Here is a 56,465-nt window from a genome sequence, read left to right on the forward strand (position 1 = left end):
TTGGGCGTAGCCCGCCTGGACCTCCAGGAACTCGTCGTCGTCGAGGATGCGGGTGATGACCTCGTGCATGTCGTACGGCTGGTTCGGCGAGTCCGGGATCAGGGTGTCGAGCTCGAGGTCCTCATCGGTGAGGTTGTCCTCGATCGCGCCCGGGTGCGGCGGCGCCGGGTAGCGCGGCGGCTCGGCGTAGTTGTTGGGCGGCAGGTAGCTCAGCAGATCGCGCACGTAATCCAGCGCGTCCTGCTCGCCGGAGGCGACGTAGTGCACGGTGCCGGACTTCGCCATGTGGGTGTGGGCGCCGCCCAAATCCTCCATGGTGACGTCCTCGCCGGTGACGGTCTTGATGACGTCAGGTCCGGTGATGAACATCTGGCTGGTCTGGTCGACCATGATCACGAAGTCGGTGAGCGCGGGGGAGTAGACGTGGCCGCCGGCCGCCGCTCCCATGATCAGCGAGATCTGCGGGATCACGCCGGAAGCCTTGATGTTGTTGTGGAAGATCCGGCTGTAGAGACCGAGCGAGACCACACCTTCCTGGATGCGGGCGCCTGCGCCGTCGTTGATGCCGATCAAGGGGCGACCGGTCTTGAGGGCGAGCTCCTGGACCTTGACGATCTTCTCGCCGTAGACCTCGCCGAGGCTGCCGCCGAACACCGTGGCGTCCTGGCTGAAGATGCAGACCTCGCGGCCATCGATGGTGCCGTAACCGGTTACGACGCCGTCGCCGACCGGACGGTTCTCCTGCAACCCGAAGTTGGTGCTGCGATGCCGGGCCAGTGCGTCGAGTTCCACGAACGAGCCCTCGTCGAGCAGCGCCAGGATGCGCTCGCGAGCGGTGAGCTTGCCCTTGGCGTGGACCTTCTCCACGGCGGTCTCGCCGACCGGGTGCAGCGACTCCTCAGCACGCTGACGAAGATCGGCCAGCTTGCCAGCGGTGGTGTGGATGTCGATCGTGTGGCCCGCGGCCGGTTCCGTAACGCTCGTCATGGGTGCCGATGGTATCGGTCACCTTAAGAAGGCGCTAAGGGACCCACCGGCGCGGTGCGTCCGCTGTCGACGCGGGACCGCCCGATGTGCGGAATCTGCACGCTCCGGTCAGTTCTCCGCTAATTCCCTGTGGTGATGCTGAACTCCCAAAATTGGGAAAATGTCGCCCGCCGCGGTCCGGTTTGCTGAGGATTACTGGGAAGAGTGACAAAATCTGTGGCAAATTTTCCTGGCATGTATAAACCTGTCATGAACTGGGTAAAAAACGTATTTCGTGCATATTGACGTAATTGCAGTTAACGCAACACAAGTTAGGTTATGGCGTCCGTCACACTTACCGGTGAACACCCGTCTACCGGTTGCTGGTTCTAACGATTGGTAGCTACAGTTCGTCCGAGCGAACAACTGCCAGTTTCTGTCTACGCGGACTTCGAACACCTCATCGCGTGATCTGAAGGCAGTCAACCAAATCGATGCACCGCCGCCGCGGGGAGCGGAGTGCGGGACTGAATCGAGGTTGCGTGCTTTGCCGTTTGTGTGGACTGAACCGGCTCGTGAGTGTGCTCGACCTGGGCGCCACTCCGCCGTGTGAGAGGTTTCTCGGTGCCGACGAACTCGACGCGCCCGAGCCGACCTTCCCCTTGCACCTGCGGGTCTGCGAGGAATGCCTGCTGCTGCAGATTCCCGCGCTGATCACGCCTGAGGACACCTTCACCGAGTACGCCTACTTCTCGTCGTACTCCGACAGTTGGGTGCAGCACGCCAAGACCTTCGTGGCCGACGCCGTCGCACGCCTTGACCTCGGACCGGACTCGTTCGTCGTGGAGGTGGCCAGCAATGACGGCTATCTACTCCAGCATGTGGTGGCCGCCGGCATCCCCTGCCTGGGCATCGAACCGTCGCACAACGTCGGCGCGGCGGCCCGTAGCCGCGGAGTGCCGACGCGGACAGCCTTCCTCGACGAGGAGCTGGCTCGGGCGGTGGTCTCTGAGCGAGGAACCGCCGACCTGCTGGTGGCCAACAACGTCTACGCGCACATCCCGGACATCGCCGGGTTCGGCCGCGCGCTGCGAATCCTGCTCGCCGACGACGGCTGGCTCAGCATCGAGGTGCACCACGCGTACAACCTGGTCACCCTCGGTCAGTTCGACACCGTCTATCACGAGCATTTCCAGTACTACACAGTCCTCACCGCGACCAGGGCACTGGCCGCCGCCGGCCTGCGCGTCGTCGACGCCGAACTGATTCCCACCCACGGTGGATCGATCCGGCTCTGGGCCAGGCCGGATTGCGTTGACGCCGAGCCCACTTCACGATTCTTCGACATCCTGGACTCCGAGCGGCAGGCCGGACTGCATGACGTGGGCGGGTACCTCGGGCTGCGCGGCCGCACCGAAGCGGTGCGCCACGAACTCCTGCGCTTCCTGCTCGAATGCAAGGCGTCCAACCGGCGAGTGGTGGGTTACGGCGCTCCTGGCAAGGGCAACACCCTGCTGAACTACTGCGGAATCCGCAGCGATCTCCTGGAATACACGGTCGACCGCAACCCCTACAAGCACGGCAGGTTCACGCCGGGCGCCCGCATTCCGATCAGGGAACCGGAGGCGATCGCCGAAGACCGTCCCGACGTCGTTCTCGTCCTGCCGTGGAATCTGGAAACGGAGCTCACCGCACAACTGTCCTACGTCGCGGACTGGGGCGGTCAATTGGTCTACCCGCTGCCGACCTTGCGCACGGCGCATGAGAAGCCCGAAGTGGTTGGGAGTCAAGCCAGATGAAAGTGGTCCTGTTCTGCGGTGGCTACGGCATGCGGATGCGCAACGCCGTCGGCGACGACATCCCCAAACCGATGCAGATGGTCGGACCCCGGCCGCTGCTGTGGCATGTGATGCGGTACTACGCACACTTCGGGCACAAGGACTTCATCCTGTGCCTGGGTTACGGAGCGTCGCGGATCAAGGATTACTTCCTGGAGTACCGCGAAACGGAGTCCAACGACTTCGTCATGCGCGACGGCGAGGTCCATCTACTCGACAACGACATCAGTGACTGGACGATCACGTTCGTCGACACCGGGCTGGAGTCGCCGATCGGCGAGCGCCTGCGACGCGTGCGGGATCATCTCGACGGCGACGAGTACTTCTTGGCCAACTATGCCGACGTGCTCACCGACGCCCGCCTCGACGACATCGTGGACAAGTTCCACGCCTCCGGCGCCGCGGTGTCGATGATGCTGGTCCCGCCGCAACAATCGTTCCACTGCGTCGAGGTCAAGGACTCCGGCGAGGTCAAGGACATCGTGCCGGTCGCGAACTTCCCGATCTGGATCAACGGCGGCTTTTTCGTTCTCTCCCAAGCGGTTTTCGACTACCTACCGCCGGGCGGCGACCTGGTGGCCGACGCCTGCGAGGCGCTCGCCGGTCAGGGCCGGTTGTTCGGGTACCGGCACGAGGGCTTCTGGAAGCCGGCCGACACGTTCAAGGAACGTGCCGAGCTCGACGAGGGCTACCGCCATGGCGTCCGACCCTGGGCATTGTGGGAGCCGGCGCATGCGTGAACTGTTCACCGGTGGAGTCGACGAGATCGCTGTGCTCGGCGCCCATTGCGACGACATCGCCATCGGGATGGGTGGCACCCTGCTCGCCCTGTGTTCCGACCGGCCGGGGCTCCGCGTGCACGCGCTGGTGTTGTCCGGCGGTGGTGGTGAGCGGGAGGCCGAGGAGCGGGCTGCTCTCGACGCGTTCTGCCCGGGCGCTTCGGTGCGGGTGACGGTCCTCGACATCCCCGACGGCCGCGCCCCAGCCCATTGGCAGCAGGTCAAATCAGCGTTACACGAGTTCCGTCAATCCTGCGATCCCGCCGTCGTTTTCGGTCCGCACCGGCACGATGCACACCAGGACCACCGGCTGCTCGCCGAGTTGCTGCCCACCGAGTTCCGCGACCACCTGATCCTCGGCTACGAGATCGTGAAGTGGGAGACCGACACTCCCCGGCCGAATCTCTTCCATCCGCTGCCGCACGGTGTCGCCGAGACCAAAGCCCGACTGCTTGGCAAGCACTACCCGTCGCAGGCGACGCACGACTGGTTCGACGACGAGGCTTTCCTCGGCTTGGCGCGCCTGCGCGGAGTGCAGTGCCACAGCCGCCACGCGGAGGCGTTCACGGCGGAGAAGTTGTCCATCGGATTCGGAGGTCGTTGAGTGAGAGTTCTCGTCACCGGACATCAGGGCTACCTCGGCACGGTCATGGTCGGCGTGTTGCGTGCGGCCGGGCACGACGTAGTCGGCCTCGACGCAGGCTATTTCGCCGACTGCGTGCTCGGTCCCGCGCCGATGGATCCCGAGCAGATCCGTCGGGATGGACCGGTGGACCTGCGGGACATCACCGCCGACGATCTGACCGGGGTGGACGCGGTCGTCCATCTCGCGGCGCTGTCCAATGACCCGCTGGGCGACCTCGCCCCCGATGTCACCTATGAGATCAACCACCGCGCATCTGCGCGCCTCGCGCAGGCCGCCAAAGCCGCTGGGGTGTCGAGGTTCCTGTACGCATCGACGTGCTCGGTGTACGGATCGGCCGGCGACGACCTGGTCGACGAGGACGCACCGCTGCGCCCCCTGACCCCGTACGCGGAAAGCAAAGTCTGGGTGGAGGATGACCTCGCGGCGATCGCCGACTCCGGATTCGCACCGGTATTCCTGCGGAACGCAACCGCGTTCGGCTTCTCGCCGCGGCTTCGCGCCGACATCGTGCTGAACAATCTGGTCGGGCACGCGGTCCTGACCGGCGTAGTGAAGGTTCTCTCCGACGGCACGCCGTGGCGGCCGCTGGTACACGCCCAGGACATCGCCGAAGCCTTCCTGCTGTGTCTGACCGCGCCGGTGAAGACGATCTGGTGCCAGGCGTTCAATGTCGGCACCGAGGCCAACAACCTCACGGTTGCCGAGATCGCCCAGGCTGTTGTGGACGTGGTCCCGGGGACCGAATTGCGCATCACCGGCGAGACAGGTGCCGACCCCCGTTCGTACCGAGTCGATTTCGCCAAGATCCGCGATCGGCTGGGCTTCCAGGCGCAGTGGTCGGTGGCTGCCGGCGCCGCGGAGCTCCACGCCACCTACACCAACCACAACCTGACTCAGGACGCGTTCAGCGGCCGCTTCACCCGGCTGGCCCGCCTGAAGGAGCTTCGCGAGTCGGGCGTGCTCGACGAAACTATGTACCAGGGTGGCCGAGTTGGCTGACCACATCGCGCCAGCTGCCCGCCGCGCGGTCCCGTGCCGAGATCGCGGTGGGCGCAATCGGCCATGCAATGCCCAGATCGGGGTCGTCGAAGGCGACCGCGAGGTCTTCGCTCGGGTCGTGTGGCCGATCGATCCGATAGCAGACGTCGGCGATCGGCGTGAGGGCCTGAAACCCGTGCAGAAATCCGCGCGGCACATAAAGATGCCGAAAGTCCTTGTCGTCGAGCACAACCGATACGTGACGGCCGAAGGTCGGCGAGTCACGCCGGATATCGACGACAACGTCGTGCACGGCGCCGTTGGCGCATCGGATGAGTTTGGCCTCACCGCGACCGGCGCGGCCGTGCATCCCGCGGATGGTGCCCTGTACCGAGCGCGACTGGGAATCCTGGATGAACGACGCGCTGAGTCCCGGCGCGCCGAGGTAGCTGTCGAAGATCTCCGCGTCGAAGGTCCTGGTGAAGAAACCGCGATCATCGAAAAACGGTTCAGGGACGAGCACCACGAGGCCGGCGATGCCGGTTTGCTTGATCTCCACGAGGCCATGCTGCCATGAGTCGTTGCCGAGGATGTCATGGTCGGGGCTTACTGCCCGTGTTGGATGTGGGCCGCGTCCCCGCGCAGGACTTCTTCCCTGCTGCCGCCGAACCCGTTGCGCCCGAAGAATCTTCGCATCCGTTGGCGATGGTCCTGTGTGCCGGCTGCGGTCTGGCGCAGCTGGCCGAGGACGACACCGTGACCGACGAGCCGCGCGGGGTGGAACCGGCTGCGTTGCAGCGCCAAGCCGTCGATGCCGTGACCAGGGTGGCCGCCGCGCAATTGCTGCGCGGATCGACGGTCCGCGAGTTCGGCAGCCCCCACGGCGGCAGTTGGCTGCCACTGCTGGCCGAGCGCGGATTCGCCACCGCCGAGGTCGCCGACGTGGTGCTCGACAGCTTCGGGTTGATGCACGAACCGGATCAGCGCACCGCGTTCGCACGCCGAGCGCAGGCGACGGCGAACGACGGTGTGCTGCTGGTCCAATACCACTCACTGGCGACGATCGTGGGCAAGAGACAGTGGAACGCCCTGCGCCACGGCCACTTTGCGTACTACTCGACCACCGCGCTGCTCGGCCTGCTGAGGCAGGCCGGGATGAGCGCGGTCGGCGCGTGGGAGTTCGACCTGTACGGCGGGACGGTGTTGGTCGCGGCCAGGCACGGGCATACCGCCCCACCCGCGTCGGTGCGTCGCATCGTCGCCGCCGAGCACATCGTCACCGAGCCTGCGGCGGTCGCGACGTTGCAGAGCGCGGCCGACGCCCACTGCCGGGCACTGCGCGACTGGCTCGAAGACCAGGCGGCCCAACACCGCCGGGTCTTCGCCTACGGTGCGGCGTCTCGTGCGGTTGCGCTGTTCGCGCTGGCGGGAGTGACCCGTCGGCTTGTCACGGCGGTCGCGGACGCGTCGCGCGCCAAGCAGGGACGACGGATGCCGGGAACCGATGTGCCGATCATCGCGCCCGATGAACTCGTTGCGGCGCAACCAGACTGCGTCCTGCTTACTTTGCCGGACCTGCTCGCCGAGGTCTCGGTTGCCTACCCCCAGCTCACAGGACGGTGGATCAGTGACGACCGCTTCATGACCAGTGAGTCAGCGAACACGCCCCAGTTGCACAGTCTTGATCGAGAGGAGACACGTCTATGAGCAAGGTCGTCGGAATTTGGGAAGCAATGCCGCATTCGGCACGCCGGCCCACGATCTCGGTGGTTATCCCGGCGCTGAACGAGGAGCGCAACCTGTCCTACATCGCGTCGCGGTTGCCCCACGACGTCGACGAGATCGTGTTCGTGGATGGCGACTCCGTGGACAACACCGCGCTGGTGGCGCGGGAGCTCTGGCCCCACGGTGTGCACCTACGGCAGACCCGAAAGGGTAAGGGCAATGCGCTGGCGTGTGGTTTCGCCGCCGCGTCGGGCGACATCGTGGTGATGATCGACGCCGACGGCAGCACCGACCCCGCGGAGATCCCGCGCTTCGTCGGCGCGCTGATCTCGGGCAAGGACTTCGCCAAGGGATCACGCTTCGTCCAGGGCGGCGGCAGCAGCGACATCACCCGTCTGCGGCGGTTCGGCAACTGGGGCCTCAACACGTTGGTCAACACGTTGTTCGCTACCAAGTACACCGATCTGTGCTACGGCTACAACGCCTTCTGGCGGGATTGCCTCGAGGTGATGGACCTGCCCGACACCGAGATCCAAGCTCCGCAGTGGGGAGACGGTTTCGAGATCGAGTCGCTGATCAATGTGCGCGTGGCCGCCAGTGGGATGCAGATCGCCGAAGTGAGCAGCTATGAGCTCGACCGCATCCACGGCGCCAGTAATCTCAACGCCGCCAAGGACGGTCTGCGCATCCTGTGGACCATCCTTCAGGAGTTCTACCGGGCTCGCCGGCGGGGGTGGCGCCGCAGCGTGCGCAGCGGGGATCTCGAGGTCGCTGTGACATCCCGGTACCGGCTCGACGCGGAGTCACACGACGAGTCCCTGCCCGACGTGCGGCACGCGTGAGATGACGAGGCAGGCGACCGTGCGGCAAGCCATTCCGTCCGAGCGACATACCGAGCGAGGCGGCGGGGCCAGGCGCCCCAAAGTCTCGCTGTGCATACCCGCCTATCAGGCGGGCGAGTTTCTGCGCGACACGCTCGACAGCGTTCTTGCGCAGGATTTCCCGGACCTGGAGATCCTCGTCGTCGACAATCACAGCACCGACGAGACACCGGCGATCCTCGACAGCATCACCGACGATCGCGTCCGGGTGGTCCGCAACGAGACCACCCTTTCGGCGGCGGAGAACCACAACCTGGCGGTCGAGCTCAGCCGCGGTGAGTTCGTCAAGGTGATCAGTGCCGACGACACGCTCAAGCACAACTGCGTCGCCGCCCAGGCCGCCATACTGCAGAGCAATCCGGATGTGACGGTGGTGGCCAGTCGCACCGATTTCATCGATGACTCGGGTGCGCTGCTGTTCAAGGCCCGGGGATTACGGGGGCTCCTCGGACACCAGACCGGCGAACAGGTGATCCGGCGGATCGTTCGCAGCGCCAAGAATCCCGTCGGCGCGCCGGTATCAGTCATGTTCCGCCGCAGCGACTTCGACCGATGCGGCGGCTTCAGCGGGCCGCACGTGTTCACCCTCGACATGGACCTGTGGGCCCGGCTGTTGGGGCTCGGCCACTTCTACGGCATGCCCGAAACCCTTGCTTCCTATCGCATCCGCGGCGGGTCGCTCACCGCGTTGACCTCGGCGCGATCGCAACTGGTGCAGCAGGATACGTTCACCCGCAAGCTCATCGACGATCCGCGGTGGGAGATTCGGTACTCCGACCAGTTGCTCGGCAAGCTGAACCGCTACGACGTGCTGCTCAAACGGGTGATGCTGTTCAAGCTCAGCAGTGTGCGGGCGTCGCGACGATCCCGGAACCCGGTGAGATGACACGAGAGTTGAGCCTGTCCGTGGTGATCTGTGCCTACACCACCGACCGCTGGGAGCGGCTGCGACATGCGGCCGAGTCGGTCTTGACCGGTGCCGCCAACCCGGTGGAGCTGATCATGGTGATCGATCACTGCGACGAGTTGCTGTCCGCCGCCCGGCACCTATTCGACGGTGACGCACGGGTGCGGGTGATCCCGAACGAAGAGACCCGCGGGCTGTCCGGAGCGCGCAACACCGGTGTCCGTGCCGCCCGCGGCGACGTGGTGGCCTTCCTCGACGACGATGCGGTGGCGCAACCGGGCTGGGCCGACGATCTGCGCGATCACTATCGGGACCAGACCGTCGCCGGCGTCGGCGGGTACGCCAGCCCGGTGTGGCCGGACAGCCGACCGAATTGGATTCCGCCCGAATTCGACTGGGTGGTCGGCTGCAGCTACGTCGGACAGCCGGAACAGCTTGCCCCGGTGCGTAACCCGATCGGTTGCAACATGTCGCTGCGCCGGTCGGTCTTCGATACGGTCGGCGGGTTCCGGTCCGAAGTGGGGCGGGTGGGTGCCACTCCGGTCGGCTGCGAGGAAACCGAGCTGTTCATCCGGGTCCGGGCCGCCGCAGCCACCAACCAGGTGCTCTTCGACCCCGACATCAGGGTCGAGCACCATGTATCCGACGATCGGACCACGCTGCGGTACTTCGTTCGGCGGTGTTACCACGAAGGCATGTCGAAGGCGGTTGTCACCGAGATGACCGGGGCGGCTGCCGGATTGAGCAGCGAGCGGTCCTATGTTCGGCGGGTGTTGCCGGCCGCCGTTGCCCGGGAGATGAGATCGATGACTTCCGACGGACTGGCCCGGGCAGCAGCCATCTGCCTGGGGCTGGCCGCCACGACGCTGGGCTTCGCCAGGGCCAAGATCAGTCGAAGTCTGTCCCGGAGCGCGCCGTGAACGCATCCGATTCTGCCTGCCTGACTCTGGCGCCTGTGCTGCCGAACCCGGATCGGCCGAGCTGGAGCGGTGCGGTCTGGATCGGTGAAGTGTGGCTCGACGCAGTCGAATCCGCCGACCGGGCGAGCGCGCACTCCGGCACGCCTGCGCAGTGCCTGCTGCAGAACGCCGAGGGATTCTCCCGCGCCCGGCTGCTGGTTCGCGATCAGCAACGGGCGGTCGGCTTTGTCGACATCGCCGTCACCGACGGTCAGGTGGCGTTCTCGGAATTGCGAGATCAGGTTGGTGCGCAGCGACAGTGCGCGGCGCGACCAGCACTGGGTTCAGCCGCGCGCTCGTCGGCCGAGTCGGCGCACGTGACGGTGGTGTTGTGCACGCGTGATCGCACCGCCCTGCTGAAGTCGGCGGTGGCCTCCGTTCTGGCCGCCGGGTATCACGATTTCGACGTGCTGATCGTCGACAACGCACCCCGCAGCGACGCGACGCGGGAGTTCGTCACGAGCCTCGCCGACTCGCGGGTGCGGTTGATCACCGAGCCGGTGCCCGGTCTTTCCCGGGCACGGAACACCGGCCTGCTGGCGGCAACCGGGGACATCGTCGCCTTCGTCGACGACGATGTGGTCGTCGACCGGGACTGGTTGAGCGTCCTGGTCAAGGGGTTCAGCTACGGCGACTCGGTCGGATGTGTGTCCGGGATGGTGCCGGCCGGCGAGTTGCGCACCCCCGCTCAGGCCTACTTCGAGAATCGAGCCGGGTGGACGGAATCGGCGGAGGTCCGCATCTTCGAGTGGTCGCGTGCACCCCACGACGTTCCGCTGTATCCGTTCGAAGTCCGGCACTACGGAACCGGGGCCAACTTCGCCGTCGACCGGCAGATCGCGTTGAGCCTCGGCGGATTCGACGAACGACTGGGCGCGGGAACGCGGGTCAGCGGCGGCGAGGACATCGACATGTTCTTCCGCATCCTGCGGTCGGGCCGACAACTCGTACGTGAACCAGCCGCGATTGCGTGGCACCGGCACCGCGCGACCGTCGACGACCTGCGCGCCCAGACCCGCGGCTACGGACTGGGTTTGGGGGCCTGGTTGGCCAAGCTCGCCTCCGATCCGGCAATGGCGTTGCTCGCGCTGAAGACGGTGGTGCGGCGCAGGCCGGCGCTGGTTCGCCATCTGCGGTCCACGGCACGGCGAGCCGCTCCGTCGACCACGGTGCGATCCGATTTGCCGTCCGACATCGGCAATGGCACATGGCGATTCATCGCCGCCGGCGCGTGGGTGTATCTCGTCGCGGCGTGGCGCAACCGGCTGCGCAGGGCATCCGGCTGATGGTGACCACCGACGTCGTGCCGCCCACCGCGGGACGCAACATGACCGTCAACTCGATCTCGTTGATCGCCTCCAGCCTGCTGACCGGGATCCTGGGTCTGGTGTTCTGGGGAGCCGCCGGCCGGCTTTACCCCGCAGCCGAAGTCGGGGTGGCCGCCGCATTGATCACCTCGGCACTGATGTTGTCGATGTTGTCGATGCTCAGCATCGACACGGTTTACGAACGCTTCCTGCCGTTGGCCGGCGAGAAGGCCGGGACGCTGATCACCCGCGGTTACCTGCTCGTCGCGGTGACCGCGCTGCTGGCCGGGTGGGCGCTGGTGGCCTTCGGCCCGCGCGACGAACTGTTCACCTCGCGCTGGGCGATGGCGGGCTACCCCCTGCTGGTGATGGTGCTGGCGGTGTTCACCCTGTTGGACAAGACCGCCGTCGGGCTCGGGGTGACGAAGTGGTCGGCGGTGAAGAACCTGATCCATGCGGTCATCAAATTGGCGGTTCTGTTCGCCTTGGTCTGGACCGGCAGCGGCGCCTCGATCGTGCTGGCCTGGGGGGCGACCGCTGCGGCCGGAACACTGTTGGTGTTGGCGGCAATGCGCCGGCGGTGGCGCACGCACGCCCAGTTCCGGCAGCCGTCCGAACTACCGGCGCGAGCCCAGCTTCTGTCGTATGTCGGGTCGTCCTTCGGGATCACCACCCTGTGGATCATCGGACCCCTCGTCGTGCCGCTGATCATCGTGAGCAGGTTCGGTGCGGCCGCCAACGCACATTTCGCGGTGACCTGGGCGATCATCAACGCCCTGTACTTCGCGGTGCATCTGGTGATGAGCCCGTTCGTCGCCGAGGTAGCCGCCCACCCCGACAATGTGGCGGCCCTGTCGACCCGGATGGTGCAGATGATGGCCGTCGTGTCGGTGGTCGGTTCGCTCGGATTGGTCGTGATCGGTCCGTGGGTGCTGGGCATCATCGGCTCCGACTATCGCGCCGAGGGACAGGGACTGCTTCTGCTGGCGGCGGCGTTCGTGCCGCTGTCGGCGGTGAGTGCGGTCTATGAAGGATTCGCGCGGGTGCGCCGCAAGTTGACCCTGATGGTGGTCATGCGGTGCGTGTCCACCACGATCGTGGTCGCCGGCACTGTGCTGATCACCGCACACGTCGGCGTGATCGGCGTCGGCTGGGCTTATCTTGCGGCCGAAGCGATTCCGGCGGTGGTCTTGTTGCCGCCGGCGATCCGCTGGCTGCGTCGCGTCCGGGCGCCCGGCCTGGAATAGGCCAGGTCTAGGCCGAATACTGGCGGACCCAGTCGACCGACATCGAGCCCCCGTTGTTGAGGTCGCCGCCGAAATTGTCCAGCTGAATGCACAGATGCATCGGCCCGGGAGGAAAGTGCGCCGGGTCGGTGGCCGCCCACCACTGGACGCCGTCGACGAACATCGCGATCCGCTGCGGGGTCCATTCGACGGCCCAGCTGTGCCACTGGGTGGCGTCGATCTGCACCGCGCTCGACTCGCGCTCGTCGTTGGGGCCGTAGTGCAGCCAGCCCTCGACGGACTGGCGGGCGGGATCGGCGATCTCCATGAAGTCCACTTCACCACCGACCGGCCAGTTTTCGGCGTCGGGCCACAGTAGGAGCAGCGCGTGGTAGTCGGGGGAGGCCGGTGAGGATTTGACGCAGGCCTCCCAGCGGCCATGCAGCTGGCCCGGGAGCAAAGCCATGCCGCCCGAGTTTCCTTGTGGATCACCGGTAATCGTGAGTTTGCCGTCCGCCGCAGAGATCGCGTCGCGCGTACGGCGGCCGTTTCCGTCGTGGCCCGGTCCGTCATAGATCGACCACTGGTTGAGTGATCCGGGTCCGTCGAAATTGTCGGTCCGGTTGGGTTCGCCCCAGCCGTGTGCGGCGGCGGCGGTGTTGGGGCAATTGCCGTTGCCCGACTGGGCGTCGGCGACCGGACGCAGGAGTGCGGCCGATCCGACGGTGAGCGCGAAGGTCGCCGCCGCGACGCTGGTCAGTGAAATCGCAACGCGCGCGGCCCGCGAGATGGGGACTGGCATGTGCTCCCTTGGTTCGTCGACCCCGGGACTGCCAGTCTACCCAGCTATCGGGACTGGTCGCCCCGGCCGAGTGACGTGATCCACTGCACCAGCTTGCCGGCCGGGCCGGGTCCACGGAAACGTGGGCATGGGCACAATACGCACTCGGTCCCACGCCGGTAATGCTCGTGTGCCGAACGGTCGTGTCCACACTTACACAGCCGATCTCGCATAAGTCCCGAACCATACGCCGCCAGCGGACGTGTGGGCCTCATTTGGCCGGGCCGGTGGGCCTGGAGCTGAGAATTCTCAGCCACCGAACTGGACCGGCGGTTGGCGGCCGTCATCGGTATTCCGGTGGTGCTCAGTCCAATTCGATGGCCGGGTCCGACTGGGGCCGACCTTTTCCTTTCGCATGCAACTGTTACCAAAGTGATAGGTGAGCTCAATATGAATAGTGATCGGCCGCGGATTATTGTGACTTCGCTCACTCCCCGAGCGTCTTCAACCCGATGGAGCCACGATGTTCCGGTTGTGCTCGGCTGCAGTGGTGGCCCTGTCGGTTGTCTGGGGTGCGGTGCTGGCCGTGGCGCCGCCCGCCAGAGCGGCGGACAAGGTCTTGTTCGAGGCCGAGGCGATGACCCTCTCGACGACCAGCGGCGCCAAAGTCGTCACAGACGCGGCGGCATCCGGCGGCACGGCGCTAGGGCTGACCGGGGCGGTGACGGTGTCGACGACCCTCGCGCTGCCGCAATCCATTCAAGTTGTCGTGCGCGCCAGGGGATTGCAGTGTTTCGGAGCTCCGGTCGCTGCGGTGCTTGTCGACGGCGCGGTGATCGGGCGCAGTCCGATCACGGCGAGCAGGTGGACCGATTACACGGCGACCGCCACTGTCGCGGCCGGCACGCACACTGTCGGCGTCAAATTCGCCAACCCGCAGTGGTTCTTCTGCGTCCGCGCGTTGTACATCGACACCATCAGCGTCGTCGCGACGGCAACCACCCCGTCAGACGGACTGACCAGTGCGCCGGTGGCCGACCTTCCCGGTTGGAAACACCTTCTGGCGGACAACTTCACAAAGGACGCCGCACTGGGCAGCTGGGCCAATCCGTCGGACCCGGCCAAGATCGTCTACGTGGGCGCCGACGGCCAAAAGTGGCTGACCTATCCGCAGACCTTCACCGACACGTACCAACATCGCCCCTACCGTGCCGACCAAGTGCTCAGCGTCAATAATGGAACCCTGGACTACTACCTGCACAACGTCGCCGGCCAACCCGCGGGGGCGAACCCGTCGCCGGTCTTGCCCAACGGAACTCAGTACCAGACGTATGGCCGCTACTCGGTCCGGCTCAAGGCCGACACGTCCGCGCTGAGCGAGTATCACATCGCTTTCCTGCTCTGGCCGCAGTCCGAGCTGTGGCCCGCCGACGGTGAAGAAGACTTCCCGGAGGGCGCGTTGTCGTCGACGTCGAACGCCTACGCCCACTACGCCCGCTCGGCAGGTGGTCAGGACGGCGTCAACACCGGCACGGCATTCACCGATTGGCACGTCTACACGATCGAGTGGTTGCCGGGCCATGTCCGGTTCTATCTGGACGACGCACTGGTGATGGACAGCACCAAATACGTGCCCAGCAAGCCCATGCGCTGGCAACTGCAGATCGAGACGGACGGGAACGGCACCAATAGCGGCCATGTGCTGGTCGACTGGGTTTCGATCTGGTCGTATGCGGGCAGTTGACGCGCGCGCGGGCGATATCAGCTAACGGTAGGCTGATTCAGTGCTGCAACGCGTCGAGAGTTCCCCGGCACGGCCGGGCAACCGCGCGCCACTGCCGCCATGGATACCCCTGACAGTCGTCCTCTCCGGCATCGTGATCGCCAGCTCGCTGGCCGTCACCCTGCTGTCCGCCTTTGGTGTGGCCGGCGCGCTGCCGCCGGCACTGCGTGCAGTGGTCGGGGTTGCGGCGGTGCTGCTGGTCCCTGGGCTCCCGGTCGCGGCATTGTTGCGGCTGCCCACCAACGGGGTATTCGGCGCGGTCGTGGTGTCGTTGTCGCTGGCAGTCAATGTGCTTGTCGCTCAACTGAACTACGCAGGCAATCTGCATCAGCCGTACGCGGCGCAGTTCATCGTGCTGGGCCTCGGCGCGGCCGCCACCGCGGTGCTCGGGCGGCGGTGGCAGCGTTCACGCGAGACGGCGACGGTACGGGACGTGCTGCGCTGGGTATGCCGCGCGGTCGCGCCGACCGGTGACCGCAAGCTCAGTGCGGTCCTGTTGGTCGCGGCGATCGCGTTGTTCTTCAGCGCCGTTCGGCGACTGGACGTCTCGGCGGCGGGCAGCCTGGGATTGATCGGTGTGCTCGGGTTCGAGTACTTCGCCGGCCTGGTGCTGCTGTGTGTGCTGCTGGTGGTCCAATATCGCCGCGCCGTTCTCGACCGGATCGCAGTCGCCACCGCCAACGTCGTCCTCATCGCCTACATCACCATGCCGGTCGCGTGGTCCATGGGCACGGCGCCGTTCGTGACGGCATACGTGCACCGGATGATCACCAACTGGCTGATCCAATCCGGCGCGCTGCCGCCACCGGTGGATGCCCGGATCAGTTGGGCCGGTTTCTTCTCCGCAGCGGCCAATGTGATCACCACCACCGGCCTGCACGACAGCGAGATCCTTCTGGTCAGCGCCTCACTGGTGTTCGGCATCTGCCTGATGTTCCCGGTGTTCGCGATCGGCCTGTCCATCACCGGCAGCCGCCGGGCCGCCTGGCTGGGCGTCACCATGCTCACCCTGTTCAACTGGTATCAGCAGGACTACTTCGCGCCGCAGGCCGTCGCGATGCAGTTCTACGCCACCCTGCTGGCCGTATTGCTCTGGCAGCTGCGGACTTCCGCGGTGCCCGCGCTCGCGGGTGGACGGATCACCAGGATCGCGACGGCGTGGCGGCGGATACCGGGGCGGGTGGCAGGCCGGGACGCGCCGTGGACTTTGGCGGTCGAGGCCGTTCTGGTCGTCATCCTCGCTGCGATGGTGGTCGCGCACCAACTCACGCCGCTGGCTGCCATCGGCATGCTGGTGATCATCTCGGCCGCCGGCCTTACCCGCTACAAGCTGCTCTGGCTGGCTGCCTTTCTGATCTTCATCGCCTGGTTCCGTTACGGCGCCGCCGCGTACTGGCAAGGGCACCTCGGCCAGGTCATCGCCGATATCGGCGGTGTTGATCAAAACCTCAATTCCAGTGTCTCGCAGAAGATCACGGGCGATCCGACGTACCGTCACATGCAGTTGCTCCGGATCGTCTCGGCGCTGTTGCTGATGTCGATGGCGGCCGTGGGCTGGCTTCGGCTGCGGCGCTTGCCCCGCAGCAGGCCGTGGTTGGTCGCGGCGCTGGCGTTTGCGCCGTTCGTTCTGGTGGTGCTGCAAAGCTACGGCGGCGAGGTGGCGATCCGCGCGTTTCTCTATGCGTCGCCGGTGCTTTCGCCGCTCGTCGCGCTTTGTCTGCTGCCGCTGATGCGTCCACGTACCGACCGCCTTGTCGTCCGTCGGCTGACCGCGGTGGCGGCGGGCTGCGCGCTGCTGCTCACCGGCCTGCTGGTGACCGCGAACCGCGGGCTCAACATCTCCTTCGAGCGAACGACACCGCACGAGTTGGCAATCGGCAACGAGCTCGTCGCGAAGATCGGCGATGCCGGACTGGGCTACTGGGGACAGGGCGCCCTGTACGGAGTGCCGCGGACCTTCGATCTCGAGGACACCTGCTTCTCCTCGGCCGAGGTGCTGGCCGATTGCACGGCGCGGCCCGAAGTCGAGTACTTCTCGGACAGTGCCCAGGACGAGAACTTCATCCGGTTGAGCGCCGGGGTGAGTGGGGCCACCCTGCGGCGCGCAGTGCAGATCCTGGAAACCGAGAAGGGCTATCAGGTGGTGTACGACTCCGGGGGAGTCCTGGTGCTCAAACGGCCCGAGGCGCCGGCCATCAGCTTGGGAGGATCCCGATGATCGCGATCGCATTGTTCGTCGTGGCAGGCGTGCTGTATGTGGCGGCCGGGTACCGGCGGGAACGGGCGGTGCCCGGTGACGGCACGCGCCGACCCGATCGCACGACCGCCATCCTGATGGCGGAGGCGGTGTGCGTGGCCGTCGCCGCAATCGCGGTCGCCACGGTCGATATGGTGACGTTTGTCTCATAAGGGGAGGTTCATCGGCACGTGGTGGAGCAAGGGCGGTCCGGACGGGCGACGGTGACCTGCGCCAACGGCCATGACAACCCCGACGGACAGTACTTCTGCGGTGAGTGCGGTGACCTGCTGGAGGCAGGGGCGGTCATCTGCCTGGCGGGGCACGCAAACCCCGATACTCGGCGGTTCTGCGGTGACTGCGGCGCGCCGCTGGTCGCACCGCCCGGCGTCGAGCCTGCGACGTCGACGGCCCGGTGGTCAGTCGATCCCACCGGCCGGCACCAGTGCCGATACTGGGACGGCGTGCGCTGGACCCGGCATGTCGCCGACGGTGGAACCCTCGGGGTGGACCGCCAGTCCAGGCGGACCGAGTCCTGGGTCGCGCTCGTCGCCGGGCTGATCACGGTGGCTCTGCTGGCCGGTGCCGGCGCCGACATCTGGGTTCAGTTGTCACGCGACGCAACCACTCCGTCTGCCGCAACCACTCCGTCGGCGCCGCCCGCGCCAGGTCCCGTCGCGGTCGCAAGCCCGTGCCGGCCCGACACCGGCGGCGGCGTGGCCGCCGACGGTTCGCCCACCTACTGTGAGCGCCTCGCGGGCACCGACACCTACCTGTGGTCGCTGTCGCCGGGTGACATCCCGATGCCCGACGTCGGGCAGGGAGGCGACCCGGCCGTGGGGGTCTGCATGGCCCAGACGGGCCGCACCGAAGCCGGCTGCCTCGAATACCTCCAACCTGCCCAGTGACCGGGCCGACTAGGTAATCTTCGCCGCGTGGGATATCCCGAGAACGTGCTGGCCGCGAACGAACAGATCGTGCTGCACCGTCACCCGCACTGGAAGCGGCTGGTCGGCCCGATCTTGGTGCTGCTGATCGCCACGATCCTGGCGGCATTCGTGGCCGCGCTGGTCAACAACACCAACTGGGACCCCACCGCGAAGAAGGTGCTGTTCGGGGTCATCGCCGCGATCTGGGTGATCCTGGTCGGCTGGCTGACGTTGTGGAAGTTCTTCACTTGGCTCACAACGCATTTCGTGATCACGGACCGTCGGGTGATGTTCCGTCACGGGCTGCTGACGCGGTCGGGTATCGACATCCCGCTGGCGCGGATCAACAGTGTGGAATTCCGCCACGGTCTGCTCGACCGGATGTTGCGCACCGGCACGCTGATCATCGAGTCGGCGAGTCAAGATCCCCTGGAGTTCGACGACATTCCCCGCGTGGAGCGGGTGCATTCACTGCTGTATCACGAAGTCTTCGACACCCTGGGCTCTGACGAGTCACCCAGCTGACGCGACGCCCGCCGGCGTCGCAGCGGTGTGACCGTGGCGCCCGCTTCGTACTCGTCCTCCATCGCCTCGGCGAAACCGCCGCCGGTGAGGGTGGATTCCAGTCCCTTGTCGTGGCTGGGGCCGAACTCGTCGGGGAAGACCCAACGGCGGAACGCCCAGAACCGGAACGCCATCTGCAGCAGGTTGCCCAGCACGTAGGCGGAGATGAAGTCCGCGATGTTCTCGTTGGTCAGTGAGACGTGCGGCACGCGCAGCTCCAGCACGTAACTGGAGAACCACAACGGGGCCATGCTCAGCAGCACGCCGACGCCGCTGACCCCGAAGAACAGCAACGCCTCGTGGTGACGTTCGCGGCCGCCGCGGTTGCGGAAGCTCCATTCCCGGTTCAGCACGTAGGAGGCGATCACCGCGACGATGCCCGCGATCACCTTGGCGGTGACCGGCTTGGGCTCGAGGATCGTCAGCTTCAGCGTGTAGAAGATCGCGGAGTCGATGATGAACGTCGTTGCGCCCACGATCGCGAACTTGATCAGCTCGTGATGCCGCTCGGCGAAGGGCCGGATCGGTCGGGGCAGCCGAGCGATGGTGGCATCAGCAAAAGACACAAGGAGAAAGTCTACGGAAGTCACCGCAGGTGTGCGTACTCGCGCAGGTCTGACACCATGATGGCCGTGTCGAAGAGCCCCAGACCTCCTATCGTCGCCATGGTCGGCGGCGGGCAGCTGGCCAGGATGACCCACCAGGCGGCGATCGCCCTCGGACAGAGCCTGCGCGTCCTGGCCGTCAGCCCCGACGACCCGGCCGCTCAGGTGACTCCCGACGTCGTCATCGGCGCCCACACCGACCTCGAGGCGCTGCGTCGCGCGGCCGCTGGAGCGTCGGCGCTGACGTTCGATCACGAGCACGTGCCCACCGAGCTGCTCGACACCCTGGTCGCCGAGGGTGTCACCGTGGCGCCGCCGCCCGAAGCCCTGGTGCACGCCCAGGACAAGCTGGTGATGCGGCGCAAGCTGGCGGGTCTGGGCGCGCCGATCCCGCGCTTCACCGCGGTCTCTGGTGTCGACGACGTCGACGCGTTCGCCGCCGACGTCGGTGGCCCGGTGGTGATCAAGACCGTGCGCGGGGGTTACGACGGCCGCGGCGTGGTGTTGGCCCGTGATCTCGCCCACGCCCGGGAGGCGGTCGCCGGATACCTGGCGGACGGGGTGCCGGTGCTGCTCGAGGAGCGGGTGTCGATGCGCCGCGAACTCGCGGCTCTGGTGGCGCGCTCCCCGTTCGGGCAGGGGGCGGCGTGGCCGATCGTGGAAACAGTGCAGCGCGACGGCATCTGCGTCACGGTCGTCGCGCCGGCGCCGGGGCTGTCCGAAGACCTGGCCGCCGAAGCCGAGCAGCTGGGTCTGCGGCTGGCCGGCGAGCTGGGCGTGGTCGGGGTGCTCGCCGTCGAACTGTTCGAGACGACCGATGGCACGCTGCTGGTCAACGAGTTGGCGATGCGGCCACACAATTCTGGGCACTGGACCATGGACGGGGCGGTGACCAGCCAGTTCGAACAGCATGTGCGGGCGGTCCTGGACTATCCGCTTGGCGACACCCGGCCGATCGCGCCGGTGACGGTGATGGCCAACGTGCTGGGCGCGCCGCAGGCTCCGGCGATGAGCGTCGACGAGCGGCTGCACCACCTGTTCGGCCGCATCCCGGAGGCCAAGGTCCACCTGTACGGCAAGGCGGAACGGCCTGGTCGCAAGGTGGGTCACGTCAACATCGTCGGTGCGGCGGACGGTGACGTGGACCGGGTACGGGAACGCGCGGAACGGGCGGCACACTGGTTGTCGCACGCGGAGTGGACGGACGGATGGGACGGGCATGCCTGAACACGGGCCTCGGGTCGGGCTGATCATGGGTTCGGACAGCGACTGGCCCGTCATGGAGGCGGCCGCCGAGGCGCTGGCCGAGTTCGAGGTGCCGTTCGAGGTCGGCGTCGTCTCGGCGCACCGAACCCCGGGCCGGATGCTGGACTACGCGCGCGGCGCGGCGGCCCGGGGCATCCAGGTGATCATCGCCGGTGCCGGAGGGGCGGCCCACCTGCCCGGGATGGTGGCCTCGGCCACCGCGCTGCCGGTGATCGGGGTGCCGGTGCCGCTGGCCAAGCTCGACGGCCTGGATTCGTTGCTGTCGATCGTGCAGATGCCGGCGGGTGTGCCGGTGGCCACCGTGTCGATCGGCGGTGCACGCAACGCGGGGCTGCTGGCGGTGCGCATCCTGGCCACCGCGGATGTTGCGCTGCGCAAGCGTATGGAGAGTTTCCAGGACGACTTGGAAGCGCAAGTACTGGCGAAGGACCGGGCGCTCCGGGAGCGATTACTCGGTGAGGGATGAGCCGGGTAAAGTTACCGGCGAGTAGCAAGGAGGCTGTGATGGCTGGGAACCCCGATTTCGACGTATTCAAGTTGCCCGAGGAGCACGACGAGCTGCGGACCGCGATCCGCGCGCTGGCGGAGAAAGAGATCGCGCCGTATGCGGCCGATTGCGACGAGAATTCGCGCTTTCCGCAGGAGGCGCTGGATGCGCTGAACGCCTCGGGGTTCAACGCGGTCCACGTGCCGGAGGAGTACGGCGGCCAGGGAGCGGACTCGGTGGCGGCGTGCATCGTCATCGAAGAGGTCGCCCGGGTCGACGCGTCGGCGTCGCTGATCCCCGCCGTCAACAAGCTGGGCACGATGGGTCTGATCCTGCGAGGGTCCGAAGAGCTCAAGAAGAAGGTGCTGCCGTCGATCGCCTCGGGTGAGGCGATGGCGTCCTATGCACTCTCCGAGCGGGAGGCCGGCAGTGACGCGGCGTCGATGCGCACCCGGGCCAAGGCCGACGGCGACGACTGGATCCTCAACGGCGCCAAGGCGTGGATCACCAACGGCGGCAAGTCATCCTGGTACACCGTGATGGCGGTGACCGATCCCGACAAGGGCGCCAACGGTATCTCGGCGTTCATGGTGCACATCGACGACGAGGGCTTCACGATCGGGCCCAAGGAGCGCAAGCTCGGCATCAAGGGCTCGCCGACCACCGAGCTGTACTTCGAGAACTGCCGCATCCCGGGCGACCGGATGGTGGGCGATCCGGGCACCGGCTTCAAGACGGCGCTGGCCACCCTCGACCACACCCGCCCGACGATCGGTGCGCAGGCGGTCGGAATCGCGCAGGGCGCGCTGGACGCCGCGATCGCATACACCAAGGACCGCAAGCAGTTCGGCACCTCGATCTCCGATTTCCAGGGCGTGCAGTTCATGCTGGCCGACATGGCGATGAAGGTCGAAGCGGCCCGGCTGATGGTGTACTCCGCCGCTGCCCGCGCCGAGCGCGGTGAACCCAACCTCGGGTTCATCTCGGCGGCGTCGAAGTGCTTCGCCTCCGACGTCGCCATGGAGGTGACCACCGATGCGGTCCAGCTGTTCGGTGGTGCCGGCTACACCGTGGACTTCCCGGTGGAGCGAATGATGCGTGATGCCAAGATCACCCAGATCTACGAGGGCACCAACCAGATTCAGCGGGTTGTGATGTCCCGGGCGCTGCTGCGCTGATCTAGCCGGCCGGTCTCAGGTGGGTGATATCGCCCGCCGAGACCGTGATGACCTCGGCGCCGGTATCGATGCGGAGCCGACCGAGTTCGTCGACATCGACTGCGGTACCGGTGATCTCACGGTCACCGGGCATGACGGCCCGCACCTGGCTGCCCAGGGTGCTGCTACGCCGCCGGTAGTCCTCGACGAGTGCCGGGTCGGGTCCTGGTGTGGTTTGCCACTTTTCGATCCGGGCGGTCAGCTCGCGCAAGATTGTCGCCGCCAGCGCGTCGCGGTCGAGCTGTGTGGAGCCGAGCATCTGCAGAGAAGTGGCCCTGGGGTCGGGCGCCTCGTCAGGAGTCAGCGTGACGTTGAGCCCCAGACCCACCACGATGACCGGATCGGGTGCGGCCACCTCGGCCAGGATGCCGGCGAGCTTGCCGGTCCCCACCAGGACGTCATTGGGCCACTTCACTCTCGCCTCGATGCCGGTGGTCGCCGTGACCGCGTCGACCAGTGCTATCCCGGTGAGCAACGGCAGCCAGCCCCAGCTCTCCGGCGGGACACCGTCGGCGCCGACGCCGATCGACAGGGCGATCTGGGAGCGCGGCGGTGCCGACCAGCTGCGGCCATTGCGGCCACGGCCGGCGCTCTGGTGCTCGGCGAGCAGCACGGCGCCTCGGATGTCCTCGCCCGAGGCGTGCCGGGCCAGCAGGTCGGCGTTGGTGGAGCCGGTTTCGGCCACCACGTCGATGCGGCCGGGGAACTGCTCGCGGATCGAGGTGAGGTTCACTGCCGCTCGGTTCACCTCCGGCAGCCTAGTGCCCGGCCAGAGTCAACGGCTCACCAAAACGTCAGCCCGCTGAATGAGGGACTGTGAACTCGATCGCTTCTCCGCAGTGCTCGCAGGCCATGACACTGACGTTCGTGGCCACCCAGTGCATCGCGCTACACCGCCGGCACCGCACATTGCGGCACCACACCGATGATCCGTATTTGACTGCCGTCGACGCCATGGCATCGCTCATAAGTTCGCCCCCCGCTACAACATCCAGGCCCCTGCGCTGAACGTAGCCAGTGTTCGAAAGTACGGCGGCAAAATGGCGTTTTCCATCTGTCGCGGCTTCGCCGCACGGCAGCGAGCCGATCGCGATAGCAACGGTGTTCGCGCAGCTCAGGGCATGTTCACGGTGGGCACTGCATGAATGGGCAATGTAGTGAAGACCAGGGTGAGCCGGATCGGCCCGAGCCGATTACGTAGTTCGGCGTAGGTGCGCGCCCGCAGCTCATCCTGTTCGTCCACTGACATCGTGCCGGTGTAGGACACCCGCAGATCCACCTCGGTGGCCTTGCCCCGGCTGATCGCCAGCGCATCGACGAGGGTCAGTTCGTGGTCGAGTTCGTCGGCGTGCTCCTCGGCGACCTCGGCAATGACGGCCCGCACCGTCGCGTCCAGGGCAGGGTCGGCGCGCCGCCCGGACAGCCGGCCGAACTCGAGGCGGATCTGCCGAATCGGTTCGCCCACCAGCAGGGCACACAGGATCAGCACGATGATGCTGTCGGCGATGTCTTTGATGTTGAAGGTGGCCGACGTCAGGAAGGTGCCCTCGGGTAGGACGGCGACGAGCACCAGCGAGGCGCAGATGCCGCCGCTGATGAGGGCCTCCATCTTGGCCGCGGTGGCCTCAACCCGAAGCAACGCTGACGCACCGTTGACCGAGCGATTGTTGCGTTCGTGATTCCACTTCAAGCCGAAGCAGATCACTACGCACACCGCGGTGTAGATGGCCGCAAGTCCGAACTCCGGCTCGGTGCCCTGACCGGTGATGGCGTAGTCGATCACTTTGATCGAGTTGGTCACCACCCCGACGATCACCACGCCGAGAATCATCAGCGAACGGAACAGGGCGTAGAGGTTCTCCAATGCCAGTCGCCCGTAAGGGCTTTCGGCATCCGGTGGCCTGGACGAGGTGACCGACAGCTTTGCGGCGATGAATGCCGCCGCCGCGTTTATCAGCGAGATGACACCGTCGAGCTGGGTGGCCGACACCCGGGTGATGGCATAGATGGCGAAGCCGAGCACCGCCAGCCCCACCATGGTGAACATGTAGGCGCGCAGGCTGCGCCGCTCGGCACGAAGGACCAGGGCCTCCGGGGCGTCCGTCATCGGGTCAGCCTAGCGGTGGCACCAGGCCATCCCCGGCAGCTAGGTGTCGCTGGACTCAGTCCTCTTGTCGGCAGCCGATATTGAACCGGCCGCGCCTACCAATGCGGCCGACCGACACCAAACTGCGTATGGTCGGCCTCCGCCTCACACCAGATCCTTGGTGACCTTCTCGGTCGTCCGGCGCCGTTCCAGTGCTGCGGCATCGGGGTTGGCCACCTGAACCAGTGACGCGCCCGCGACGAACACTGCGAGCAGGTGGGCGATGACGTCGTCCGCGGAGGTCCACGGCAATGACGACATCACCCGGTCGCCTGCCGTCAGAGCGGCCTCGGCGGCGGAATCGGAAGCGGCAGAGAGCACGTCGTCGACCGACCTGCCATCCAGTGCTGGACCTGGTCGCGGCTCTGCGGCGTACTGGTCGCCGTGCACCCGCACCGCCGTCGCATAATCGGTAACACCGATCGGCAGATCGGGCGCCGGCTTGCCGAACGGATCCAGCGACAGCACCGCGACCTCACCGCCGGCGACCGCGTCGTCGGCCTCGTCCAGCCGCTCAGCGGTGCACAGCGCGAGATCCGCCGCTCCGGAGAGCACGACCTCGGCGCCGATCCACCACACGCCCAACAGCACCGCCGCGGTCTGCCAGTGCGCAGGCAACAGCACGGCCACCCGGGTGCCCGGGCCTGCGCCGAGTTCGTCGCGCAACAGGTTGGCGGTCTTGGCCGCCCAGTTGGCCAGCGTCACCGTCGAGCACTCGATGCGCTCACCCGTCGCGTCGTCGTAGTAGGTGATCCGCGGACCCATCGGGTCGGCCCGCAGCAGCGGATCGAGAACGGCAGCAGTCAGATTGGCCATCAGTTGACGCACTTGGGGTCGTCGGACCCCGCGGTGATGATGGGCGACGGCGGGGGAGCCACACCGTCACCGGCCTGACCGGCCGCCTGGCTGACCGCAGCCGACGTCGGCAGCGAACCCTCCAGGCCCGAGCCCGGTCCGGTGTAATCGCTGGACAGCACCACCCGCACCGTTCCCGCCGGAATCGCACTGTCGGCCACCACCGGCAGACCGCCCAGCTCCTTGGCGACCGCCTGCGCGCCCAGGTCATCCTCCTTGGCCGCCTGCACCTGGCTTTGCGTCACATGGTCCTTGTCGTTGTTGCCGATGTCGCCCGCCCCAAAGCCCCTGCCGGTGAGCACTTCTGACACGGCACCGGCAAGCCCGTTGATGTCGGTGTCGTTGACCACGTCGGCCTTGGTCTGCTCCGGGGAGTAGGCGATCTTCTCGGTCTTGCCCTCGGCCTGATCGTGGAGCAGGCCGGCGACCCATTCCTGAACCTGGGCCGGATCGACCCGGACCACGGACTGCATGCCGTCGTCGCTCCAGCCGGCTTCGTCGAGCACAGGGATGGTCGCGAACGCCACGTTGCCGCCCGCGAGGTTCTCCAGCTGCTTGATGAAATCCATGATGTCCCAACCCGAAGAGAGCACCACGGAACGCTGGATGGCGTCCTGCAGCCTGTTCAGGGTCGATGGGCTGGTCAGCGTCTTGCCGGAGATCACCTGGTGCGCCAGGGATGCCATCACAACCTGTTGGCGCACCACCCGGTCGAGGTCACCGCGGGGGAGGTCGTGACGCTGCCGGACGAAACTCAGTGCCTGCGGCCCGTTGAGCTTCTGCCAGCCGGCCGGGAAGTCGGCACCGGAGAGTGGTTCGTAGACGGCATCTTTCAGACACACATTGACACCACCGAGCGCATCGGTGATCAATGAGAAACCGAGCAGGCCGATCTCGGCATAGTGGTCGACGGTCACGCCGGTCAGGTCGGCGACGGTCTTGATGAGCGCTTCGCGGCCCGCTTCGACGGCCTTGGGTTCGGCCTCGGCCGGATCCATGCCCTGCTGCTCGACCAACTGCTTCATCTTCTCGAGCTTCACCTGGCCGTAGACGCCGTTGATTTTCGTCTTGTCCAGTCCTGGCGCCTTGACATAGGAGTCGCGGGGGATCGAGATCGCCGTCGCCGACTTCCCGTTGTTGGGGATGCGGACCAGGATGATCGTGTCGGTGTTGGTCGACACGTCGTCGCCGGCGTGCAACGCCGCCAGCTCGTCCTCGGACAGCGGGTTGCCGTGAGCATCGGTGCGGCTGTCCATCCCGACCAACAAGATGTCGATCGCGCCGTCCTGACCGCCTCCGCCGAGTGCCGAGGTGCTCATGTGGAAGATGCCGTTCTCGAAGGAACGGATCTTGCCCCACGCGACACCGGTGCTGACCATCACGGTCACGGCGATCAACGCGAGCACGAGTCGGGTCACCCGCTGGGCGCCCGTCCGTGCTTCGGTGTCAGCAGGCATCAGCCCAGGCTACTGGCGAGACGGGCGCATACCGGGTAGCGCAAACCGGCGTGCCAGACTCGTAATTGTGGTGTCGAGGATCGTGATTACAGGTGCCGGCGGCCAAGTTGGGACATTTCTCGCAGGTGAGGCGGCACGTCGGGGCATCGAGGCCAGCGCATTGACGCATCAGGAGTGTGACATCACCGACCCCGCCGCAGTCGAGCGGTTCATCGCCGCATCGGACCTGGTGGTGAACTGCGCGGCCATCGCGAATGTGGACGCCGCCGAGGCCGACCCCGACACCGCCTATGCCGTCAACGCCACCGGAGCGGAGAACGTCGCGCACGCCTGCGCCCGGGTCGGCGCGCCGCTGGTGCACCTCTCCACCGACTACGTCTTCTCCGGCGAGCCGATCGACGGTCAGCACCGCCAGCCCTATGACGTCGGCGACGAGGCCGCGCCGCTGGGTGTCTACGGACGCACCAAGCTCGCCGGTGAGGTGGCCGTACTGGCCGCGATGCCGGACGCCCACGTCGTGCGCACCTCATGGGTGTACACCGGCGCAGCGGGCACCGACTTCGTGGCGGCGATGCGCCGGCTCGCAGGCACCGGTCAGACCGCCGACGCGGTCGACGACCAGATCGGCTCACCCACCTACGTCAAAGACCTCGCCGAGGCGATATTCGAGATCGGTGAGGGGCGCATTCGGGAGCCGATCCTGCACGTCGCCAACGAGGGCGCGTGCACGCGCTTGGAGCTGGCACGGGCGGTGTTCACCGAACTCGGCGCAGACCCGCAGCGGATCCGGCCGGTGAGCACGGCGCAGGCGGGCCGCCCGGCGCCGCGCCCGGCGTATTCAGCGTTGTCGATGGGGCTCTCGGTGCGGGTCGGACTCACCCCGCCGAGGCCCTGGCCGAGGCGCTTGCCCAGCCCGTCCCCGGCGGACAGTTACCCTCTACGCCGTGACGTCGAGCCGCCCCCTGACCGTGGTGACGGTGACCTACTCCCCGGGCTCACATCTGGATCGCTTCCTGTCCTCCTTGACGGTGGCCACCGACCGTCCGGTGACGGTGGTGCTCGCCGACAACGGTTCCACCGACGGCACACCGGAGGAGGCGGTGGAGCGCTACCCGGGCACCCGACTGGTGCGCACGGGCGGGAACCTCGGCTACGGCAGCGCCGCCAACCGCGGTGTGGCGACGGTCCCCGGCGACGACGAGTTCGTGATCGTCGCCAACCCCGATGTGGTGTGGGGACCCAACAGCATCGACGAACTGCTCGCCGCCGCCGACCGCTGGCCGCGCGCCGCGACCCTGGGCCCGCTGATCCGCGACCCGGACGGTTCGGTCTACCCGTCGGCGCGCCACCTGCCGAGCCTGCTGCGTGGCGGCATGCACGCGGTGGTCGGTTTCGTCTGGAAGACCAACCCGTGGACCAGGGCCTACCGCCAGGAGTACCTCGAGCCCACCGAGCGCCCGGTGGGCTGGCTGTCGGGGGCGTGCCTGCTGATCCGTCGCGCGGCATTCGACCAGGTCGGCGGGTTCGACGAGCGCTACTTCATGTACATGGAAGACGTCGACCTCGGTGACCGGTTGGGCCGGGCCGGCTGGCTCAACGTCTACGTCCCGTCGTCGGAGATCCTGCACGCCAAGGGCCACTCGACCGGCCGGGACCCGGCCAGCAACCTGCGCGCACATCACGAAAGCACCTACTTATATTTGTCCGATCGGCATTTTGGCTGGTGGCGCGCGCCGTTGCGATGGACTATGAAGAGCGCGTTGAAGGTTAGGTCACGCGCGGCGGTACGCAAATCCCGTCGCGAGCTGGCGAGAAGCAGGGGGACCCGGTGAGTGGAATTGATCCGTCGAAGGTCGACGCGGTGGTGCTGGTCGGCGGCAAAGGCACCCGGCTACGGCCGCTGACCGTGTCGGCGGCCAAGCCGATGCTGCCGACCGCGGGGTTGCCGTTCCTGACCCACCTGCTGTCCCGCATCGCCGAAGCCGGCATCGAGCACGTCGTGCTCGGCACCTCATTCAAGGCGGCGACCTTCGAGAACGAATTCGGCGACGGGTCCAAGCTCGGCCTGCAGATCGAGTACGTCGTCGAAGATCACCCGTTGGGCACCGGCGGCGGGATCGCGAACGTCATCCCCAAACTGCGCAACGACACCGTGATGGTGTTCAACGGTGACGTCCTGTCCGGCATGGACCTGCGCCAGATGCTGGCCAGCCACCACGAGTCGCAGGCGGATCTGACCCTGCACCTGGTGCGCGTCAGTGACCCGCGGGCATTCGGCTGTGTGCCCACCGACGCCGACGGCCGGGTGGAAGCGTTCCTCGAGAAGACCGAAGATCCGCCGTCCGACCAGATCAACGCCGGCACCTACATCTTCAAACGCGAAATCCTCGATCAGATCCCACAGGGGCGCGAGGTGTCGGTGGAGCGTGAGGTGTTCCCCGCCCTGTTGGCCGACGGGGTGAAGGTCTGCGGCTACGTCGATTCCAGCTATTGGCGCGACATGGGCACACCGGAGGACTTCGTCCGCGGTTCGGCTGACCTGGTCCGGGGTTTGGCGCCGTCGCCGGCGCTCGGTGGGCGACGCGGGGAAAGCCTTGTGCACGACGGGGCTTCGGTGTCCCCGGGCGCGGTCCTGGTCGGCGGCACCGTGGTGGGCCGCGGCGCCGAGATCGGACCGGGCGTCCGCCTGGACGGCGCGGTCATCTTCGACGGGGCGCACATCGAGGCGGGCTCGGTGGTGGAGCGGTCGATCATCGGGGCCGGCGCCCGGATCGGACCGCGCGCGTTACTGCGCGACGCCATCATCGGCGATGGCGCGAACATCGGCGCGCGCTGCGAACTCCTGCGCGGTGCGCGGGTGTGGCCGGGAGTTGTCATCCCGGACTGCGGCGTTCGCTACTCGTCCGACATCTAGACCCGCGAGCGGCCGACCGACACCAGGTGGGCGACCGCCGCGTCGATCCCCTCGGGCAGAGCGTCGACCGGCCACCATCGCAGATCGAGCGACTCGTCGCTGATTTGAATGGTCGCGTCCGCGGGTGCGCGGGCGATGAACTGGAGATCCAGATGCCGGGTGGGCACACCCAGCGAGCAGGTCAATGCGTGAACGTGGATGGCGCCCAACGACGCGTCGATGCGCAGGCCGTCGATCCCGGACTCTTCGGCCGCCTCCCGCATCGCGGCCGCGACGATGTCGGCGTCGGCGTCCTCGCAATGCCCGCCGAGCTGAACCCAACGGCCGAGCCGCGGATGCAGGGTGAGCAGCACCTGGTCGCCGGTGTGATTGACCACCAACGCCGACGCGGTGATATGCCCTGGGGTGCAAGCCCGCTCGCAGGCATCGGTGCGGGCCAGCAGAAAGGCCAGGACGGACTGCCGCAGCGAGTCCTGACAGTCGTCCGGCGCATCCCATTCGGTCAGCAGCTCGATGGCCGACTCCCGCACGCTCACTTGCGCACCAGCAGGTCGCCGACCGGCGCCGGCTCACGGGGTTCGGACGGTTCGACGGGATAGCCGATCGCGACGGCGCCCAACGGTTCCCAATCAGGCGGTAGATCAAGGGTTTCCCGGACCAGTTCGGCCGCGAAGATCGTCGAGCCGATCCAGCAGCTGCCCACGCCGCGCACGGCCAGCGCCACCAGGAGTGCTTGTACCGCGGCGCCGACCGCGACGGTGAACATCGTGTGCTCGGCCTGGGTGCGGACCGGGTCGGGATAGCTGTGGGCGCCCTCGGGCACCAGGAACGGGATGACGACCTCGGGCGCGTCGTAGAGGATCTGACCGCGGGCGACGCGCCGCTCGACGGCGTCGGCGGGCTTACCGTCGCCGGAAAGATCCTCGCGCCAGGCGTCTTTCATCCGGTCCAGCAGTGTGATGCGACGCCCCCGATCCTGCAACCAGACGAACCGCACCGGCCGGGTGTGGTGCGGGGCGGGTGCGGTGAGTGCCTCGGCGACGGCCTCCTCGATGAGCGTGTGGTCGACCGGCTCCGGCGCGAACTGTCGGACCGACCGGCGCACGAGCTGGGCTTGGCGGCGCCCGAGCTCCAGTGCCTCGGCGGTGCCCAGCCAGAACAGGTCGTCCTCACCGCCGCGCAACAGGCGGGCCGCGGTGGACCCGTCGTCCTCGAGCTCGAGGCCGCGGACCACCGCGACGGGCACCGCGGTCAGCTTGCCCTTCACCAGGTCGGCGGCGGCGGCGATCTCGTCGGCGACGGCGACTTCGGTGACCACCAGCTCGTTGCCGTGCCGGTCGACGGCGCCGGCGTATCCGTAGATCACGGGAAGCCCGGCGGCGCCGATCGCGGCGTCGGTCTGGCCGTTGCGCCAGGCACGACCCATGGTGTCGGTGACCAGAACCGCGACATTCACGCCGAGCCGCTCGCGCAGTGCCGTGCGCAGCGCGGCGGCGCTGCCGTCCGGATCGACGGGCAGCAAGGCCAATTCGGTGGACCCGACGTTGGATCCGTCGACGCCCGCGGCTGCCTGCACGATGCCGTTGCGGTTCTCGGTGATCAGCGTCCGACCTTTGCGGGCCAGCACCCGCACGGCCTCCTGGTCGATGATCCTGCGGCGCAGGGCGTCCCGTTCGTCGGGGTCCGCCGGTGCCGCGACGATGCGGCCCTCGCACTTGGACATCACCTTGCTGGTGACGACGACGATGTCGCCGTCGCGCAGCCATGGCGCCGCCGAGACGAGGGCGGCCGCCAGATCATCGCCGGGGCGGAACTCCGGAAGCCCGGGGACGGGCAGGATTTCGACGGGTGCTGCGCTGCCATGCTCGAGACTCACGGCGCCACCCCCGCCAATTCGAGCCCGGCGCCGACCATTTCGGCGGTGGCCGCCGGATCGGACATCAGCAGCGGTATCGAGTGCACCGTCAGTCCGGGTACGTCGGCGTGATCGCCTTCGGACACCAGCCAGTAGTCCAGGATTCCGGTCGCCGAGCGCGCGCCGTAGTGACGGGCGACGGCGTGCGAGGAGGTTTCGACGCCGATCACCGACAGGCATTCGTCGGCCATGCCGCGCAACGGCTTTCCGCCGATGATGGGGGAGTAGCCGACGACCGGGGCGGGTGTGGAGCGCAGCGCGGCGCGAACACCGGGGATGGCGAGGATTGCGCCGATGCTCACCACCGGGTTGGAGGGGGCGAGCATGACCACGTCGGCTTCGGTGATCGCGTCGACGACACCGGGCCCGGCAGTGGCGTTTTCGGACCCAACGAACGCGAAACTGTGAGTGGGCACCTGCGCCCGGTAGCGCACCCACCATTCCTGGAAGTGGATGGCCTTGCGGTCACCGGTGTCGGGATCGTCGATCACAACATGGGTTTCGCACCGGTCGTCACTGGCCGGCAGGAGCGTGGCCCCCGGTTGCCAGCGGTGGCACAGCGCCTCGGTCACCTGCGACAGGGGATATCCCGCACGCAGCATCTGACTGCGCACCAGATGTGTGGCGAGGTCGCGGTCGCCCAGGCCGAACCAATCGGGTTGCACGCCGTAGGCCGCCAATTCTTCTTTCGCGTGCCACGTCTCGTTGCGATGTCCCCAGCCGCGCTCGGGATCGATACCTCCACCTAAGGTGTACATGCAGGTGTCGAGGTCGGGACAGATGCGCACACCGTGCATCCAGGCGTCGTCGCCAATGTTGACCACGGCGGTCAGCGCGTGATCAAGATCGCCTGTGGCTCCGGATATCTGGCCGGCGAACTGGCCCAGGCCGAGCAATCGCTGTACGCCCAGCAGGAAGCGGGCGCCCCCGACGCCGCCGACCAGAACGGTGATCTTCACACCGATCGACACTAGGCGGTCGGGCATTTCGGCGGCCAACGCGGTCACGATCGCGTCACTCCCAAGACACGCCGGGGCATCGACTCGCCGAATTATCCAAGGGAAATGGTATTAATTTCGGTTCAATCGCTTGACCGGGCCACTGCATAAGTGTCTAATCACATCAGTGTCATTTCCCGGTCGGACCAGCCGGTTTCGGTGTCCCAGACCGCGATTCGACCAAGTGTTCGAACGAGTTGGGCACACTTCAATAGTGGGCGACATGCAAAAGATCTACGAAACCAGGTGAGGAGGCGGAAATGTCCTATGAGCACGTGTTCGGCACGATGGGGTTGCCGCAGTCCATTACCGGTTCGCAGACGATGGGGGTAATGGCACGCGCTCACTTGAGTTTGGTGCCAGACCCGATCATCGATGCGACGCCGGATTCGGCCGATGAAGAAGACCAGTGGCAGGAACGCGCGCTGTGCGCGCAGACCGATCCCGAAGCGTTCTTCCCCGAGAAGGGCGGTTCCACCCGCGAGGCCAAGCGGATCTGCTTGGGCTGCGAGGTCCGTGAGTCGTGCCTCGAGTACGCCTTGGCCAACGATGAGCGCTTCGGTATCTGGGGCGGACTCTCCGAGCGGGAGCGCCGTCGCCTCAAGCGCGGCATCATCTGACGACGACCGCGGGTCGGAGAATCCGACTCAGTCGTCGTCGATGGTCGGGTCGATGACCGAAGGCTCGACCCCGAGATAGGTGGCCACCTGCGCCACCAGAATCTCGTGCAGAAGATCGGTCAGATCGATCGAGTCCTTGGCCCGGCGCTCGATCGGCTTGCGGAACAGCACAATTCGGGCGCGCGTCGAGTTTCCGCGAACGTCCACTCCGGCTGGGATCAGCCGGGCCAACGCGATCGGCCCGTCGGCCACCACTTCAGCGGGCCACTGCACACTGTCCGGATCCTTCGGCGCGATGCGCGGGATCTCGTCGACGGCAACGTCGAGACCGGTGAGCCGTTGTTGCCACCGCCGCTCGATCGGCTCATAGGCTTCCAATACCGCCATGTCGAATCGCTCTGCGCGGCTGCGCCACCCCGGCACCGTCGGCGGCAGCAATGGGCCCCGCATCTCACGTCCCCGGCGCGACCCCGGGCTGCCACCGGCTCGTCCACCTCGCCGGGAGCTGCGGGAATCGGCCACGGATGTGATCGTAACGGTTGTGAATCGGCCGACCGGCGGCTGCGCGTGTCCCCCGGCAACCTGTGAATGAACCGCGATAACCTCACGGACGTGAATGTTCCTCGTCGCTGCTGCCGGCCTGGATGCCCCCATTATGCGGTGGCGACGCTGACGTTCGTCTACTCCGACTCGACTGCGGTCGTCGGGCCACTGGCAATCTCCCGCGAACCGCATTCGTGGGACCTGTGCATCACTCATGCCAACCGGATCACTGCCCCCCGGGGTTGGGAGCTGGTCCGCCACGCCGGGCCGCTGCCGGAGTTCCCCGACGAGGACGATCTCGTCGCTCTCGCCGATGCAGTCCGGGAAGGCCGTGAGTTGCCCACACGGCCCCCGATCGCCGGGTTCTCCGATCCCAGCGGAGCCGCGCATGCGCCCGCGACCGGAACTCCGATCATGCCGGCGGCTGCGCATCGACCGACGACCGCCGGCCGACGCCGTGGGCACCTGCGGGTACTGCCGGACCCCACCGACTGACCCGATAGCCGCCCTTGCCGGGGGACCGGAACAGATAGGCTGGCGGCCAAGAGTCCCTCTCGGTCAGGAGATCTGTCATGTCGAGGCCCGCCGACGCGGTTCGCCGTGTGATCAAGGCTTATGACGTGCGCGGTCTGGTCGGGGACGAGATCGACGACGCGTTCGTCTCCGACGTCGCCGCCGCGTTCGCCCGGCTGATCCGCGGTGAGGGCGGCGGCCGGATCGCGATCGGTTACGACATGCGCGAAAGCTCCCCGGCGCTTGCCGCGGCATTCGCCGACGGGGTCACCGCCCAGGGTCTGGATGTGGTGCGGATCGGGCTGGCGTCCACCGATCAGCTGTACTTTGCGTCCGGTTTCCTCGACTGCGCGGGTGCCATGTTCACCGCGAGCCATAATCCGGCCGCCTACAACGGCATCAAGCTCTGCCGCGCCGGGGCCAAGCCTGTCGGCGAGGACACCGGGCTGGCCAGCATCCGCGACGAAGTGATCGCCGGGGTTCCCGGCTACGACGGGCCGCGTGGGCAGGTGAGCGACCACGATGTCCTCGCCGACTACGGACAGTTCCTTCGGTCGCTGATCGACGTCGCCGGCATGCGACCACTGCGGGTCGCGGTCGATGCAGGCAACGGCATGGCCGGCCATACCACGCCTGCCGTCCTCGGCCCGATCGAGGCGCTGACGGTGCTGCCGCTCTATTTTGAACTCGACGGTTCGTTCCCCAATCACGAAGCCAATCCGCTGGAGCCGGCCAATCTGGTCGACCTGCAGAAGTTCGTGGTGGAGACCGGCGCCGATATCGGGCTGGCGTTCGACGGCGACGCCGACCGGTGTTTCGTCGTCGACGAACGCGGCGGTCCTGTTTCGCCGTCGGCGGTCACCGCGCTGGTCGCCGGCCGCGAACTCACCCGGGAGATCGGTGCCACCGTCATCCACAACCTGATCACCTCGCGCGCGGTGCCCGAGTTGGTCGTCGAACGGGGCGGAACGCCGGTGCGGTCGCGCGTCGGGCACTCCTATATCAAGGCTCTGATGGCCGACACCGGAGCGATCTTCGGCGGTGAACATTCGGCGCACTACTATTTCCGCGACTTCTGGGGCGCGGACTCGGGCATGCTGGCCGCTTTGCATGTGCTGGCCGCGTTGGGCGAGCAGGACCGGCCGCTGTCGGAACTGATGGCGAATTATCAGCGCTACGAAGCCTCCGGGGAGATCAACTTCCGGGTGGCCGACGCGCCGGCGTGCGTCGAATCCGTTCTGAAAGCCTTTGGGCATCAAACCGTTTCGCTGGACCATCTCGACGGCGTGACGGTTGACCTCGGAGCGGGGGCCTGGTTCAACCTGCGCACCTCCAACACCGAACCGCTGCTGCGCCTCAACGTCGAAGCGCGCAGCGCCCAGGAGATCGAGGAGATCGTCCGCCGCGTCTCCGAGGACATCGCGGCCCAGCCGGCCGAGGCGGCGCCATGAGCGCAGCGCATGCCACCGTCGACCTCGATGACACCGAGGGCCTCCTGGAAGCCGACCGCGACGGGCTCCTGCGGGCCGCCGCGATGGCGGGCGCTCAGGTACGCGCCACCGCGGCCGCCGTCGACGAGGGCGAACTGGCGCTGCTGGCCGCCGACCATCGGCCGCGGACCGTCATCTGGGTCGCCGCCCGCGGCGCGGCCGAGAGCGCAGGCTCGATGCTGGCCGCCACCCTCGGCGGCGTCGCAGGCGAGCCGATCGTGGTGGCCGCCGAATCTCCGCCCTGGATCGGCCCGCTCGACGTTCTCGTGGTGGCCGGCGACGACGCCGGGGATCCGGCGCTGGTGTCCGCCGCGGCGACGGCGGTGCGCCGCGGCGCCCGGGTGGTCGTCGCCGCGCCGTATGAAGGTCCGCTGCGCGACGCCACCGCGGGACGGACCGCGGTGCTCGAGCCCCGGCTGCGGACGCCCGACGAATTCGGGTTGAGCCGTTACCTCGCGGCCGGCCTCGCGACCATGCAGGCTGTCGATCCGGCACTGCAGACCGATCTGGCCACCCTGGCCGACGAACTCGACGCCGAGGCGTTGCGCAACAGCGCGAGTCGCGACGTGTTGACCAATCCGGCGAAGGCACTGGCCGAGCGGATGTCCGGCAGGCAGGTGGTGCTCGCCGGCGATTGTGCGGCCACCCTGGGCCTGGCCCGGTACGCCGCGACGGTGTTACTGCGGCTGGCCGGGCAGGCCGTCGCCGCGGCCGGACTGTCGGACGCGCTGGTCGCATTACGCACCGGCATCGCATATCAATTCGGCGATCCGGTGGATGCGCTGTTCCACGACGAGGAGCTCGACGGTCCGCTCTCGAGGGGCCCGAAGGTGCTGGCTTTGACCCTGGACGCCGAACGCCCGATGCTCGCCGCGCGGGTGAGTGGCTTCGACGACGTCGATCTGGTCGGGGCGCAAGACCTCGGGGAGGGGGGGTCGGTTCCGGCCCCGACTGGGCGAGCCGAACAACAGCTCGCCACGCTGGCCGTCCGATTGCAGATGGCCGCGGTTTATCTCAGATTGGTGGGGGGATAACGTCCCAGTGGAATTGCTACGTGGTGCGATACGCACCTACGCATGGGGATCTCGGACAGCCATCGCGGAGTTCACCGGAAGACCTTCGCCCACAGCGCATCCCGAAGCCGAGCTGTGGCTGGGTGCTCATCCTGGCGATCCGGCGTGGTTGGAGACCGCCGACGGCGAGACATCGTTGCTCGACGCCGTTCGAGCCGATCCGGACGGTCAGTTGGGGCCCGCGGTGCGCGGTCGCTACGGCGACGTGCTGCCCCTGCTGGTGAAGGTGCTGGCCGCCGAGGAGCCGCTGTCGCTGCAAGCTCATCCCAGCGCGGAGCAGGCCGTCGAAGGTTATGTGCGCGAGGACCGTCTGGGCGTCCCGCTCACCTCACCGATCCGCAACTATCGCGACCGCAACCACAAGCCCGAACTGTTGGTTGCGCTCAGCGAATTCCACGCCCTCGGCGGCTTCCGGCCGGCCGCGCGTTCGGTCGATTTGATGCGTGCCCTCGCGGTGGCCGAACTCGATCCGTTCATCGGATTGCTGAGTGGCCAGCCCGACGCCGACGGTCTGCGTGCCCTGTTCACCACCTGGATCACCGCACCGCAGCCCGATCTGGACGTGCTGATCCCCGCCGTCCTGGACGGTGCGGTGGATTATATGCGTTCCGGTGCAACGGAATTCGACGATGAGGCCAAGACGCTGCTGGAGCTCGGTGAGCGCTATCCCGGGGATGCCGGTGTGCTGGCGGCCATGCTGCTCAACCGGATCACGCTGGCTCCCGGTGAGGCCATCTTCATGCCGGCGGGCAACCTGCACAGTTACATCCACGGCGTGGGGATGGAGGTGATGGCCAACTCCGACAACGTGCTTCGCGGTGGCCTGACGCCCAAGCACGTCGACGTGCCCGAGCTCTTGCGGGTGCTGGACTTCAGGCCCGCCGATGAGACGATGCTGCGGGCGCCCACCCACCGCGAGGGCATCGAGCTGGTCTACGAGACGCCCGCGCAGGAGTTCGCCGCCTGCATCCTCATGCTCGACGGCGAGAATCTCGGCCACGAGATCGACGCCCCGTCCCGCCATGACGGTCCCCAGATCTTGGTCTGCACCGAAGGTTCGGTGCTCGTACGCGCGAAATCGGATGTGGTGGAGCTTGATCGCGGGGCCGCAGCCTGGGTGGCCGCCGACGACGGTCCGATCCGCCTGGAGGCGACGTCGCCGTCCCGGTTGTTCCGGGCTACGGTTGGCCCGTGAGTAACTGAGCCTGGGGAGGACACCGCATGTCGACCGAGGGCAGCACCAAGGCGATCCTCGCGGCGCTGACCGCCAACGCGGGCATCGCGGTCGCGAAATTCGTCGGATTCCTGATCACCGGAAGTTCCTCGATGCTCGCCGAGTCGGTGCACTCGGTGGCCGACACGTCGAATCAGGGGCTGCTGCTGTTCGGTCAGCGCCAGGCCCGCAAACAGGCGGACAGCCTGCATCAGTTCGGGTACGGCCGCAGTCGCTACTTCTATTCATTCGTCGTGGCGCTGGTGCTGTTCAGCCTGGGCTCGATCTTCGCCCTGTACGAGGGCTACCACAAGATCGGCCACCCCGAACCGCTGACCTCGCCGATCGTGGCGGTGGTGATTCTGGCGGTGGCAATTGCCCTGGAGTCCTACAGCTTTCGTACCGCGATGGTGGAGTCACGTCCGTTGAAGGGCACCAGCTCGTGGTGGCAGTTCATCCGTCGTTCCCGCAATCCCGAGCTGCCCGTGGTCCTGCTGGAGGACACCGGAGCCCTGATCGGTCTGGTCTTCGCGCTCGCCGGCGTGGGCTTGACGATTCTGACCGGCAACCCGGTGTGGGACGGCGTCGGCACCATCTTGATCGGTGCGCTGCTGGGTGTCATCGCCGTGATCCTGATGGTCGAGATGCACAGCCTGCTGATCGGCGAGGGCGCCACCCCTGACGAATGCCGGGCGATTCAGTCGGCCCTCGAGCAGACCGCGAAGGTCGACCGGGTCATCCACCTCCGAACGCAGTACCTGGGTCCCGAGGAGATGCTCGTCGGGGCCAAGATCGCGCTGGCCCCGGATACCGACCTGGCGACGGTGGCCGTCACCATCGACGCGGCGGAGGCGGCGGTCCGCTCTGCGGTGCCCGCCGCGCGGGTTATCTACCTGGAACCGGATCTGGATCGAGCACTGGCGCGGTAGCTCGTTTCTGCGCCCACCACGATGACATGTTGTGCCGGATCGCGCGGCCGATCATCGACGCGGGCGGCACCATGTACAAACTGTCCAGCAGGCTGAACCGACGCAGAAACCATTCCGCCAGAACGCGGTCGGTCTCGGCGGCGCCGAGGAACTGATCGAACAACGCCCCGACCGGTTGGTACCACCACGGCGCCGAGCCCTCGGTGCCGTGCAGGGTCAGGTCGCCGATCGCGTTCATCGTCCAGACGGGATACGTGGATTTCGCGGTGGCGCGGGCCAGTTCACGGGTCAGGTCGCCGGTACCGGAGTCCAACAGCCGGCGCAGATGGGCGGCCTGCAGCGCGGTCATCGTCATGCCCTGGCCGTAGGTCGGGTTGAAACTCACGACGGCGTCACCGATCGGCACGATCCCGCCGGGAAAACGCTGGAGTTTGTCGTAGCGGCGCCACCGGCTGACCGGATAGCGGTGGAAAGCGATGTCGCCCAAGGGTTCTCCCTGGCGAATCGCGGACGCCAGCGGTGCAGGCAGCACGTCGTCGGCGACCTGGCGTATCTCGGACAGCGTCTGCGGCGGCGGGACGTGATTGACGGTGAACGTGGTCAAGCCCCAGGTGCCGTCCTCATAGAAGAGCATGCCCAGCCCGGCCTGCTGACTGCGTGACGCCCCCGCCACCACGACCTTTTCGGTGATCAGGCCGTCGGGGATTCTCAACTGCTGTGTGGCGTAAGAGATTCCGACATCGATGGTCTGTTCGCGGGGGCGGGCGAACCCCCACTCGTCCAGCCACGACGGCAACCTGGTGCCGCGACCGGAGGCGTCCACCACGAGGTCGGCGGCCACGAACTCGTCCCCGCCGGCTGCGGACAACTCGACGCCGGTGACTGTTTGGCGCTCCCCGTCGAATCGCGGTGCGTTCACGTCGCGCTGCACGATCTCCACGTTCGGCAGGGCGGCGGTGCGCCGGCGGATCTGCCACTCGAGCTGCTTGCGGCTGGGCACGTACGCGGTGAACTCACGCCGCAGGGTGTGCCCGGTGCCCAGCACATGGCCGGCGGCGCCGAAGTGGATGCAGTCGGGGCGGTTCTCCAGTTTCGCCACCCCGGCGGCGACCATGTCGTCGAGCAGACCGGGAAACAGCGTTTCGAACTCGTGAGCTCCCCGCGCCATCAGGATGTGTACATGCCGATCCTGGGGCACCGCACCGCGGTGGGCGGGTTGTGGGGGCAGGGTGTCGCGTTCGTAGACGGTCACCCGCCCGTAGTGGTCGGATAACACCCGGGCAGTGCACAGCCCCGCGATGCTGGCCCCAATGACGATGGCATGGTGACGCTTCGGGGGTTGGCCCACGACCTCTTAGATACCCGCTCAAACTGTGCCTAACCGGGGTATGAGAAGGAACATGCAGATGACCTCTAAGTGGCGGACCAAGTCGGTGGAGCAGTCCATTCTCGACACCGACGAGCCGGGCACCCGGCTGCGTAAAAATTTGACGTGGTGGGACCTCACGGTCTTCGGGGTCTCCGTCGTGGTCGGCGCGGGCATCTTCACCGTCACCGCGTCGACCTTCGGCAATATCACCGGCCCCGCCATCTCGGTGTCCTTCGTCATCGCCGCCGTGACCTGCGGGTTGGCCGCGCTGTGTTACGCGGAGTTCGCCTCGATGCTCCCGGTGGCGGGCAGCGCCTACACGTTCTCGTACGCGACGTTCGGCGAGTTCGTCGCCTGGATCATCGGCTGGGACCTGATCTTGGAATTCGCGGTCGGCGCCGCCGTGGTGGCCAAGGGCTGGTCCAGTTATCTGGGCACCGTCTTCGGTTTCTCCGGTGGGGTCGTGGCCATCGGCCCGCTGAACTTCGACTGGGGTGCTCTGGTCATCGTCGCGATCGTCACCACCTTGCTGGCGTTGGGCACCAAGCTGTCGGCCAACGTCTCCGCGGTGATCACGGCCATCAAGGTCGCGGTTGTCGCACTCGTCGTCATCGTCGGGGCGTTCTACATCAAGGCCGCCAACTTCTCCCCGTTCATCCCTGCGACCGAGAGCGGCGCGAATGCGTCCGGGACCGGCATCAACCAGTCCGTATTCTCCCTGTTGACCGGGGCCCAGAGCAGTCATTACGGCTTCTACGGGGTGCTGGCCGGCGCCTCGATCGTGTTCTTCGCGTTCATCGGTTTCGATGTGGTGGCCACGACGGCCGAGGAGACCAAGAACCCGCAGCGCGATGTCGCGCGCGGCATCCTCGCTTCGCTGGCGATCGTCACCGTGCTCTACGTGTCGGTCTCGATCGTGCTGTCGGGCATGGTCCGGTTCAGCGACCTGCGTGACAAGGCCGAGAACGGTCACGCCAACCTCGCCACCGCCTTCTCGCTCAACGGGGTGGACTGGGCGGCCACGGTGATCTCGATCGGTGCGCTGGCCGGTCTGACCACGGTGGTCATGGTGTTGATCCTGGGGCTGTCGCGGGTGTTGTTCGCGATGGCGCGTGACGGCCTGCTGCCCCGTCAGCTCGCCCAGACGGGCAACCGCGGCACCCCGGTGCGGATCACCGTGCTGGTCGGTGTGCTCACCGCCGTCGCGGCCACAGTCTTCCCGATCGACAAGCTCGAAGAGATGGTGAACGTCGGGACGCTGTTCGCATTCATGCTGGTCTCGGCCGGCGTGATCATCCTCCGGCGAACCCGCCCGGACCTGGAGCGCGGGTTTCGCGCGCCGCTGGTCCCGGTGTTGCCGATCTTGTCGATAGCGGCGTGCGGCTGGCTGATGCTCAACCTCACCGGCCTGACCTGGATCCGGTTCTTGGTGTGGATGGTCATCGGGGTGGGGTTCTACCTGCTCTATGGGCGATCGCATTCGTTGTTGGCCAAGCGGGAGGCCGCCGCCGCGTCCTGAGTTTTACAAACAACCATCATTTGTCTAGACACCCGACAAATCTGCCTCTATAGTCAAGTCATCGCAACTTGACGTGGGAGGTAACTGTCGTGACGTCTCAACTGGACTCCGCCGCCGTTCCGGCGGCCGCGCCGTGGCGGGATAAGAAGCGCTATCTGTGGCTGATGGGCCTCATTGCGCCGACCGCACTGTTCGTGGTGCTGCCGGTCATCTGGGGTCTGAACCAGCTCGGCTGGACCGCGGCATCCCAGGTGTTCTTCTGGGTCGGCCCGTTCCTGATCTACGCGCTGCTGCCGGCGCTGGACCTGAGGTTCGGCCGCGACGGCCAGAACCCGCCCGACGAATTGATGGAGTACCTGGAGAACGACAAGTACTACCGGTACTGCACGTACGCGTTCATCCCGTTCCAGTTCCTCAGTCTGATCTTCGGCGCCTACATGTTCACCGCGTCGAACCTCAGCTGGCTGGGCTACGAGGGCTCGCTGAGCTGGTTCGCCAAGATCGGTCTGGCGCTGTCGGTGGGCGTGCTGGGCGGAACGGGCATCAACACCGCGCACGAACTCGGCCACAAGAAGGATTCGCTGGAGCGCTGGCTGTCCAAGATCACGCTGGCCCAGACCTGCTACGGCCACTTCTACATCGAGCACAACCGCGGCCATCACGTCCGCGTCGCCACCCCGGAGGATCCGGCATCGGCGCGCTTCGGCGAAACGTTCTGGGAGTTCCTGCCGCGCAGCGTGTTTGGTAGTGCCCGTTCAGCGCTCACACTCGAGGCGGCCCGGATTCGCCGACTCGGCAAGAGCCCGTGGGATCCGCGTACCTGGCTGGGCAACGACGTTCTCAACGCCTGGCTGATGTCGGTGGTGCTGTTCGGTGCGCTGATCGCGGTGTTCGGTCCCGCCCTGATCCCGTTCCTGATCATCCAGGCGGTGTTCGGATTCTCGATGCTGGAGTCGGTGAACTACCTGGAGCACTATGGGCTGCTGCGCCAGAAGAACGACAACGGCCGCTACGAGCGGTGCTCGCCGCAACACAGCTGGAACTCCGATCATCTGGTGACCAACCTGTTCCTGTATCACCTGCAACGGCACAGTGATCACCACGCCAATCCGACCCGCCGTTATCAGACGCTGCGCAGCATGTCCGAGGCGCCCGAATTGCCAAGCGGCTATGCGACTTTGATCGGCGTGACGTACTTCCCGTGGGTGTGGCGCCGGATGATGGACCACCGGGTGATCGAGCACTACGACGGTGACATCACCAAGGTCAACATCGATCCGCGCCGACGGGCCAAGATCCTGGCCCGGTACGGAGTGCCGGCATGAGCGCCTACCAGTGCCCGATTTGCGACTACGTGTACGACGAAGCGAAAGGTGCTGCGCGGGAGGGCTTCCCGCCCGGCACTGCCTGGGCCGCGGTGCCCGACGACTGGTGCTGCCCCGACTGTGGGGTGCGAGAAAAAGTTGACTTCGAAGAGATGGGTGTCAAGCAATGAGCGAGCAGGACTACAAGCTGTTCATCTGCGTGCAGTGCGGATTCGAGTACGACGAAGCCAAAGGCTGGCCTGAGGACGGCATCGCCCCGGGCACCCGCTGGGACGACATCCCGGAGGACTGGAGCTGCCCGGACTGCGGCGCGGCGAAGTCGGACTTCGAGATGGTGGAAGTCGCCAGGCCGTGACCACTACTCTCGCGCATGTGAAGAGTCCTCGGGTGCCCTATCCCGAGGCCTCTCGCGCGCTGCTGCGGGACTCGGTCCTCGACGCGATGCGGGAGGAATTGCTGACCAAGGACTGGTCCGCGATCACCCTGTCCGACGTGGCGCGCACCGCCGGGGTCAGCCGTCAGACCATCTACAACGAATTCGGCTCGCGGCAGGGTCTGGCCCAGGGCTATGCGATTCGGCTGGCCGACCGCCTGGTGGATGCGATCGGGACCGCGATCAGCTCCAACGTGGGCGACGTGCTGGCCGCCTTCACCGAGGGCTTCCGGGTGTTCTTCACCGAGTCGGCGGCCGACCCGCTGGTGATCTCGTTGCTGACCGGTGTTGCCAAACCCGACCTGCTGCAGATGATCACCACCGACAGCGCGCCGATCATCACCCGCGCGTCGGCCAAGCTCACCGAGGCCTTCATGAACAGCTGGGTCAGTGCCAGTGAGGCCGACTCGGGGGTGCTGGCCCGCGCGATCGTGCGGCTGGCGATGAGCTACGTGTCGATGCCGCCCGAGGCCGACCATGATGTGGCCTTAGACCTGGCCCGATTGATGACGCCGTTCGCCGAACGCTACGGTGTAGTCGATATTCCTTAGCTGTCAGAGCGCTCCAAGCGCCTGTCCCGCGAGCCCGCAGGCTGAGGGTGTCGCCAGCGCGCGTATCGCGCGCTCACCGGCAATGACGAACGAAAAGGGGCTCTACATGTCTGAAATGACCGTCGAGGTGCGCAACGGCATCGACTTCAAGGTGGCCGACCTGTCGCTGGCCGAATTCGGCCGCAAGGAAATCCGGCTGGCCGAGCACGAGATGCCCGGCCTGATGGCGCTGCGCCGCGAATACCACGACGTCCAGCCGCTCAAGGGTGCCCGGATCTCGGGTTCGCTGCACATGACCGTGCAGACCGCGGTGCTGATCGAGACGCTGGTTGCGCTCGGCGCTGAGGTCCGCTGGGCGAGCTGCAACATCTTCTCCACCCAGGACCATGCCGCGGCGGCCGTCGTCGTCGGCCCGCACGGCACCCCCGAGGAGCCGACCGGCACCCCGGTGTTCGCCTGGAAGGGCGAGACGCTGGAGGAGTACTGGTGGGCCGCCGAGCAGATGCTCACCTGGGAAGGCGAGCCCGCCAACATGATTCTCGACGACGGCGGCGACGCCACCATGCTGGTGCTGCGCGGTGCGCAGTACGAGAAGGCTGGTGTGGTTCCGCCCGCCGAGGATGACGACTCGGCCGAGTGGAAGGTCTTCCTGGAGCTGTGCCGCAAGAGCTTCGAGAAGGACAACACCAAGTGGACGAAGATCGCCGAGTCGGTCAAGGGTGTCACCGAGGAGACCACCACCGGTGTGCTGCGGCTGTACCAGTTCGCCGCCGCCGGTGAGCTGGCGTTCCCGGCCATCAACGTCAACGACTCGGTCACCAAGAGCAAGTTCGACAACAAGTACGGCACCCGGCACTCGCTGATCGACGGGATCAACCGCGGCACCGACGTGCTGATCGGTGGCAAGAAGGTGCTGATCTGTGGCTACGGCGACGTGGGCAAGGGCTGTGCGGAGTCGCTGGCCGGCCAGGGCGCGCGCGTGCAGGTCACCGAGATCGACCCGATCAACGCGCTGCAGGCATTGATGGACGGCTTCGATGTGGTGACCGTCGAGGACGCCATCGGTGATGCCGACATCGTCGTCACCTCGACCGGCAACAAGGACATCATCACCCTCGATCACATGAAGGCGATGAAGGACAAGGCCATCCTGGGCAACATCGGCCACTTCGACAACGAGATCGACATGGCCGCCCTCGAGCGCTCGGGTGCCACCCGGATCAACATCAAGCCTCAGGTCGACGAGTGGATCTTCGGTGCCGACGGCAAGTCGATCATCGTGCTGTCCGAGGGCCGGCTGCTGAACCTGGGCAACGCGACGGGCCACCCGTCGTTCGTGATGAGCAACAGCTTCTCCAACCAGGTGATCGCCCAGATCGAGCTGTGGACCAAGAACGATGAGTACGACAACGAGGTCTACCGGCTGGCCAAGCACCTCGACGAGAAGGTGGCCCGCATCCACGTCGAGGCTCTCGGTGGCACGCTGACCAAGCTCACCAAGGACCAGGCCGAGTACATCGGCGTCGACGTCGAGGGTCCGTACAAGCCGGAGCACTACCGCTACTGAGCGTTAGGCTCCCGCCGTGCTGATCGTCATCGAGGGACTAGACGGCGCAGGCAAGCGCACCCTGACCCAGGGTCTGCAGCGCGCGTTCGAAGCGGGCGGAAGGTCGGTCACCACGCTGGCCTTCCCCCGCTACGGCCAGTCGGTTCATGCCGACCTCGCGAGCGAGGCACTGCACGGACAGCACGGCGACCTGGCCTCATCGGTCTATGCGATGGCGATGCTGTTCGCCCTCGACCGGGCCGGGGCGATCGATCAGATGGCCGAACTAGGTCGTCGACACGATGTGGTGATCCTGGATCGCTATGTCGCCTCCAACGCGGCGTACAGCGCGGCCCGGCTGCATCAGGACGCCTCCGGTGCGGCGGTGTCGTGGGTGGGCGAACTCGAGTACGGCCGGTTCGCCCTGCCCAAACCCGACCGGCAGATCCTGCTCGACGCCTCGGTCGAGTTGGCCGCCCAGCGCGCCAGGCACCGGGCTCAGCAGGAGGCCGACCGGGCCCGCGACGCCTACGAACGCGACGACGGACTGCAGCGCCGGACGGGCGCGGTGTACGCCGAATTGGGTGCCGCTAACTGGGGCGGGCCCTGGTCGATCGTCGCCCCGGACGTCGATCCGGCGGCGTTGGCGGCCGCGCTGCTGGGTTAGAGGACCCCACGCAGCGGAAATGTCGCAACTCGCCCGTGTGGTAGCCGGGGTTTGTCGCAATTCGGTGACACCATGGACACCATGAGGCAAAGGATTCTCGTAGTCGACGACGACCCATCGCTGGCCGAGATGCTCACCATCGTGTTGCGTGGCGAGGGTTTCGACACCGCGGTCATCGGCGACGGCTCGCAGGCGCTGACGGCCGTGCGTGAGCTCCGCCCCGATCTGGTGTTGCTGGACCTCATGCTGCCCGGCATGAACGGCATCGATGTGTGCCGGGTGCTGCGCGCGGACTCCGGGGTGCCGATCGTCATGCTCACCGCCAAGACCGACACGGTGGACGTGGTGCTGGGCCTGGAGTCGGGCGCCGACGACTACGTGATGAAGCCGTTCAAGCCCAAGGAGTTGGTGGCGCGCGTCCGTGCCCGGCTGCGGCGCAACGAGGACGAGCCGGCCGAGATGCTGTCGATCGCCGACATCGACATCGACGTGCCTGCGCACAAGGTCACTCGCGAGGGTGAGCAGATTTCGCTGACACCGCTGGAGTTCGACCTGCTGGTGGCGCTGGCACGCAAACCACGCCAGGTGTTTACTCGAGATGTGCTGCTCGAACAGGTGTGGGGATATCGCCACCCCGCGGACACCCGTTTGGTGAACGTGCATGTCCAGCGGTTGCGGGCGAAGGTCGAGAAGGACCCGGAGAACCCGCAGGTGGTGCTGACCGTTCGAGGAGTGGGTTACAAGGCCGGACCACCGTGATGCGCACGGAGGAGCGCCGCAGGTGATGTTCGGCTCGAGGCGGCGCATCCGCGGTCCGTGGGGACGATCGGGTCCCCTGGTTCGGGGTACGAGTGCGCTGAGTCGAGCACTGGGGTTGATCTGGCGCCGGTCGCTGCAGTTGCGGGTGGTCGTGCTGACGTTGGGTCTGTCGGCCGCCGTGATCGTGGCGCTCGGCTTCGTGCTCACCAGCCAGATCACGAACCGGGTGCTCGACGTGAAGGTGCACGCGGCGACCGAGGAATTGGATCGGGCGCGCAACACGGTCAGCGGAACTGTCAGTGGTGAAGAGGCGCGGTCTCTGGACAGCAGCCTGCAGCTGGCCCGCAACACCCTGATCTCCAAGACAGGTCAGTCGTCCGGCGCGGCGCTGGCCGGCACGTTCGACGCGGTCCTGATGGTCCCCGGCGACGGACCGCGAGCGGCCACCGCCGCCGGACCGATGGACCAGATCCCGAAGTCGTTGCGCGACTTCGTCAAAGCGGGCCAGGTCAGCTACCAGTACGAGACGGTACGAACCGACGCGTTCAGCGGTCCGGCGCTGTTGATCGGTACTCCGGCGCCGTCCCGCGTCCCGAATCTTGAGCTCTACCTGATCTTTCCGCTGAACAACGAGGAAAACACCATCACCCTGGTGCGCAGCACCATGGCCACCGGCGGGTTGGTGCTGCTGGTGCTGCTGGCCGGGATCGCCCTGCTGGTTTCCCGGCAGGTGGTGCTGCCGGTGCGCTCCGCATCGCGGATCGCCGAGCGCTTCGCCGAGGGCCATCTCTCCGAGCGGATGCCGGTGCGCGGCGAGGATGACATGGCGCGGCTTGCGGTGTCGTTCAACGACATGGCTGAGAGTCTGCAACGCCAGATCACCAATCTCGAGGAGTTCGGCAATCTGCAGCGCCGGTTCACCTCGGACGTCAGCCACGAGCTGCGCACGCCGTTGACCACTGTGCGGATGGCGGCTGATCTGATTCACGACCACTCCGAGGAACTGGACCCGGCGCTGCGCAGGTCCACCGAGTTGATGGTCAACGAGCTCGACCGATTCGAGACCCTGCTCAACGACCTACTCGAGATCTCGCGCCACGACGCCGGCGTCGCCGAACTCTCGGTCGAGGCAGTCGATTTGCGGTCCACGGTGAACAGCGCGCTCGGCAACGTCGGCCACCTGGCCGACGAGGCCGGGATCGAACTGATGGTCACCCTGCCCGACAGCGAGGTCATCGCCGAGGTCGATGCCCGCCGCGTCGAGCGCATCCTGCGCAACCTGATCGCCAACGCGATCGACCATGCCGAGCGCAAGCCGGTCCACATCCGGATGGCCGCCGACGAGGACACCGTCGCGGCCACCGTCCGCGACTTCGGTGTCGGCTTGCGCCCCGGCGAGGAGAAGCTGGTGTTCAGCCGGTTCTGGCGTTCGGACCCCTCCCGCGTGCGTCGTTCCGGCGGGACAGGTTTGGGCCTCGCGATCAGCATCGAGGACGCCCGGCTGCACCAGGGCCGGCTCGAGGCGTGGGGTGAACCCGGCAAGGGTGCCTGCTTCCGGCTGACCCTTCCGCTGGTGCGCGGCCACAAGGTCACCACCAGTCCGTTACCGCTCAAACCTGTTGCCGCGGAACGCCAGGATGGCGGCAAGGACTCGCGCCAGGTTCGGCAGCGGGAGCCGGCGGGGGAGAGCGTGTGACACGCCGGCTGCTGGCCCTGATGCTGGCCGGACTGGTCGTGATGTTGGGCGGCGGATGTGCCGGGGTGCCGAATTCTTCTGCGCCGCAAGCGATCGGGACCGTCGAGCGGCCCCAGCCGAAGAGCCTGCCCAAGCCGACCCCCGGGATGGATCCCGACCAGTTGCTGCGGGAATTCCTCAAGGCCACCGCCGACCCGGCGAACCGGCATCTGGCGGCGCGACAGTTCCTCACCGCTTCGGCCTCCAGCGGTTGGGACGACCAGGGCAGTGCACTGCTGATCGACAACGTCGTGTTCGTCGAAACCCGTTCTCCTGACCGGGTTGCGGTCACGATGAAAGCAGACATGCTGGGGTCGCTGTCCGATGTGGGTGTCTTCGAAACCGCCGAGGGGCAACTTCCCGACCCGGGACCGCTCGAGTTGGTCCAGACGCCCGACGGCTGGCGCATCAACAAGCTGCCCAACGGAGTGTTCCTGGATTGGCAGCAGTTCCAGGCCACCTACAAGCGCAACACTCTCTATTTCGTCGACCCGACCGGCAAGACCGTCGTGCCAGATCCGCGGTATGTCGCAGTGTCCGACGCCGACCAGTTGGCGACCGAACTGCTCAACAAGTTGATCGCCGGGCCCCGCCCGGAGATGGCCCGCACGGTGCGCAACCTGCTGGGACCGGTGAAGATGATGGGCCCGGTGACCAGGGCCGACGGCGGCAAGACGGGTATCGGCCGCGGCTACGGCGGAGCGAAGGTCGACCTGGAGAATTTGACCACCACCGATCCGCACAGCAGGCAACTGCTTGCCGCCCAGATCATCTGGACACTGGCGCGGGCCGACATCAAGGGCCCGTACGTGATCAACGCCGACGGCGCGGCTCTCGACGACCGGTTCGCCGACGGCTGGGACACCACCGATGTGGCGGCCACCGATCCGGGTGCGGTCGACGGCGCCGCGGCAGGTGTGCATGCGCTGATCCGCGGATCGCTGGTGTCGCTGGACGGACAACAGGCCACACCGGTGCCCGGATCGTTCGGCCAGATGAACGATCAGGTGTCGGCGGCGCTGTCGCGAACCGGTCAGGCGATCGCGTCGGTGACGGTGCAGCGGCCCGGGGCGCCGGACATGGTCTCCACGGTGTGGATCGGCCCGAACGGTGGGGTGGCGGCGAAAGCCACCGATGCGCGGTCGCTGACGCGACCGTCCTGGGCGCTGGACGACGCCGTGTGGGTGGTGGTGGACGGCAACAGCGTCGTGCGGGTGATCCAGGAGCAGGCGTCTGGGCAGCCCGCCCGGATCCCGGTGGACTCCGCAGCGGTGGTGTCCCAATTCCCCGGTGCGATAGCCGAATTGCAACTCTCCCGGGACAGCACCCGGGCGGTGATGGTGATCAACGGGCAAGTGATTCTGGCGAACGTGGAGCAGACCCCCGCCGGCGAGTTCTCGCTGACGTATCCGCGCCGGCTCGGTTTCGGGCTGGGGTCGTCGGTGGTGTCGCTGTCGTGGCGCACCGGCGACGACATCGTCGTCACCCGAACCGATGCCGCGCACCCGGTGTCGTACGTGAACATCGACGGGGTCAACTCCGACGGGCCGAACGGCAACATCGTGATGCCGGTGACCGCTGTCGCGGCGAACCCGGCGGCGGTGTACGTGTCCGACAGTCGCGGCGTGCTGCAGCTGTCGGGTAACAGCGCCGAGAACAGTCAATCCTGGTCGGATGTACGGCCTTTCCTGACACCCGGCGCGGTGCCGGTGTTGCCCGGCTGAGAGGAGACCTGGTGCCTGGACCTGTGCTGCCCGGCGTGATCCGCCAAATCGGTTACATTGTGCAGGATTTCGATGCCGCACTAGCGAACTGGCTGGACCTCGGAGTCGGTCCGTTTTATGTGCTGCGCGGTATCGAGCAGACCGGGATCTACCGCGGCCAGGAGTGCACGGTGAAGCTGACGCTGGGGCTGGCCAACAGTGGCGACATGCAGATCGAGGTCATCCACCAGGACAACGATGCGCCGTCGATCTATTCGGAGTTCACCTCGGCGGGCGGGGACGGCTTCCACCAGCTGGCTTATTGGGCGCAGAACTACGACGCCGCGTTGGCGGCCGGGCAGGCCGCAGGCTGGCCGGTGGTGTGGTCGGGTGGCGAACCGGGCACCGCCCGCTATGCGTACTTCGAGCCCCCACCCGGGACGGCGGCGACGATCATCGAATTGATGGAGCTCACCCCCGCGACGATCGGGATGGGTGAGTTGGTGCGACAGGCGGCGGTGGACTGGGACGGAAGCGACCCGATCCGGACCCTCTTCGGGTAGCGGTACAGGCGGCATTTCAGGCTCGCCGCGCTGTTCAGAGGTGAATTGTGGAGGCGGTGTCAAGCCAGTAGCGTTTGCTCTGTGAGTGGGGACGGCGGCGTGTTGAAGGTGGACCCTGCAGTTCTGCAGGCTGCGTGTGAGGCGCTGACCGCAGGGGCGCAGCATCTGCAGGCTGGTCTGCACGATCTCGACAGCGAAGCCCAGCAGGTGCTGGGAACGTGGGAGGGCTCCGCGGGCGGGGCCTATGGCTCTGCGTGGAGGCAGTGGCATGACGGTTCACTGAAAGTCCAGCAGGCGTTGGCGACCATCGCGGAGCGGCTTGGTCAAGCTGGCCAGGCATTCGAGGCTCAGGAACAGGCCTCGACGTCAGAGCTGCGGGGAGTTCACCGTGGCTGACGCATTCGCCGTCGATCTGGACCGGCTGGCCGACATCGTCGAGCGCATGGCGTCATACCAGGCGGTGGTCGACTCGATGCTCGAAGAGTGCGATGCTGTGGTGGCCAATCTGCATGCGCAGTGGGATGGCGTTGCCAGTGAGTCGCATGCCGCCGTCCACAAGCAGTGGAAAGAGGGCGCCGACATGATGCGGAATGCGCTGGGGCAGTTACGCTCGGCGGGAGCCCATGCCCACACCTCCTATAGCGGCGCGGTCGAGGCGAACCTGAAAATCTGGGGCTAATCGATGTCCGCAGTGAGTCGCCATGGGTGAACCGTTGCGGGTGGATCCGCCGGCGCTCTCGGGTGCGGGCTCTGCGGTCGCCGGCCTCAGTGAGGGACTCACCGCGGCCGTAGGCGCTCTGACCGGGTCGTACAACGCGAACGCGGGTCAAGACGCCGCGGGAACCGCGTTCGGATTCGCGTACCAGGATTCCGCCAGTGCGTTGGTCGAGGCGGTCGGTAAGGGCGTCAACGCATTACGCCACATTGGCTATCTGATCCAGGGCTCCGCGACCAACTATTCTCGCGCCGAGGCCGCGGCCGATATCGGCGGTAGGGCGGCGCCGTTGCCCGCGCCGATTGCGCCACCGGTCTACTCGGCGCCGGGCGGCGATCCAGATGTCAACGGGCCTGGGCAAACTCCACCGGTGTTGTGGTACCTGGTCGAGTTTCTGGTCGGGGACTGGTGGCCGAATGGTGAGCCCACCGAGCTGAGGGCGGCCGCTGCCGCCTGGGCCGTTTTCGCCACACCGCTGTACGGTGTATCTGCGGCGAACTCGGGCGCGTACGCCACCATCGGCGCACAGCAGATGCCGGACAAAGAGCCGATGCAGCAGGCAGTGCGTGATGTCGGCACCGCGATGTCGTCGCTGGCCGGCGAGGCGCAAAAGCTCTCGAATCAACTGAGCAGCTTCGCAACCGATGTCGAGACGACGCAGAACGCGATCCGTGATCTGCTGAACAAGCTCAAGGATGTGGTGGGCTCGGTCATCGACCAAGGCATCATGGGCACAGTCTTCGAACTGATCACCGGTGACGCGGAAGAGAAGATCCAAGAGGTCGCCGACGACGTCAAAGCTGTCATCGCCAACCACAAACAGCAGTCTGCTGCCAGGAAAGAGCTACTCGCGCAGCTGAACAACAGCATCAAGAACTACACGCGCGCAATGGAAATCGTCACGCGGGTGGAATTGGTCAACTATCTCGGCGAGGATGCGGGCCGGGTCGCGGCCAACATCAACGACGCATTCACCGATGCAACGACCGGCGCCTCGCTCAGCGCGATCAATACGGTCGGCGGTCTGGTGACGGCATTCGATCCTCTTGGTGATCCGAAAGGCACGTGGGAGAACATCGAAAACCTGAGCAAGATGGCTCTGACGTTCAACCCGATGACTGCGCCGACCGCGTTCGCGATGGATCCCGAGGGCTCGATCGACATGGTCAAGAGTGTCACGCACTTCGACGATATCTTCACGAGCAACCGGCCGTTCCTCGGGCTCGGCGAGGCGGGCTTCGACATCGCTACAGCGGTCGTACCCGGCGGAGCGGGTATCAAGGCCGCCGGTGGTGCCCGTGCCGCCGAGGGGGCAGCCGCACGTGCAGAAGTGAGTGCGACCGAGCGGGCCGCCGGTGAAGCAGGCGGGATTGCCTCGGCGACAGGTGGTTTGCGCAGTGTCGCGAGCGACGTCGACCGTGTCACCGCGAAACTGGACGACCTGAACAAGACGGGTCTTGACGGAGGCAAGCCACCGTCCGGAAGCCCGGGGCCGTTGCCCAAGCCATCGGAGCCAGGGCCACCGACGGCGCCGCGTGACCCTGCGCCTGCGCCGACAGGCGGCAAGCCGACGTCGGCTCCTGCTTCTGGCGATCCTGTTTCCCCGCCGGTGACTCACGCACCGGAGACGCATGCTCCGGACGTTGCGCCTGCACCGAAGGCTGAAGTGCCCTCTGCGCCTGCGGCTTCCGAGGCGGCGCCGACGCCTGCGTCTTCGGGAGGAGTAAGTCCGTCGCCGAGCGCGCCCTCCGGTGGGCACCCGCCAGCACCTCCGATGGATGCGACAAGCGGGTCGCCGGCTGGCGCCGCGCCGCATGGCGGCGGTGGCACTATTGGCGATGCCCCGCACGATGGTGGTCTGCCCCATAACGGGGCTGGCCACGGCTCTCCGTCGACAGAACACCAGCCGAATAACCCGCCACACACCGGATTACACGATCCGCCTGCTAATCACGGGACGCCAGGTGGTCATCTGCCGGACTTGGCAGAGATCAACCAGGAATATCGGATGCCGAGTGGCGCGGTTGACCCGGCTCGATTCGATGAGTGGACGGAAAAGGTCTCCGACGAGTATGAGCCAATATCGCCAGCCGGCGTGGGGGGCGTGTACGACTACAGCACCGAGCTGCATCAGGGCATGAATCCTTATCTGCGTGATATGGATTCGCTGAGCGAGAGGCAGCAATCCGTATTGGGCGTCGACTCGTTGAGTGACCTAACGCCAGAACAACGGGCATTGTGGGAGGAGAGGATCGCCCATACCGACGAAGGTCTCGCAGCGCTGCCGCCCTATCGAGTGGATCCCTCGGAACTGGCCTCGACCACCTGGCGCGGAATGCGTGCGTCGGACTCCTTGCTCGCACAACTTCACGAGGGAGCCATCTTCCACGATCCGGGGTATCTCAGTACGACCACGGATTCGTTCGTTGCCGAATCCTTCGCTAGGGGCGCGCTGCCCGGGGAAACGCCGACTTTACTCAAAGTGGTCGGGTCCGATGGAGTTGATGTGAGCCAGCTTTCCAGGTACATGGATGAATCGGAGATCTTGTTTCCGCGCGGCTCCCAATTCGAAATACTGTCTCGGGAGCTCGGCGACGACGGGGTCCTGCAAATTACTATGAGGCAGGTCAAGTGACGAACTCTGATCAGCTGGTTTCGGCCGAGGCAATCGAAGGCTGGATAAAGCGCCATCCAACCAAGGGTGAGGGAATGACTCGGCCCTACAACAGGAAGTGGGAAAACGGGGGGTGTAGGCCGAGCCATTCTCTTCGGCATTGGCGATCGGACCGAGTCAAGACACTTGCCGAGGGGATTGCGTCGCTACAGCATCCGGTGTTCGGGTTGAGCAACGGAGTGTTGGTGAATGTGGATGGTGTCCCTGTGCGCGTCTCGGGTGACCGCAGCGACCGAGGGGATGGCCCACCGCAGGAGTATCTGATACAAGTCGAAGGCGGTCCAGTGAATTTCGTGGGTGACTCGCCCGAAGTCATCGTCGAGATACTACGAGGGCTCTGGTCACCGACGTCACCGCCCAAAGATGTTGACTTCATCCAGGTGGGGTTCCCCGGCCATGAGCAGGACGAAGTTACTTACGTCGGTAGCTGGCAGTGGGATATTCACGGCGAAGCGCGCGGGCCAGAGTTCATCGACCGCGCGGCGGCAGCCACTTTGGCCGCTATCGACGCCGCGAAAAGGGAGTGATAAGTGGCCGAAGACATTGTGACAACGCTGTCCAAACTTCCGGCGATGCCGGCGATCACGTACAGGGGTATGGCTGGTCCGAGGCCGAACGCGTCCTTCACGCTCAGCGGGATCTTGCCCACGTCGATGGATCCGCGTGTTGCCAGCGAGAACTTCACCGCAGAGTGGTTGGCTGCGATCGTGAGCATCACTGGTCGCCTCGTGGCACCGTTCGCGCGGTATCGCGAGGAGCAGGAGATCGCCATGCTCCCAGGAACATTGCTGCTCTTCGCCGGCTCGGTGGATGTGCCCGCTCTCGGGGACAGTGTGGTGCTTCTTGCCGAGCCAGGGGATGCGCCTGGTTTGCCCACCGACTCAGCGGCACTCAAAGAAGCTGTTATTCAACAGATTAACAGTGCATTGGCGCGTCCTGCTGTCACCGTCAACACCCCGGGGCGGTTCGCATTCCGCCCTCCCAGCTGAATTGCCGCAGCAACGCTGCGGTCGCAGTGAGGTACCGATGACACAGGCGTGGGCGGGAAATATGCACCTCAGAGTCGTGCGCGACGCGACCGGCATTCGCGTCGAAGAGCCGAAAACCCTGTGACGGCCTTGCGACTGGAAAGTGCGGAGTGAAAGGAAGGATGACATGGAACTGGTCGACAACACCATCGTGCGCGCAGCCGACGCATCCTTTGCCGCGCAACCGAACCAGGCGAACGCTCTAGAAGTATTGCGGTCCTGCATGTTTGGTGATCTGCTGTTGGACACGACTGGCTCCGATGCGCCGACCGCCACCGGCTTCGCGCCCGGCGCGCGGCTGCAGATCCGTCGCGGTACAGGCCCAGACGGCAAAGGCGCACTGTTCGCTTACACACGCAACGAAGAAATCGCGCGCCTTCACCCGCCCGGAACACCCACCATGTCGTTGGTCAACCCGGCGACCGCCGTACTCGAACTCGCCCAGTCGCAGCAAGATGCCTGGCTCTACATCGATCCGGCCGGACCGACCGGTGCGATGTCTGCGGCCGAGATCGACTTTGCATTGCGCAACCCGAACAACGAGCCACTCAAAACCGCCACGGTCGATCTGGCTGCTGGCCGCATCGACCGGCAGAAGGTGCTGGACTTACTCAAGCAGGACGGCCCTCTGCTCCTCGGCGTCGACGAGACGTCACAGCCTGGAAAGATGGCCTTCCGCGCAACAGCGATGCCGGACGGGTCGCCTGGACTCTTCGCGTTCACCAGTGCCCCAGAGGTCGTAGCCCACAACGTGGCGGACGCCGTCATGGCCAGCACGACAGAGAAGGTGATCGAGATAGCCCGCGAGCAGGGCTACGGTGGACTCGTCATCAATCCCAGCGGACCGTATCTCGCGGTCACGCTGGCGGAACTCAACGCCTGACCGCCGCCCACCCAATCTAATTCTCCGGTGGTGCTTTCGGCTGAAAGGGTTGGTACCACTTCCAGTCGGCGCGTTCGCCGGTTGGTCCGGGGCAGGGCGGAACTGTTGGTGGTGGATGGTTTGGTGGTCGGGCCAGTGACCCTGATGTGAGGGGTTCGCCGTCGCTGTCGTGGACGGTGAGTTGGTGTGCGGGGCCGGTGATGGTGATGTCGCCGTGGTGGTGTGCTCGGTGGTGAAAGGGGCACAGCA

56 protein-coding genes and 2 pseudogenes (1 of these 58 cut by a window edge) are annotated in these 56,465 nt (G+C 66.6%); 44 read left to right on the forward strand and 14 right to left on the reverse strand.

Annotated features, from left to right (window positions below; all coding sequences use genetic code 11):
* Positions 1 to 987, reverse strand: partial view of an acyl-CoA carboxylase subunit beta gene (locus CRM90_RS19410; protein ID WP_102808573.1) — the 5' portion only. The gene continues 642 nt to the left of window position 1, outside the view; only the first 987 of its 1,629 coding nucleotides appear in the window; its start codon is at positions 985 to 987; the stop codon falls past the left edge of the window.
* A 521-nt stretch (positions 988 to 1,508) separates the two neighbouring features.
* On the opposite strand from CRM90_RS19410, the gene CRM90_RS19415 reads away from it, so the two are divergent.
* The 4 genes from CRM90_RS19415 to CRM90_RS19430 are packed head-to-tail and all read left to right on the forward strand — an operon-like array spanning position 1,509 to position 5,228.
* Entirely contained in the window at positions 1,509 to 2,765 is a 1,257-nt protein-coding gene (locus CRM90_RS19415; RefSeq protein ID WP_102808574.1) for a class I SAM-dependent methyltransferase, read from the forward strand.
* Entirely contained in the window at positions 2,762 to 3,544 is a 783-nt protein-coding gene (locus CRM90_RS19420; protein ID WP_102808575.1) for a sugar phosphate nucleotidyltransferase, read from the forward strand. Before CRM90_RS19415 ends, CRM90_RS19420 begins: the two co-directional genes overlap by 4 nt.
* The gene (locus tag CRM90_RS19425) at positions 3,537 to 4,187 is read left to right on the forward strand and encodes a PIG-L deacetylase family protein (protein ID WP_102808576.1); all 651 of its coding nucleotides are present in this window, start codon (positions 3,537 to 3,539) and stop codon (positions 4,185 to 4,187) included. Before CRM90_RS19420 ends, CRM90_RS19425 begins: the two co-directional genes overlap by 8 nt.
* Positions 4,188 to 5,228, forward strand: coding sequence for an NAD-dependent epimerase/dehydratase family protein (locus CRM90_RS19430; protein ID WP_102808577.1), 1,041 nt, complete (start codon positions 4,188 to 4,190; stop codon positions 5,226 to 5,228).
* On the opposite strand, the gene rfbC is transcribed toward CRM90_RS19430, so the two are convergent.
* Positions 5,200 to 5,766: a dTDP-4-dehydrorhamnose 3,5-epimerase gene (gene rfbC, locus CRM90_RS19435; RefSeq protein WP_102808578.1), complete on the reverse strand. Its 567-nt coding sequence runs from the start codon at positions 5,764 to 5,766 to the stop codon at positions 5,200 to 5,202. The genes CRM90_RS19430 and rfbC overlap by 29 nt on opposite strands.
* A gap of 14 nt (positions 5,767 to 5,780) precedes the next feature.
* Between rfbC and CRM90_RS19440 the strand changes: the two genes are divergently transcribed.
* The 6 genes from CRM90_RS19440 to CRM90_RS19465 are packed head-to-tail and all read left to right on the forward strand — an operon-like array spanning position 5,781 to position 12,233.
* Complete coding sequence (locus tag CRM90_RS19440; RefSeq protein WP_102808579.1) at positions 5,781 to 6,914, forward strand: class I SAM-dependent methyltransferase; 1,134 nt, start codon at positions 5,781 to 5,783, stop codon at positions 6,912 to 6,914.
* Positions 6,911 to 7,774, forward strand: a complete 864-nt coding sequence (locus CRM90_RS19445) for a glycosyltransferase family 2 protein (protein WP_102808580.1) — start codon at positions 6,911 to 6,913, stop codon at positions 7,772 to 7,774. The genes CRM90_RS19440 and CRM90_RS19445 overlap by 4 nt, the downstream gene beginning before the upstream one ends.
* Positions 7,775 to 7,793: 19 nt before the next feature.
* Positions 7,794 to 8,699: a glycosyltransferase family 2 protein gene (locus CRM90_RS19450; RefSeq protein WP_233209399.1), complete on the forward strand. Its 906-nt coding sequence runs from the start codon at positions 7,794 to 7,796 to the stop codon at positions 8,697 to 8,699.
* Entirely contained in the window at positions 8,696 to 9,640 is a 945-nt protein-coding gene (locus CRM90_RS19455; protein ID WP_102808581.1) for a glycosyltransferase family 2 protein, read from the forward strand. The genes CRM90_RS19450 and CRM90_RS19455 overlap by 4 nt, the downstream gene beginning before the upstream one ends.
* Positions 9,637 to 10,965, forward strand: coding sequence for a glycosyltransferase family 2 protein (locus tag CRM90_RS19460; RefSeq protein WP_102808582.1), 1,329 nt, complete (start codon positions 9,637 to 9,639; stop codon positions 10,963 to 10,965). Before CRM90_RS19455 ends, CRM90_RS19460 begins: the two co-directional genes overlap by 4 nt.
* Positions 10,932 to 12,233 (forward strand): lipopolysaccharide biosynthesis protein, encoded by a 1,302-nt coding sequence (locus CRM90_RS19465; protein ID WP_233209400.1) that lies wholly within the window; start codon positions 10,932 to 10,934, stop codon positions 12,231 to 12,233. Before CRM90_RS19460 ends, CRM90_RS19465 begins: the two co-directional genes overlap by 34 nt.
* A gap of 7 nt (positions 12,234 to 12,240) precedes the next feature.
* Here the strand turns inward: CRM90_RS19465 and CRM90_RS19470 are convergent, their stop codons facing one another.
* Entirely contained in the window at positions 12,241 to 13,014 is a 774-nt protein-coding gene (locus CRM90_RS19470) for a glycoside hydrolase family 16 protein (RefSeq protein WP_102808583.1), read from the reverse strand.
* A gap of 502 nt (positions 13,015 to 13,516) precedes the next feature.
* Between CRM90_RS19470 and CRM90_RS19475 the strand changes: the two genes are divergently transcribed.
* From CRM90_RS19475 to CRM90_RS19495, 5 genes are read left to right on the forward strand one after another with little or no spacing between them, the layout of a single operon-like run.
* Positions 13,517 to 14,737: a glycoside hydrolase family 16 protein gene (locus CRM90_RS19475; protein WP_102808584.1), complete on the forward strand. Its 1,221-nt coding sequence runs from the start codon at positions 13,517 to 13,519 to the stop codon at positions 14,735 to 14,737.
* A 40-nt stretch (positions 14,738 to 14,777) separates the two neighbouring features.
* Positions 14,778 to 16,994, forward strand: a complete 2,217-nt coding sequence (locus CRM90_RS30520) for a hypothetical protein (protein WP_158249035.1) — start codon at positions 14,778 to 14,780, stop codon at positions 16,992 to 16,994.
* A complete protein-coding gene (locus tag CRM90_RS19485) occupies positions 16,991 to 17,185 on the forward strand; it encodes a hypothetical protein (protein ID WP_102808585.1) in 195 nt (64 codons plus the stop codon). The genes CRM90_RS30520 and CRM90_RS19485 overlap by 4 nt, the downstream gene beginning before the upstream one ends.
* A gap of 51 nt (positions 17,186 to 17,236) precedes the next feature.
* A complete protein-coding gene (locus CRM90_RS19490) occupies positions 17,237 to 17,920 on the forward strand; it encodes a DUF2510 domain-containing protein (RefSeq protein WP_233209401.1) in 684 nt (227 codons plus the stop codon).
* A gap of 27 nt (positions 17,921 to 17,947) precedes the next feature.
* The gene (locus CRM90_RS19495; protein ID WP_102808587.1) at positions 17,948 to 18,466 is read left to right on the forward strand and encodes a PH domain-containing protein; all 519 of its coding nucleotides are present in this window, start codon (positions 17,948 to 17,950) and stop codon (positions 18,464 to 18,466) included.
* Here the strand turns inward: CRM90_RS19495 and CRM90_RS19500 are convergent.
* Positions 18,421 to 19,071: a GtrA family protein gene (locus tag CRM90_RS19500; protein WP_102808588.1), complete on the reverse strand. Its 651-nt coding sequence runs from the start codon at positions 19,069 to 19,071 to the stop codon at positions 18,421 to 18,423. The genes CRM90_RS19495 and CRM90_RS19500 overlap by 46 nt on opposite strands.
* A gap of 57 nt (positions 19,072 to 19,128) precedes the next feature.
* Between CRM90_RS19500 and CRM90_RS19505 the strand changes: the two genes are divergently transcribed.
* Genes CRM90_RS19505 through CRM90_RS19515 form a run of 3 tightly spaced genes read left to right on the forward strand, consistent with a single transcriptional unit; the run spans position 19,129 to position 22,041 of the window.
* The gene (locus CRM90_RS19505; RefSeq protein ID WP_102808589.1) at positions 19,129 to 20,337 is read left to right on the forward strand and encodes a 5-(carboxyamino)imidazole ribonucleotide synthase; all 1,209 of its coding nucleotides are present in this window, start codon (positions 19,129 to 19,131) and stop codon (positions 20,335 to 20,337) included.
* Complete coding sequence (gene purE, locus CRM90_RS19510) at positions 20,330 to 20,842, forward strand: 5-(carboxyamino)imidazole ribonucleotide mutase (RefSeq protein WP_102808590.1); 513 nt, start codon at positions 20,330 to 20,332, stop codon at positions 20,840 to 20,842. The genes CRM90_RS19505 and purE overlap by 8 nt, the downstream gene beginning before the upstream one ends.
* A 38-nt stretch (positions 20,843 to 20,880) precedes the next feature.
* Positions 20,881 to 22,041 carry an acyl-CoA dehydrogenase gene (locus CRM90_RS19515; protein WP_102808591.1) on the forward strand — a complete coding sequence of 387 codons (1,161 nt, stop codon included), beginning with the start codon at positions 20,881 to 20,883 and terminating at the stop codon, positions 22,039 to 22,041.
* A 1-nt stretch (position 22,042) separates the two neighbouring features.
* Here the strand turns inward: CRM90_RS19515 and CRM90_RS19520 are convergent, their stop codons facing one another.
* The 4 genes from CRM90_RS19520 to CRM90_RS19535 all read right to left on the reverse strand — a co-directional run bounded on the left by CRM90_RS19520 (position 22,043) and on the right by CRM90_RS19535 (position 26,460).
* A complete protein-coding gene (locus CRM90_RS19520; protein WP_102808592.1) occupies positions 22,043 to 22,828 on the reverse strand; it encodes a biotin--[acetyl-CoA-carboxylase] ligase in 786 nt (261 codons plus the stop codon).
* 366 nt (positions 22,829 to 23,194) lie between these two features.
* On the reverse strand, positions 23,195 to 24,187 hold the full coding sequence (locus CRM90_RS19525; protein WP_102808593.1) for a cation transporter: 993 nt from the start codon (positions 24,185 to 24,187) through the stop codon (positions 23,195 to 23,197).
* 144 nt (positions 24,188 to 24,331) lie between these two features.
* Positions 24,332 to 25,042 carry a TIGR03089 family protein gene (locus CRM90_RS19530; protein WP_102808594.1) on the reverse strand — a complete coding sequence of 237 codons (711 nt, stop codon included), beginning with the start codon at positions 25,040 to 25,042 and terminating at the stop codon, positions 24,332 to 24,334.
* A complete protein-coding gene (locus CRM90_RS19535; protein WP_102808623.1) occupies positions 25,042 to 26,460 on the reverse strand; it encodes an LCP family protein in 1,419 nt (472 codons plus the stop codon). The genes CRM90_RS19530 and CRM90_RS19535 overlap by 1 nt, the downstream gene beginning before the upstream one ends.
* A 145-nt stretch (positions 26,461 to 26,605) precedes the next feature.
* Here CRM90_RS19535 and rfbD point away from each other — a divergent pair.
* The 3 genes and pseudogenes from rfbD to manB all read left to right on the forward strand — a co-directional run.
* Positions 26,606 to 27,484: pseudogene (rfbD, locus tag CRM90_RS19540) on the forward strand (dTDP-4-dehydrorhamnose reductase); the annotation flags it as partial.
* The gene (locus tag CRM90_RS19545; protein WP_233209402.1) at positions 27,483 to 28,370 is read left to right on the forward strand and encodes a glycosyltransferase family 2 protein; all 888 of its coding nucleotides are present in this window, start codon (positions 27,483 to 27,485) and stop codon (positions 28,368 to 28,370) included. The pseudogene rfbD and the gene CRM90_RS19545, both read left to right, overlap by 2 nt.
* 5 nt (positions 28,371 to 28,375) lie before the next feature.
* Complete coding sequence (manB, locus tag CRM90_RS19550) at positions 28,376 to 29,452, forward strand: mannose-1-phosphate guanylyltransferase (RefSeq protein WP_102808625.1); 1,077 nt, start codon at positions 28,376 to 28,378, stop codon at positions 29,450 to 29,452.
* Here the strand turns inward: manB and CRM90_RS19555 are convergent.
* From CRM90_RS19555 to cofD, 3 genes are read right to left on the reverse strand one after another with little or no spacing between them, the layout of a single operon-like run.
* On the reverse strand, positions 29,449 to 29,988 hold the full coding sequence (locus CRM90_RS19555) for an NUDIX domain-containing protein (protein ID WP_102808595.1): 540 nt from the start codon (positions 29,986 to 29,988) through the stop codon (positions 29,449 to 29,451). The genes manB and CRM90_RS19555 overlap by 4 nt on opposite strands.
* Positions 29,985 to 31,328 carry a coenzyme F420-0:L-glutamate ligase gene (locus tag CRM90_RS19560; RefSeq protein ID WP_199189959.1) on the reverse strand — a complete coding sequence of 448 codons (1,344 nt, stop codon included), beginning with the start codon at positions 31,326 to 31,328 and terminating at the stop codon, positions 29,985 to 29,987. The genes CRM90_RS19555 and CRM90_RS19560 overlap by 4 nt, the downstream gene beginning before the upstream one ends.
* Positions 31,325 to 32,326: a 2-phospho-L-lactate transferase gene (cofD, locus tag CRM90_RS19565; protein ID WP_102808627.1), complete on the reverse strand. Its 1,002-nt coding sequence runs from the start codon at positions 32,324 to 32,326 to the stop codon at positions 31,325 to 31,327. The genes CRM90_RS19560 and cofD overlap by 4 nt, the downstream gene beginning before the upstream one ends.
* Before the next feature lie 392 nt (positions 32,327 to 32,718).
* Between cofD and CRM90_RS19570 the strand changes: the two genes are divergently transcribed.
* The gene (locus CRM90_RS19570) at positions 32,719 to 32,985 is read left to right on the forward strand and encodes a WhiB family transcriptional regulator (RefSeq protein WP_172507244.1); all 267 of its coding nucleotides are present in this window, start codon (positions 32,719 to 32,721) and stop codon (positions 32,983 to 32,985) included.
* A gap of 27 nt (positions 32,986 to 33,012) precedes the next feature.
* Here the strand turns inward: CRM90_RS19570 and CRM90_RS19575 are convergent, their stop codons facing one another.
* On the reverse strand, positions 33,013 to 33,435 hold the full coding sequence (locus CRM90_RS19575) for a metallopeptidase family protein (RefSeq protein ID WP_036340282.1): 423 nt from the start codon (positions 33,433 to 33,435) through the stop codon (positions 33,013 to 33,015).
* Positions 33,436 to 33,597: 162 nt separating this feature from the next.
* Here CRM90_RS19575 and CRM90_RS19580 point away from each other — a divergent pair, with 162 nt between their 5' ends.
* The 5 genes from CRM90_RS19580 to CRM90_RS19600 all read left to right on the forward strand — a co-directional run bounded on the left by CRM90_RS19580 (position 33,598) and on the right by CRM90_RS19600 (position 38,746).
* Positions 33,598 to 34,023 carry a DUF3499 domain-containing protein gene (locus tag CRM90_RS19580; protein ID WP_199189960.1) on the forward strand — a complete coding sequence of 142 codons (426 nt, stop codon included), beginning with the start codon at positions 33,598 to 33,600 and terminating at the stop codon, positions 34,021 to 34,023.
* Between the two features lie 77 nt (positions 34,024 to 34,100).
* Positions 34,101 to 35,492 carry a phosphomannomutase/phosphoglucomutase gene (locus CRM90_RS19585; protein WP_102808597.1) on the forward strand — a complete coding sequence of 464 codons (1,392 nt, stop codon included), beginning with the start codon at positions 34,101 to 34,103 and terminating at the stop codon, positions 35,490 to 35,492.
* The gene (locus tag CRM90_RS19590; RefSeq protein ID WP_102808598.1) at positions 35,489 to 36,565 is read left to right on the forward strand and encodes a TobH protein; all 1,077 of its coding nucleotides are present in this window, start codon (positions 35,489 to 35,491) and stop codon (positions 36,563 to 36,565) included. The genes CRM90_RS19585 and CRM90_RS19590 overlap by 4 nt, the downstream gene beginning before the upstream one ends.
* 7 nt (positions 36,566 to 36,572) lie before the next feature.
* Positions 36,573 to 37,799 (forward strand): mannose-6-phosphate isomerase, class I, encoded by a 1,227-nt coding sequence (gene manA, locus CRM90_RS19595; RefSeq protein ID WP_102808599.1) that lies wholly within the window; start codon positions 36,573 to 36,575, stop codon positions 37,797 to 37,799.
* Between the two features lie 26 nt (positions 37,800 to 37,825).
* Entirely contained in the window at positions 37,826 to 38,746 is a 921-nt protein-coding gene (locus tag CRM90_RS19600; protein WP_102808600.1) for a cation diffusion facilitator family transporter, read from the forward strand.
* Here the strand turns inward: CRM90_RS19600 and CRM90_RS19605 are convergent.
* Positions 38,703 to 40,094 carry an FAD-dependent oxidoreductase gene (locus CRM90_RS19605; RefSeq protein WP_102808601.1) on the reverse strand — a complete coding sequence of 464 codons (1,392 nt, stop codon included), beginning with the start codon at positions 40,092 to 40,094 and terminating at the stop codon, positions 38,703 to 38,705. The genes CRM90_RS19600 and CRM90_RS19605 overlap by 44 nt on opposite strands.
* 58 nt (positions 40,095 to 40,152) lie before the next feature.
* On the opposite strand from CRM90_RS19605, the gene CRM90_RS19610 reads away from it, so the two are divergent.
* From CRM90_RS19610 to CRM90_RS19690, 17 genes are all read left to right on the forward strand, one after another.
* Complete coding sequence (locus CRM90_RS19610) at positions 40,153 to 41,634, forward strand: amino acid permease (RefSeq protein ID WP_102808628.1); 1,482 nt, start codon at positions 40,153 to 40,155, stop codon at positions 41,632 to 41,634.
* 164 nt (positions 41,635 to 41,798) lie between these two features.
* Positions 41,799 to 42,959: an alkane 1-monooxygenase gene (locus CRM90_RS19615; RefSeq protein ID WP_233209405.1), complete on the forward strand. Its 1,161-nt coding sequence runs from the start codon at positions 41,799 to 41,801 to the stop codon at positions 42,957 to 42,959.
* Positions 42,956 to 43,129, forward strand: coding sequence for a rubredoxin (locus tag CRM90_RS19620; protein ID WP_102808603.1), 174 nt, complete (start codon positions 42,956 to 42,958; stop codon positions 43,127 to 43,129). The genes CRM90_RS19615 and CRM90_RS19620 overlap by 4 nt, the downstream gene beginning before the upstream one ends.
* Positions 43,126 to 43,314 carry a rubredoxin gene (locus tag CRM90_RS19625; protein WP_102808604.1) on the forward strand — a complete coding sequence of 63 codons (189 nt, stop codon included), beginning with the start codon at positions 43,126 to 43,128 and terminating at the stop codon, positions 43,312 to 43,314. The genes CRM90_RS19620 and CRM90_RS19625 overlap by 4 nt, the downstream gene beginning before the upstream one ends.
* An 86-nt stretch (positions 43,315 to 43,400) precedes the next feature.
* The gene (locus tag CRM90_RS19630; protein ID WP_233209406.1) at positions 43,401 to 43,943 is read left to right on the forward strand and encodes a TetR family transcriptional regulator; all 543 of its coding nucleotides are present in this window, start codon (positions 43,401 to 43,403) and stop codon (positions 43,941 to 43,943) included.
* A gap of 106 nt (positions 43,944 to 44,049) precedes the next feature.
* Complete coding sequence (gene ahcY, locus CRM90_RS19635) at positions 44,050 to 45,510, forward strand: adenosylhomocysteinase (protein WP_102808629.1); 1,461 nt, start codon at positions 44,050 to 44,052, stop codon at positions 45,508 to 45,510.
* Between the two features lie 16 nt (positions 45,511 to 45,526).
* Positions 45,527 to 46,156 carry a dTMP kinase gene (locus tag CRM90_RS19640; RefSeq protein ID WP_102808605.1) on the forward strand — a complete coding sequence of 210 codons (630 nt, stop codon included), beginning with the start codon at positions 45,527 to 45,529 and terminating at the stop codon, positions 46,154 to 46,156.
* Positions 46,157 to 46,228: 72 nt separating this feature from the next.
* Positions 46,229 to 46,915, forward strand: a complete 687-nt coding sequence (gene mtrA, locus CRM90_RS19645; RefSeq protein WP_071947075.1) for a two-component system response regulator MtrA — start codon at positions 46,229 to 46,231, stop codon at positions 46,913 to 46,915.
* Between the two features lie 22 nt (positions 46,916 to 46,937).
* On the forward strand, positions 46,938 to 48,611 hold the full coding sequence (gene mtrB, locus CRM90_RS19650) for an MtrAB system histidine kinase MtrB (RefSeq protein ID WP_102808606.1): 1,674 nt from the start codon (positions 46,938 to 46,940) through the stop codon (positions 48,609 to 48,611).
* Between the two features lie 20 nt (positions 48,612 to 48,631).
* Complete coding sequence (gene lpqB, locus CRM90_RS19655; RefSeq protein ID WP_142391408.1) at positions 48,632 to 50,374, forward strand: MtrAB system accessory lipoprotein LpqB; 1,743 nt, start codon at positions 48,632 to 48,634, stop codon at positions 50,372 to 50,374.
* Positions 50,375 to 50,385: 11 nt separating this feature from the next.
* On the forward strand, positions 50,386 to 50,916 hold the full coding sequence (locus CRM90_RS19660) for a VOC family protein (RefSeq protein ID WP_102808608.1): 531 nt from the start codon (positions 50,386 to 50,388) through the stop codon (positions 50,914 to 50,916).
* A gap of 81 nt (positions 50,917 to 50,997) precedes the next feature.
* A complete protein-coding gene (locus CRM90_RS19665; protein ID WP_158249036.1) occupies positions 50,998 to 51,312 on the forward strand; it encodes a WXG100 family type VII secretion target in 315 nt (104 codons plus the stop codon).
* Positions 51,305 to 51,595 carry a WXG100 family type VII secretion target gene (locus CRM90_RS19670; RefSeq protein WP_102808610.1) on the forward strand — a complete coding sequence of 97 codons (291 nt, stop codon included), beginning with the start codon at positions 51,305 to 51,307 and terminating at the stop codon, positions 51,593 to 51,595. Before CRM90_RS19665 ends, CRM90_RS19670 begins: the two co-directional genes overlap by 8 nt.
* Positions 51,596 to 51,617: 22 nt before the next feature.
* Positions 51,618 to 54,266, forward strand: coding sequence for an ADP-ribosyltransferase (locus CRM90_RS19675; RefSeq protein ID WP_102808611.1), 2,649 nt, complete (start codon positions 51,618 to 51,620; stop codon positions 54,264 to 54,266).
* Entirely contained in the window at positions 54,263 to 54,832 is a 570-nt protein-coding gene (locus tag CRM90_RS30295; protein WP_142391407.1) for a hypothetical protein, read from the forward strand. The genes CRM90_RS19675 and CRM90_RS30295 overlap by 4 nt, the downstream gene beginning before the upstream one ends.
* A gap of 3 nt (positions 54,833 to 54,835) precedes the next feature.
* A complete protein-coding gene (locus CRM90_RS19685; protein WP_102808613.1) occupies positions 54,836 to 55,294 on the forward strand; it encodes a hypothetical protein in 459 nt (152 codons plus the stop codon).
* Between the two features lie 166 nt (positions 55,295 to 55,460).
* Positions 55,461 to 56,216, forward strand: coding sequence for an SseB family protein (locus CRM90_RS19690; protein ID WP_102808614.1), 756 nt, complete (start codon positions 55,461 to 55,463; stop codon positions 56,214 to 56,216).
* Between the two features lie 16 nt (positions 56,217 to 56,232).
* Here the strand turns inward: CRM90_RS19690 and CRM90_RS31015 are convergent.
* Positions 56,233 to 56,465: pseudogene (locus tag CRM90_RS31015) on the reverse strand (hypothetical protein); the annotation flags it as partial.

Source organism: Mycobacterium sp. ENV421 (genome assembly GCF_002887815.1).
Classification (GTDB): domain Bacteria; phylum Actinomycetota; class Actinomycetes; order Mycobacteriales; family Mycobacteriaceae; genus Mycobacterium.

Coding starts and splice junctions, on each gene's coding strand:
- CRM90_RS19690 (WP_102808614.1), top strand. CDS start 55,461: ATGGAACTGGTCGACAACACCATCGTGCGCGCAGCCGACGCATCCTTT.
- CRM90_RS19600 (WP_102808600.1), top strand. CDS start 37,826: ATGTCGACCGAGGGCAGCACCAAGGCGATCCTCGCGGCGCTGACCGCC.
- purE (WP_102808590.1), top strand. CDS start 20,330: ATGCCTGAACACGGGCCTCGGGTCGGGCTGATCATGGGTTCGGACAGC.
- CRM90_RS19585 (WP_102808597.1), top strand. CDS start 34,101: ATGTCGAGGCCCGCCGACGCGGTTCGCCGTGTGATCAAGGCTTATGAC.
- ahcY (WP_102808629.1), top strand. CDS start 44,050: ATGTCTGAAATGACCGTCGAGGTGCGCAACGGCATCGACTTCAAGGTG.
- CRM90_RS19525 (WP_102808593.1), bottom strand. CDS start 24,187: ATGACGGACGCCCCGGAGGCCCTGGTCCTTCGTGCCGAGCGGCGCAGC.
- CRM90_RS19620 (WP_102808603.1), top strand. CDS start 42,956: ATGAGCGCCTACCAGTGCCCGATTTGCGACTACGTGTACGACGAAGCG.
- CRM90_RS19610 (WP_102808628.1), top strand. CDS start 40,153: ATGACCTCTAAGTGGCGGACCAAGTCGGTGGAGCAGTCCATTCTCGAC.
- CRM90_RS19515 (WP_102808591.1), top strand. CDS start 20,881: ATGGCTGGGAACCCCGATTTCGACGTATTCAAGTTGCCCGAGGAGCAC.
- CRM90_RS19530 (WP_102808594.1), bottom strand. CDS start 25,042: ATGGCCAATCTGACTGCTGCCGTTCTCGATCCGCTGCTGCGGGCCGAC.
- CRM90_RS19625 (WP_102808604.1), top strand. CDS start 43,126: ATGAGCGAGCAGGACTACAAGCTGTTCATCTGCGTGCAGTGCGGATTC.
- CRM90_RS19470 (WP_102808583.1), bottom strand. CDS start 13,014: ATGCCAGTCCCCATCTCGCGGGCCGCGCGCGTTGCGATTTCACTGACC.
- CRM90_RS19455 (WP_102808581.1), top strand. CDS start 8,696: ATGACACGAGAGTTGAGCCTGTCCGTGGTGATCTGTGCCTACACCACC.
- CRM90_RS19420 (WP_102808575.1), top strand. CDS start 2,762: ATGAAAGTGGTCCTGTTCTGCGGTGGCTACGGCATGCGGATGCGCAAC.
- lpqB (WP_142391408.1), top strand. CDS start 48,632: ATGCTGGCCGGACTGGTCGTGATGTTGGGCGGCGGATGTGCCGGGGTG.
- CRM90_RS19615 (WP_233209405.1), top strand. CDS start 41,799: ATGGGCCTCATTGCGCCGACCGCACTGTTCGTGGTGCTGCCGGTCATC.
- CRM90_RS19445 (WP_102808580.1), top strand. CDS start 6,911: ATGAGCAAGGTCGTCGGAATTTGGGAAGCAATGCCGCATTCGGCACGC.
- CRM90_RS19675 (WP_102808611.1), top strand. CDS start 51,618: ATGGGTGAACCGTTGCGGGTGGATCCGCCGGCGCTCTCGGGTGCGGGC.
- mtrA (WP_071947075.1), top strand. CDS start 46,229: ATGGACACCATGAGGCAAAGGATTCTCGTAGTCGACGACGACCCATCG.
- CRM90_RS19535 (WP_102808623.1), bottom strand. CDS start 26,460: ATGGTCAGCACCGGTGTCGCGTGGGGCAAGATCCGTTCCTTCGAGAAC.
- CRM90_RS19440 (WP_102808579.1), top strand. CDS start 5,781: ATGAGTCGTTGCCGAGGATGTCATGGTCGGGGCTTACTGCCCGTGTTG.
- CRM90_RS19475 (WP_102808584.1), top strand. CDS start 13,517: ATGTTCCGGTTGTGCTCGGCTGCAGTGGTGGCCCTGTCGGTTGTCTGG.
- CRM90_RS19505 (WP_102808589.1), top strand. CDS start 19,129: ATGATGGCCGTGTCGAAGAGCCCCAGACCTCCTATCGTCGCCATGGTC.
- CRM90_RS19590 (WP_102808598.1), top strand. CDS start 35,489: ATGAGCGCAGCGCATGCCACCGTCGACCTCGATGACACCGAGGGCCTC.
- CRM90_RS19630 (WP_233209406.1), top strand. CDS start 43,401: ATGCGGGAGGAATTGCTGACCAAGGACTGGTCCGCGATCACCCTGTCC.
- CRM90_RS19575 (WP_036340282.1), bottom strand. CDS start 33,435: ATGCGGGGCCCATTGCTGCCGCCGACGGTGCCGGGGTGGCGCAGCCGC.
- CRM90_RS19485 (WP_102808585.1), top strand. CDS start 16,991: ATGATCGCGATCGCATTGTTCGTCGTGGCAGGCGTGCTGTATGTGGCG.
- CRM90_RS19425 (WP_102808576.1), top strand. CDS start 3,537: ATGCGTGAACTGTTCACCGGTGGAGTCGACGAGATCGCTGTGCTCGGC.